Genomic DNA, 57,671 nt, shown 5'->3' on the forward strand with positions numbered 1-57,671 from the left:
GCGGATCCGGACGCTCCCACCCGCCAGCATATTCACACCGTGCTGCGTACTCCCAACGGAAATGATTACGGCAAGGATCTCCTAAGACAGCACTACCTGACGCATCCACACACGACTTAGAAGTTCCTAGCATCTCTTGAGACCCGGCTAAGCGTCTCTCACTAATAATGAAGATAGAGGAGGCGTCTCGCCCGTGCACATCCTGATTGTGGAGGACAAGCATAGTCTCGCTAACATGCTTAGGACCAGCCTTGAAGAGAAAGGCAATACCGTCGTTCTTGCCTTCGAGGGGGAAGAAGGATTGGCTCACGCCGAGTCGGGTCTCTTCGACGTCATGGTCCTGGATATTATGTTGCCGCGCATGGATGGCCTTGAGGTCATACGGCGTCTTCGCCACAAAGGCCATCTGCTGCCAGTTCTGGCGCTGACCGCCCGCGACACGGTCGCTGACATCGTGGCCGCGCTTGACCTCGGCATCGACGACTATCTTACCAAGCCGTTTGCCATGGCTGAATTTCTGGCGCGGCTTCGCGCCGTCGCACGCAAGGGGCCCGCGGTGAAACACGTCGACCTTCAGGTAGGAGATCTTGTTCTCGATCCCAGGAGCGGTCAGGTCAGGCGCGGAGACGTACTCTTGATGCTTACGCGCAGACAGTTCGCCTTACTCGAGTACCTCATGCGGCGCGCAGGTCATGTGCTCACGCGAGAAGCCCTCCTCGAGCGGATCTGGAGCGATAATCCGGATGTCGCCGCGAACACGCTGGAGGTTTTCATTCGCGCTCTACGTACCAAGATCGACGTCGATCGTGAGAAGAGTTTGATTGAAACAGTTCGTGGTGTCGGTTATCGCATGGATAGCGGTGTCCAACCATGAAACCGCCTCCCATTCGTGTTCGACTTACGGCCTGGTACCTGGTCGTGATATCGACCGCCCTCACAGTCTCCTTCTTCGCAGTGTACTTCGGTATACAGAGGGCCATTGAAGACACCGTAGACACGCAGCTCGAAGCGCGGAGCGACACACTGATACGCTTCCTGGAACATTACAATCCACCCCGGGTCGCCGCAGGGTCGCAGCCGCTTCCAGCAGAGGCTGCACTGGGCCCAGGCGACCAGCTCTATCAGATCAGTGATGTCTCCGGAGCCATGCTCTTCCAGTCACCCGCTATGCGCGAACTTCAGGTGCCGCTCGACGTAAACCAGCTCTATCATCACTACCGTCACCACCGCGACCAGGGAAATTTCACCACCTACTATCGCCGCAGCAGCGACGTTCGCGTACTGGCATCTCTTGTTCAACTGCAAGGCAACGCATATCGCATTCAAGTCGCCACCGACGTAAACCCGTTTTACGAAATTCTGGAAACATTTAGAAAGTGGTCATGGGCCGGCTTGCCGCTCATCGTCTGTCTGGCCGGCCTTGGTGGCTATTGGCTCACCGGGCGAGCGATGAAGCCCGTCCATGACCTCGTCCATTCCACGCGCGACATCTCGGAACACAGCCTATCCAGGCGTATCCCAGTCCCAGCCGCGCAGGATGAACTGCGCCAGCTCGCTGAGACCATCAACGCAATGCTCGCCAGGCTGGAGTCGGCCTTCACAAGAGTCACGCGCTTTACCGCAGACGCTTCGCACGAGCTGCGCACTCCCATCACCGTCATCCGGACCACAGCCGAGGTCATCCTCGAACGAGAGCGCTCGAGTGCGGAGTTGAGGGAGATGGTTGGATTGATCCTGCGTGAGTCGGAGTCCACGTCAACCCTGATCGAACAACTGTTGACTCTCGCCCGGACTGATGCTGACACCGAGCAGCTGAATCTGGAGGAGTTGGAGCTGCGATCCTTATTAGCGGAGCTGGACGCAAGCAGCAGAGTGCTTGCCGAAAGCCGCAGTCTGCAATGGACAATGGAAGTCCCCGATCAGCCCGTCGTCATCCATGCAGATCAGGCAAATCTGCGACGCATGCTCCTCATTCTGATTGAGAACGCCTGCCGCTACACCGAGCCCAATGGATCGGTCCGGCTCAGCCTGCGTGTACAGAAACCCGAAGCCCTGATCGAAGTGACCGATACCGGCATCGGGATTCCTCCCGAGGAATTAACGCATATCTTCGACCGCTTCTATCGCGCCTCAAACGCGCGCTTCTTTGATCCCGAGGGAACAGGTCTGGGCCTGCCAATCGCTAGATGGATCGCAACCTCGCACGGCGGCACTCTGACCGCGCAGAGCACCCTCGGCAGGGGAACCTGCATGGCAGTTCGCCTTCGCCTAAGCGGGAACGAGTGAGCTCAGCGGCTCCCTCCGTCTAAGATGCCACACCGTGTTAAAGAGATAACATGCCGGTGTCCAAGGCTTGGGTTCAAAAGACTTGAATTAGGAACAGGCCCGTGATGACCATGACAGTGAAGGTCACGCCATGAATGGAGAAGGCTGCCTGCTTTGAGCCGCCCGAACCAAGTACGTTCGACATATCGCCGAACGCGGTGAGGGACTCGACGAGAAACGCAATGCCCACGGTCCGCGAATTCGTTGTAAGCATCAGCGTAAGGGCGACCAGGCCGGATACGATGTCCCGGATACCTTTGAGGCGCAGCCACGCGCGAGTGTCCGGATCCGGTGAGGGAAGCTTGAGGCCGAAGGACCCCGTCATCTTTTCGGGCGAAGCGATGTAGAAGCTGCCGATGATGATGATCCCGGCGGCGAGCAGAACTGCGACAGCGAGAGGGACGGTGGTGTGCATGAAATAGCTCCTTTAGTAAATCTAGCAACGCTACATAAGATTCGGCGCAAATGCTGGAAGATTCAGGACGACGAAAGGTTTTCTAGCGGCGCTATCCTTTACCTGGATGGAGTGAGGGGCGCTGATAACGGCGCCCGTTAATATCCGCTCCAGATCAATTCAGGACGAGTGAATGGCAATTCGTCCGAATTTCTCAATCTTTCCCGCTACGCACGCTTCCTAGCGACGCTGAGTTCCTGGCTCGTCAGGCGTTGTCTATGTTCGCGCTGCACCTTCAGTGGGTCATGCCGATACTACTGAGCCACTTGTCCACTAGCTCAGGCCAGTCCGTTATGGGCAAGTTAGTGCGACGAAGTCCAAATGCATGTCCGCCTTGCGCATACAGATGCATCTCGACCGGAACGCCTGCGTTCTTCAGAGCAATATAGTACGCAAGCGCATCGTCGACATTGTCAACATGGTCGTCTTCGCTCTGGAGCAAAAACGTGGGCGGTGTCTGGCTTGTAACCGGAATCTCGGGGTTAAGGCAGAGTTCATGATTCTGGCAGGATTTCAGAATAGATTGCGGTATGGAATACTTGGTCCTGCCTTGATGAGTGTCCCATTCTGCTGCCGATAATGAGAGATGACCAGGGTAGATGGGAATCGCGAAGTCGGGTCTGCAGCTCACCTTATCAGCCGCATCGACAAGTGGGTAAATACGCTGAGTGTGTGTGCTTACCGCCGCCACCAGATGACCGCCTGACGAGAACCCGAGAACCCCGATCTTATGGGGGTCAACATGAAGTCCTGCAGCGTGAAAGCGTACAAGACCAATCGTTCTTTGAGCGTCTTCCAGAGCCATCGGGGACTCGGGATATGGTCCCGACTTCGGGTACGGTCCCACGTCAGTGACTCGGTACTTTAAGAGGACGCACGTAATGCCCCGCGGCGTTAACCAATCACAGACCTCCGTTCCTTCGAGGTCGATCGCCAAGCCCTGGTACCCTCCGCCGGGAAACACCACCACAGCCACGCCCGTGTTGCTGCCGGTTGGTCCGTACACCGTCATTGTGGGACGGGTGACGTTGCTGATCCCAGTCACGGGCCTGCCGGTACCTTGCCACGCCTTTGGCGTGGTCTCTTCGAACTCGGGACCAGAAGTGAGTTGAGGATCCGGCACGGCTCCAGGCCAAATCGGAACCTGAGGATGACCTGCGGAGGGTTGCCAAACTGGCCTTTGCCCAAAAAGTGCGCCGCAAATGAAAAAGGCGTACAGCCCTGCAACAAAACGCTTCATTTGAACATTAGAATTAACGACCGAGGATCCGGGCCGGCCATCGCTAGTAGCAAAGTGGGTTCACCTGGCGGATGGGACTCGGGAAGCTGTTGTAGGCCTAGCCCGCGACGAATCGAGCAAGTCCCTTTCCGCAAGTTGTGTCATCCTGAGCGACTAAAGGAAGCGAAGGACCCGGGAAGCCACAATCCCAGAGGAGGTCAACCCATTCCAGCGGCGATGCCCACCTGTCAGGAAGAACCCCGATTAGTGACTGTGACAGCTACAAATGTAGCGCCAATATCCCCCGTCAAGCCATCGCCGGCGTGGCCGCCAGCAAAGACTTTGTATATTCGTCACTGGGATGGTTACAAATATCCTCGCATCTTCCAATCTCCACCAACTTTCCGTTGCGCATCACGGCAATATTGGTCGAGAGATACCGCACCAGCGGCATCGAGTGCGAGATGAACAGATAGGTCAGGTGAAACTCCCGCTGCAAATCGCGGAGCAAATTCACCACCTGCGCCCCCACGCTTACATCGAGCGCCGACACCGGTTCATCCAGAATCAACAGCTCCGGCCTTAGCGCCAGGGCTCGAGCGATATTGATGCGTTGCCGCTGGCCGCCAGAAAATTCATGCGGGTACCGCCCCAACGCGGATTCATCCAGGCCCACCGCTCGCATCAACTCCGAGGCCTGCCGTCGTAGACCTGTCCGGCTTCCATCCACCCCCGCTTCCCGACGGTAAATGGTGAGCGGTTCCGTGACGATCTCCGCGACTCGCATCCTTGGATTCAAAGCAGCAAACGGGTCCTGAAAGACTGGCTGCATACGCCGCCGAAGACGACGCATTTCCGCGCCCGACGCTCCAGTAACCGCAAGCCCATCGAAGAACACTTTCCCCGCATCAGGCTCAATCAGGCCCAAGAGGATCCGCGCCACCGTGCTCTTTCCCGAACCCGACTCTCCTACGAGGCCAAGCGTCTCGCCCCGCTCGATCGAAAAAGTAACAGCATCGGTTACAAATATGCGCTTGCCGCCAGCCCCGGCATAGCTCTTCGAAATCGCCGCCACGTCGACCAGTACCATCCACCCTCCGCAGCCAGCGCCAAGCCCAGAAGCACCACGTTGATCCGGCTATCCCCATTCAAGCCATTCTCTGGCTTGAGTGGGACAATCTTCACCAACAGGAGCAAACCACCTAGCCAGCAATCGCCTCGAGTAGCGCATCAAAGTCCTCCAGCCGCGCATACTCAATCACCACTTGCCCCCGCCCCTGCTTGTCGTGGATCCTCACCTTCAAACCTAAGGCCCGCTGTAAGCGCTCCTGCGCCTCCCGGACATTGGGATCCACCGCCTCAGCTTTGTTCTTCTCCTCGTCCTTCGCCTTTAGCTCCGGATAGAGCAGCCCCTGCACAAAAGTCTCCGTCTGCCGTACCGACATCGACAGCGCCCCCACCTTCTGAGCGGCCTTGATCAACATGGCCGGATCTTCAATCGCCAACAGGGCCCGCGCATGGCCAAAACTCAACTCGCCGGCCTCGACCCGGCCCTGTATCTCAACCGGCAAACGAAGCAGGCGCAGAAAGTTGGAGATCGATGCCCGGTTCTTTCCGGTGCGTTGCGCCATCTGCTCCTGCGTCATTTTGAACTCGCGCGTCAGCCGCTCGAATGCCCGGGCTTGCTCCATGGGATTCAAATCGGTCCGCTGCAGGTTCTCGACGATCGTCATTTCCATCGCCTGCTCATCAGACACAGCCCGGATCATCGCAGGAATGGTAGTCTTCCCCGCCTTCTGCGAAGCCAGCCAGCGCCGCTCCCCCGCAATCAACTGGAACCGGTCGCCGCCCAGGGGCCGTACCAGGATCGGCTGTACCACGCCGGTCGCCGCGATCGACGCTGCCAGCTCATCCAGTTGCTGTTCGTCAAAGCGCGTCCGCGTCTGGAACGGATTGCGTTCGATCAACCCAACAGCAATCTCTCTCGGCCTGCCAGTCTCAACCGGCTCAGCTGCTTCAACCGCCGGCGGCGTAGCCTCTGCCGGCCGCGGCCGAAGAGGAAGCAAAGATTCAAGACCCTTTCCAAGCGCTCGCCGTTTTGGGCTTTCCGCATTGCCAGCCGCCGTCGTGCCGCTGCTCATATCTGTCTCCTGTACTTCTGAAGTCCTATGCATTAGTCGTTGAGGAGAAATAGAGAATGCACTCTGCGTCATCCATAGGGCCAGAACTTCACCTTGACCGAGTTTCGCGCCTTCTCCGCGGCGGCCTTGCGCTCTTTCGCTCGCGGACTTTCGACATCGTTTCTCGCCAGAATCTCGGTCGCGAGGTCCCGGTAACTCTCCGCTCCTCGGGACTTCGCGTCATACAGAAGTACCGGCTTCCCGTAGCTCGGGGCTTCCGCGAGCCGGACATTCCTCGGAATCGCCGTCTTTAACAGCTTTTCCTTGAAGAATTCTCGGAGATTCTCAGTGACCTGCTGGGCCAAATTCGTTCGGTCGTCATACATCGTTAGCAGCACGCCTTCAATCTGGAGATCTGCATTAAATGTGCTCTGCACTCGCTCCAACGTGTTCATGAGCTCACTAATGCCTTCGAGCGCGAAATATTCTGCCTGCATGGGAACCAGCAACCGGTCCGCCGCCACCAGCGAGTTCAGGGTGAGCAAATCCAGCGCCGGCGGACAGTCGAGCAAAATATAGTCATAATCCTTTCGGACCGCATCGACGGCCTCTTTGAGCCGGTAGGCACGCCGTTCTACCTGGATCAGTTCCACATTGGCGCCGATCAGGTTCTTGCTGGAAGGCACGAGCCTGAGCGTCTCGATCTCCGTCTGCAGCGAAGTCGAAGCTAACGAGGCGTTGCCAACAAGCACGTCATACACGGACTCCCGCTCATCGTCCCGGGCAAATCCAAACCCCCCCGTCGAATTAGCTTGAGGGTCGCAATCGATAATCAAGCATCGAAGGCCCTCCAACGCCAGGGCTGCCGATAAGTTAATTGCCGTAGTGGTCTTACCCACGCCACCTTTTTGGTTGACTACTGCTAACACTCGAGCCATGTCCTGCAAGACTACCGGGCACGCACTTCTGAAAGCAATCGAGAGCGCCTGTGAAGAACTCGTCCCTTGCTGTGGAGAACTTCCTTCGCGACTTCGCCAATACCGCCGCAAGACACATAGAACGTGGAGGTTGCGGCAATTCTCGATGTTCCGCCCGACGTGTGCTGGAAAAGGATAAGCGGTGGAAAACTTCCCTCGCAAAGGGCCAGTGACTCAAGAAGCCCGCCCAGAGGGAGGCTAACTTTTGTCTCCCACAAAAGATAGAGAAGGCCGACTCGAGACTAGATCTTCTTTGTTCTATATGGAAGGTGTTCCACGTGGAACGTTGTGCGCACTCCTAAATAGAGAAATAGGCTACTTGGATGGATCGCGGTCCAGCTCTACCGAATGATCTAGATCTGCGGGTAGCTGTTCCACGTGGAACATTCGTCGTCCAGTCAAGACAACCCCATGCTCGAGCCACGGTATCCGCACTTCAGAGCCGTCAAACTCATCGGGAAGCCGAGAGGACGAGCTTGCTAAAACAACCAGCCAACCAGCATCACCAACCCTCTCGGCCGCGGTTGAAATCGCAGACTCCATCTTGTCGACTGCCCGCAGAGTCACCACCCCAAATCTTCTCTCCGGCGCCATCTCCTCGACGCGCCTCCCGAAGACCTCTGCAGAAAGTCCCAAGACCCGAACAGCTTCCCGAAGAAAACTCGCTTTCTTCCCCTGCGACTCAGCCAACGTCACCTGAATCTCAGGTCGGCATAGCGCAACCGGAATCCCGGGGAAACCCGCACCCGAGCCGAAATCGAGAAGCGTTCCAACCCCTTCAGGAAGGCCCTGTGCGCAAAAGATGCTTTCTAGGAAGTGTCTGCGGAGGATTTCTTCGTTAGACCGGATCGCAGTGAGGTTCAGCTTTGCATTCCAACGCTGCAGTAATTCAAAGTACTTCGAGAAACCCTCTGCAGCCGCCCGGCTGAGAGGCAGCAGCCCGGCGCCCGCTACCATTTCCCTGATTGTCTCCGCCGTCACAGCACCCTGCATCGCCGAGACTCATCCAGCCATCGAAGCAGCCGATACCCGCGAGCGATATTGGACCGCCGCATCGACGAACGCCTTAAACAAATGCCGCGACGCCTCGCTCGAGTCAAAGCTCCGCTCCGGATGCCACTGCACAGCCACCAGGAACTGGTCCGCAGTCCCGGACGACTCCGCCTCGAGCGCCTCAATGGTTCCATCCTCGACACAACGGGCGCTAACGATGAGACCTTCGCCCGGCAAGTCCACTCCTTGATGATGGCTCGAGTTCACCACCGTTGCCGACGGTACACTCGGCTCGACGATCGAGACCAGATCGGTCGACGCTCCAAGAATCGTCTCCAGTCTAGACCCCGCGGTCAACCGCACAGAATGTGCGCTCAGCACCTCGGGTCCAGGGTCGTGATCCACCTTCGTCACTGCCGGAAGGTGCTGGACCAGCGTACCGCCGCGCCATGTATTCAGCGCCTGCAATCCATAGCAGATGCCTAGAAGAGGAATTCCCTCGCGATAAGCAGTCTCCAGCAGAAACTCATCCACTTCCTGCCGCGCCACATCGGGCTTGGCGCACTCCGCAGCCGGAACCGCCCCATACTTCCGCGGATCCACATCGGCCGGGCTGCCCGGTAAGAGAACCCCCACGCATGATGCCATCAGCTTCTCGATCGTCGCCCGCGTTCCATCCAAAGGAATTGGCACTCCCACCGCGCCCGATGACATCAGCGAATGAAAGTAAGGCGCCCAAGCACGCTGGTTGTACGCTGCGTCGGTTGAGGTCGGCTCAGGCAACGCAATCCGCACCTCAGAGCTGCTAAGTCGAGAATGTAAAGCATCGTTCATGATCTTCCTCCATAGAACTGTCCACTTCTCCGGTACTTCTCAACTTTGCCGCGCTCTACCGTTAGCAGTATCCAGGTCTACACCACCGGAGCTGGCGGGAATCCTCTCCGCATGCGCGGAATACAGTCGGGTAATCGCCTCCTTGAGCCGCTCCGTCAGCTCCTCCACCTGTCGAATCGTGCAATTTGAGGTGTCTAAAGGGTCACCGACAACTAGCTTGATCGATTGCGGGAAGAAGTGCCGCGTGTGCATCGGCAGCAATTCATAGGTCCCGACGATCGCGAGCGGAATCAGCGGTACCTGGGCGCGGATCGCCATGTATGCAGGACCACTCATGAATGTGGAAAGCCGCCCATCCCGGCTTCGGCCGCCCTCAGGAAAAACAATCAGCGGCATTCCCGCCTTCAGCGCCTTGACTCCGCCGCTCAAGCTGCTGATGGAGGGACTTTCCGTATTAACAGCGATCTGCCCCGACCGGTTCAGATGCCAGCCAATAAACGGTACCTTCCACAGGGAGTGACGCGCCAGGATGCGAAACTGAAAAGGAATGGCGCTGAACAGCACCGGCGTATCCATGTAAGACAAATGGTTGGCCGCGTAAACTGCCGCCCGATGTACCCGCAGCTTCTCTTCACCAATTATTGTGACGGGTGAAAGCGCGATCTGCATCGAGGTCGCTGCCCAAATACGCGCAATCTGGTGCTGAAGCTTCCCATCCCTCTCAAATAGCGACGCCGTAAGCGAAAGCGTCCCGAAGAAAGCAGTTGCAGCGAAAAAAAGCGGAGCCTGTACCAGGTTTCCCAGCATCCGCGTACCGAACGGGAGCGGATCCGGCCGCGGTGTAGGGGCGTCCACCATCAGGTGCGCACTCCCGCCAACTCGCCACGCAACTGCCCGACCAGGTAAACCGATCCGGCCACCACAATCAAACCCGCCGACGGTGTTATCTCATAGGCCCGCTGCAAGGCAGTCTCGGCATTCGGCATTGCCTCTGCCAAAGAACCCGTCAGTGCGGCTGCCCTCATCATCTGCTCAAGCGAAGCCGTCCTCGGAGAATTCACTTCCGTCACCAGCACCCGGTCGAACAGCGGAAAGAGAATCTGCGCCATCTCCTCGAGCGCCTTGTCCTTCAGGCAGCCAAATATAAGCGTCTTGGATGCCCGATCTTCGAGGCTGGGCATCTCGGAAATTCCCGAACGGAGCGCCCATGCACCCGCCGGATTGTGCGCCACGTCGAGCACCACATCCGCGCGTTCGCCTCCACCCGGGAACAACTCGAGCCGCCCAGGCCAGCGCGCCGTATGGACCCCCTGGGAAATAGCAGAAGCATCTAATTTGTAACCATGGCTGTTACGTAACTCGACCGCCGCGGCAATCGCCAGCGCTAAGTTGCGCTGCTGGTGCTGCCCGGGCAGCGGCGAATCAATCTCGACCGTCTCCCCCAGCACGCTCACCGGATAGCGATTATGCCCATCTCTGCCGAACGTCCCCGGCGCCGGAACATACTCCGCCGCACTCACTCCCCTTGCACCAAGTGCGACTGCAATCTCTCCCAGGGCCTCGTTCGCCTCTTGGTGCTGCGGCAGCGTCACCATGGTCCCGCCGGCCCGCAATATCCCCGCCTTCTCTCGCGCGATCGCACGGATGGTCGAGCCCAGCCACTCCGTATGATCGAGCGAAATATCGGTAATCACCGAAACCAGCGGCTCGACCACATTGGTAGCATCCAGCCGCCCTCCCATCCCGACCTCGAGAATAGCAATATCAACCGCCGCCTCGGCAAAGTGAAGGAAGGCCAGCGCCGTCACCGTCTCAAAGAAGCTCGAATGCTCGGAAAGCCGCCCCTGACGAACCAGCCGCGCCGCCGCCTCATCGACCCGGAAGTAAAGCGCCGCGAAGTCGTTATCTGGGATCTCTCCCGCCGTCTGCGTCCCCTTTGCTCTGTCTCCCGGCTCTTCTCCCGCCAGGATCCGCACCCGCTCATTCACTCGCGACAGATGCGGCGAGGTAAACAGTCCAGTCTTGTACCCTGCCGCCGCCAGGATGCTCGCCAGCGTCGCCGCCGTCGAACCCTTCCCATTTGTGCCCGCAATCAATACCGAAGGAAACTTCAGCTGAGGGTCTCCCAACTCCGCCAGAAGAATCCGCATGTCTTCCAGGCGAAACTCCCGCCGTGCCGCCCCAGGAGTCGTCACCAACTCCCCGGCCAGCGCCTGCAGCCCCTGGATCGCTGCTTCATAAGACATAAATCGTGCCTCTAAGTTCCGATTCTGAGTACCTGCAGCATCTTGGAATCGCTGCAGAACCAAGTAGCGTGCGCCGTCATCCTTGATTCAGCCCCACCGGCCGCACCTACCGGCAGAAGCATCGTTTTTCAAGCCACTAGCCGAGCATTGCGAGGCGAAACGCAAAGGAAGGCACGCTTTCCAGCTCCGCCCAATCCTCAAATCCCCTCAATCTCTGCTATCCTCCCACCCATTCTTTAAGGGACACCAACGAAGTCTCGTAGGAGCCCCAACGAAGTCCACCGACTGAAGCGGTACGGTCTTCAGCCGTGCCATACCGACACCAAAGACAATGGCGGCTTTAGCTGCGGAGGGAAGCGCTTCGATCAAACCCTATCCTCATATATAGGAGAACGATTCCAAAGTAGGAGGACGAACCGAACGCTACTCCGTCTTCCGCGTATCCCCACCCATGAAATCCAGTACCCGGCTCAAATATCCCTTCAACTCCCGGCGGTCGACCACCGCGTCCAGCATCCCATGCTCGAGCAAAAACTCCGACCTCTGAAATCCGTCGGGCAGCTTCTGCCGGATCGTCTGCTCCACCACCCTCGGTCCCGCAAACGCAATCAACGCGCCTGGCTCGGCAATATTCAAGTCGCCCAGCATCCCAAAGCTCGCTGTCACTCCGCCGGTCGTCGGGTCGGTGAGGACCGACAAGTAGGGTATCCCCGCATCGTCCAACAAGCCCAGCCGAGCCGACACCTTGGCCAGCTGCATCAGGCTCACAATACCCTCCATCATCCGCGCTCCGCCTGATGCCGCTACGATAATTAAAGGATGCCGGGTCGCGAGCGATCGATCGGCCGCTCGGGCGATCGTCTCCCCGACCACCGCGCCCATGCTTCCGCCAATGAATGCATATTCCATCACGCTCAGCACCACCGCGTGATGCCTGAGATGGCCGGTCGCATTGAGAATCGCGTCATTCAGCCCGGTCTCATCCTGGGCCTTGCGCAGCCGTGCCCGATACGGCTTCAAATCCACAAAATTCAGTGGATCCGTTGACTTTAACTCCAGATCGACCAACTCATATCCCGGCTCTAGCAGGCTCTCGATCCGCTCCCGAGCCCCGAACCGGAAGTGCTTTCCGCACCGCGGGCAAACCTGCATGTTCGCATCCAGGTCCGCCTTCCATAGCACCGAACGGCAGCCATCGCACTTTGTCCAAAGGCCCTCGGTGCGGACGCGCTTTTCGCTGCCATTGACGCTCGGCTCCGGCAAACCAGAAGAGGCATCAGAGAAGCCACTCTCCACATTCTCTCCCGGCAACTCGCCATCGGCGCCGTTCTCTCCCTGCCGCTTAAACCATGCCATCTGTGCCTCGACTTCCCATGCCCCGCCTTCCCCTGTCCTCGACTGTGTCCAGACCAGGAAACCTCCGGAGCCGCCAGTCCTGGACCGGCTCTGCACCTAACAAAAAGTTCGCGCTACAATCTCCAGCCATCCGCGGAATTCGACGTTTTTCGCTCTCGACATCATGCCATCCGGCGATCTCCTGCGCTCTGGGCCACGATTCGCTCGCAAGCTTTCAGTGTAATGGATTCGAAGCAGCAAACATCCATCACCGTCTCTCCACCGCCATGCCTCCGGCCCAAGTACTCCGTTCAGTGCCCTCCATGATAGGGATGGTTAGCCAGGATCGTGAAAGCCCGATACACCTGCTCCACCAGCACCACGCGCGCCAGCTCATGCGGCAGCGTCATCGCCCCCAGCGACAACACCAACCCTCCGGCCCGGCCGCCGGCGGAGTCCACGGCCACCTGCGACCATCCGTCCGCCGGTCCCACCGCGAAGATCAGGTTCTGCGCTCCGCCATCCCGCTGTCCCCCGATAAAACCGGCGAACTCCGCCGACGACAGCATCTTTCCCCTCCCATCCAGCAGCACGACGCGAGGAGCCGTCCTCGTCCGCCCTCCCGCGACCGCCTCCAGAAAGGCCTCTTCGGAGCGAAAGGTCTTCGCCTCGACCGGTGTATAGACGGCCAGTCGACTCAAATAAACGTCCGCCAGGGCGTCGAAGGCCGTCGCACGTCCCCGGCCTGCGATTGCCGCAATCATCACCTTCACCTCAAAAGTCTAAATCCCGCCTTAACACGCCTGTCCGGACAAGGATCAATGAAAATTCAGATAAATCATCTACACAATCTCATAGGCAATCCAGAAAACTGGAGATTCCCTTTATGGATCTCTACAGCCGATTCACAAAGTGCGGCAAAAACAAACAACTTCCTCGCGTCGCAAGCTTTGGTGCACAACGTGCAACACCGACCCCTACACGCCCTACCGCTACATTCATAAACAGCAGTCCCAGTAACTTTTGCTTGGAAGAAGCTGGAGTGCACCCCAGCATAAGAGAAAAGATCACAAAGCACTCGAGAGGGATCAATGCTACGTTTCTGCAAAACAGTATTCGCCGCTGCAATGCTCCTCGGATTTGCCCTCAGCTCCACCGCCATCGCCCAAGTCAACACCGGCCAAATAGAGGGAACGGTCACCGATCCATCCGGAGCGCTCGTCGCCAACGCCACCGTAACCGTCAAAAATCTGGGCACAGATGCCACCCGAGTTGAACACAGCAGCGTTAACGGAACTTATTTGCTTTCAGATCTTTCCCCCGCCAACTACGAACTCACCATCACGGCGGAAAATTTCAAAAGCTTTGTCTCCCGAGTGACCGTGACGGTTGGTGGCCACACCACCATCGATGCAAAACTCACCCTCGGTCAAGGAACCACCGAAGTAGAGGTCGTTGGCGAGGGCGGAGCCCAGGTCAACACCCAGACCCAGGAACTCTCCCAGGTCGTCGATCAGCAGCAGATTTCGCAGCTCCCCAGCCTCACCCGCAATCCCTATGACTTCGTCGCCCTTTCCGGCAACATCTCCGGCGGCGACAACTCCGCTGCTGGCAACTCTCAAAACGCCACCCTCCGCGGAGTGAACTTCAATATCAATGGTCAGCGCTCGACCGGCACTGAAATCCTCTTGGATGGCGTTGAAAATATCACCGTCTTCGGCGACGGCGTCGGCATTAAGGTGCCCATCGATGGCGTCCAGGAATTCCGCATCGTCACCAGCAACTTCGAGCCCCAATATGGCCGGGCCTCCGGCGGCGTCGTCAACGTGACCACCAAGGCCGGAACCAACGCATTTCACGGCAGCGCCTGGGAATTCAACCGGCTCGCGGCGTACACCTCGAACACTGTGACCAACTCTCAGGAAGGCATTCCCAAAGGTCAGTACACCCGCAATCAATTCGGCTTCGCCGTCGGCGGCCCTATCCTGAAGGACAAGCTCTTCTTCTTCGGCAGCACCGAATGGACCCGTGTACGGAGCGCCGCCGTCTCGACCGCTGCTGTTCCGACGCCGCAATACCTGGCCGTCGCTCCGGCCAACATCCAGGCCTACTTCGCCGCCTACGGCGCCAACACCTTCAATCTCAACACCACCTACAGCGCCGCTGATCTGGGCATCGCTACCCTGCCCGCAGCGACTCCCGTTCTCGGCACGACGACCTTCACCGCTCCAGGGGACGCAGGCGGCGGCTTACCACAGAACACCTACAACATCCTCGGAAGGTTCGACTACAACCTCAGCGACAAGACCCAGGTCTTCTTCCGCTATGTCGACTACAACGAGGCCGACCAGGCCGGAAGCGTCTTCTCTTCTCCTTATTCTCAATACAACGTCAGCCAGACCGTCCAAAACCAGGCCTATCTGCTCAGCGCCTCCCATGTCTTCAATCCCAGCCTGGTCTCGAACACTAAGCTCAGCTTCAGCCGTTTCAATACGGCCTACGCCTACGACACCGCCCTGCAAAACACCCCCACGCTGATCGTTTCGCCAAACGCCCAGATTCCGGGAACCTCGACCTTCATCCAGTTGCCCGGCTTCTACGACACCAATCCCGCCAACGGAGGTCTCCCCTACGGCGGCCCGCAGAACACCGTCCAGATCAATCACGACCTCGATGTCATCAAGGGAAAACACTCCATGCAGTACGGAGCCCAGATCCTTTACATTCAGGACAACAACGCCTACGGAGCCTACGCTCAAGCCAACGAACAGCTAGGCCAGGGACTCACCAAGGGGTTGGCCGCTCTCGGCACCGGCAATCTTTTCGAATTTGAAGCCGCCGTCAATCCAGCGGGAGCCCTGCCCTGCGTCCGAGACCCATACACTGGCGACTTGACCCAGACTCCAGGTTGCTCCATCAATCTCCCCGCCTCGGCTCCCTCCTTCGCTCGCAGCGAACGCTTTCACGACTGGGCCGTCTACGGCCAGGATGCCTGGAAGGTCTCTCCGCGCTTCACCTTTAACTACGGCGTTCGCTACGAATATTACGGTGTTCAGCACAACAACCATAAAGACCTCGATTCGAACTTCTACTACGGCGACGGCAACCTCGATCCCGAGGGCATTCGCACCGGCCAGGTCTTCACCACCCCGACCAGTCCCATTCACTCCCTCTGGAATCCCTCCTACGGGACCGTCTCGCCCCGCATCGGCTTCGCCTACGACATCTTCGGCGATGGCAAGACCTCTGTCCGCGGCGGTTACGGCATCAGCTATGAGCGCAACTTTGGCAATGTGACCTTCAACGTCATCCAGAATCCGCCGAATTACGCCGTCATCATCATCAACGGCACGCCCGTCACCAACTCCAATGCCGGCCCACTTGCCGGAGCGTCTGGAAGCGTTCCGCTGCCCCCCACCAGCCTCCGTAACGTCGACCAGAACATCAAGACCGCACAAACCCAGTTCTACAGCGCCGCCCTCGAACACCAGTTCGGCGCCGGTACCGTCCTCTCCCTCGAATACGCAGGCGCTCGCGGCCTCCATCTCTACGACATCAAGAACGTCAACGGCCTCGGTAGCGGCAATGCTCTGCTCGGCGATTCCCTGCTCGACCCTTCTGGGACGATTCCTGCCCTCACCCGGCTAAATTCCCAGTATTCCAACACCAACAACCGCGGTTCAGGCGCCGATTCCTACTATCACGCCATGAATATCCAGTTTCAAAGCTCCAACCTCCACCGCACCGGCCTTACCCTCGTTGCTAACTACACTCTCTCTCATGCAACGGACGACCTGAGCACCACCTTCTCCGAAACGAATAACGAATTCAGCTTGGGATATACCAATCCCTTTAATCCAGCCCTCGATCATGGCACCAGCGATCTCGACATTCGCCATCGGCTCGTGATCGCCCCGATCTATCGCACCCCATGGTTTGCGAATGGACACAGCGCCCTCAAGCAAGCCCTCTTCGGCTGGCAGATCACCGGTATCTACCAGGTTCGCACCGGAACCCCTTTCAGCTACTACGACACCACCTTTAACAACACCGGCTACAATGTCGCGCGATATACTCCGGACGGTGGAGTGGTTCCCAAGCACACTTTTAAGTCCATCCCGTCGGGCGTGAACGGCGGTGGCACCAACGCCTACAACGTAGGGAACTTACCCGCGTCGTTCTCCTTCCTCAATCAGGCGTGGTACGACGCCACCAATACCCCAGCCGTCAACGCGGCAGGAAACGAACCCCTCACGGTTTCAGACTGGGGACCTTATCCCGCTGCCATGACCTCCCGCAATGCCTTCCGCGGACCAGGGGCGTGGAACGTCGATGCTGCCGTTAGCAAGACCTTCCCCATTCATGAACAGGTCAACTTGGTCTTCCGCGCCGAAGGCTTCGATATCCTCAACCACCACAATCTCTATATCCAACAAGGCCTGAACGACGTGGCAAACGTTCAAGACTTCACTCAGCCCCTCAGCGTCCAACAGCGCCCGGGAGTGCCCCTACCCATCACCGCCTCGAAGGGTGGAATCGGAGCAGATGGCGGCGTCAACGACGAACGCCGATTTGGCCAATTCTCCCTCTCCCTCCAGTTCTAACCTGACACACTAGAATCGGGCCGCCACCCAGGCGGCCCGATTAGTTCCCTAAGAAGCAGCAGGATCCGCTGCTTGCAGCCCCTCATGAACCTTCTGCCACCGCCTAACTTAAGCCATCTCCCACCCCCGGGAGTTAATGCGGCCCCTTCCCGCCAACGCAACGAAATTCCTGCTGCCGTTTTTCATAGCTAATTCAAAAAAGTGGAGACAACCTCGCTCCGCTCTCGAATCCCCGCAGTCGGAACTTCTATCCGAATGAGCAACTTCCAGTCAGGTACATTTTGGAAGCGCACGTGCTAAGGAAACGCTAAAGCTCTTTTGTCGATTGCGACCCCCTTGCTTGGAAGCGCTGGAATCCACCCCCAGCTCACTGATTCTCAATAGAATTTGGAGAGGGATTGATGCTACGTCTCTGCAAAGCAGTATTCGCCGCTGCAACGCTCGTCGGATTAGGGCATGGATTGAATGCCTTCGCTCAGGCAGGATATGGGGAACTCTCCGGCCTTGTCACCGACCCCACCCACGCCGCCATCGCACATGCCGACGTGAAGCTGCTCGATAATGCCACCGGGCAAGCCCGCGAAACCTTCACCAACTCCGCCGGCGAGTACCGCTTCACCGCTGTCCCCGTCGCCAGCTACACCCTCAACGTCTCCGCTCCCGGCTTCAAGAGCTTCGAAGCTACCAGCGTCACCCTCTCCGTCGGCACCACCTCCACCCAGGACGCGGTCCTCAGTATCGGCTCCGCGACCGATGTCGTCGAAGTCACCGGGCAGAGCGTCGAGCAGGTCCAGACCGATACCTCCGCCGTCTCCCAGTTGATCGACTCCTCTGTCTGGAGAAGCTCCCCGCTCGAGACCAGGACCCAAAACGCCTTCATCGATCTCGTCGCCGGCGCGACTCCGGATGACCCCAACTCCACCACCTTTCGTGGCGCGGCTGTTGACGGAGCCCGCACCGGTACTGGCAACTATCTGCTCGAAGGCATGGATAACAATGAGCAAGGCCAGGGCGGCGTGGCCCTGGTCGGGGTCGGCGGCGCGTCCCTGACCCTCTCCCCCGATGCCATCGAGGAATATCGCGTTATCACCCATGACGCCCCCGCCGAATACGGCCGATCTGGAGGCTTCGCCACCGACACCGTCCTCAAAAGCGGAACCAACCAGTGGCACGGCTCCCTCTTCGAATACAATCGCGTCTAGGCCCTCGCCGCCGAACACTGGTTCTCCAATAACGCCGGCGTCAAAGACAGCCTGGTCCGCAATCAGTTCGGCGGCTCCATCGGCGGCCCTATTCGCAAAGACAAGACCTTCTTCTACGCGACCGTCGAGATCCATCACCTGCGCGATGCCACGCCCATAACCAACACCACCACCACCCAGAATTTCATCGATTTCGTAAACTCTGGCGCCTTCCAGACCTTTATGGAAGGAACGACGCAGCAGGATCCCAGCACCCCGCCCCTCTCCAGTGGAGATCCGGCCCCGCCCCAAATCGGCATCTGCCCCGTCAATCTCGGGACGACCTGCCCCGGCGCTTTCGCTGGCACCGCCAAGGCTGGACCCATCTTCTCTTCTCAAGATGCCGCTCAGCCAACCTCCTTTCCGCACCCCATGGTCAACGCTGCCGCCACTCCGATTGACAGCTATGTCTCTCAAAATCTAATCACCGGCGGCCTGCTTCGCTATCCCGTGCCGGTCTACACCACATCGACTATCCTCAATCACGAAGCGCTCAACCAAAACCGCGGTTCGTTGAAGATCGACCATAAGCTCACGGACAAGGATCAGCTCAGCTTTACTTACGCCATCGATCAGGTCTCTGACGCCACCAGCTTAGGCGGTGGAGATGGTGTTTTCGGTCCGCCGCTCGACCTGATCGGCGGTGCTCAATTCTTTACCGGTAACTGGACCCATGTCTTCTCCCCCTCCTTACTGAACATCTTCCGCGGCGGCTACCTCCGCCATGTCTCGGACTTTACCGTGCCTGCGTCAACATTGGGCGTCCCCTCGATCTTGGCAGTTGACCCCTTGGAGTCCTCGCTCGGCCACAGCGCTGGCTTGCCCCAGTACTTCACTGAAAACCAGTTCACCTACCAGGATTCACTGAGCAAGAATGTCGGGGCACACGCCGTCACCGTCGGATTCCAGTTCGTGCGCACTCGCAATGGCTCCTCCTTCTTCAACGATACCGACGGCACCATCGAGTTTTATGGCGTCGAAGACCTGGTCACCGACGGCAACTTTGGGGAAGAGCTCGATGCCACGCAGCCCACAGCGTCCCCCAACGGCTCCATTTACTTGGCTTCCGCCTCGGTAGATCCAACCACGCAAAGTCGCCCCAACGTCTATCGCGGCTACCGCGCCAACGAGTTCTCCGCCTTTGCTCAGGACGATTGGAAGATCATGCCGCGCCTCACCATTAACGCCGGCCTGCGCTGGGACTATTTTGGGCCGCCGCACAATGCCGAGCCCGGCTTCGATTCGAACGTCTACTTCGGCCAGTTCGGCACCCCCACCTCGAATGGCAATCCCTTCTTCCCCACCAATGCACTCTCTGGGGGACTTCAGGGTGCGACGTTCATTCAAAAGAACAGTAATATCTGGAACAAAGACACCAATAACTTCGGCCCTCGCGTCGGCTTCTCCTACGACGTGACTGGCGAGGGCAAGCTGGTTGTGCGCGGCGGTTTTGGCATCGGCTTCGACCGTCTCTACAACAATGCCTACGAGAACATCCGCTTCAACCCGCCAAGATTCGCGGACAACTCTGTGGGCGCATTGATCAATGGTGTACCTGCAGGTCCCACTGATCTTCCCGGCGTCTACACCATCCCCTTTTCCGCCAATGCTGCCTTCGCCGCCTACGGCGCCAAGCCCGTCCCGCGCCATATCGATCAGCGGCTCGTTACCGCCTACTACGAGCAGGCAAACTTCGGCTTTGAATATCAGCTCGCTAAAGGCTATCTGCTCGAGACCAACTATGTCGGCACCTTCGGCCGTAAACTGGTGGGTTTGATCAACATCAACACCTATCCAGGCCGTAACGGTTGCCCGATCGGTGGAGGCTCCAACGATGACGGCTCCTATCCGGCCGGCACCCCGTGCGCCAGTGCCGGTTTCCCCAATGGCTTCTCGAGCGGACACGTCAGCACCCTCTTCAATAGCGATAACTTTAGGACCAACGCCTTCAACTCCAACTACAACGCCCTTCAAGTCAGCGTCCGCAAGGCCTACGCCAACGGACTCCGCCTCTCCGGCAACTACACCTACAGCAAAGCCATGGACGAGATCAGTGACGTCTTCCGCCAGCGCAACAGCGCCACCGGCATCACCGACTCCCAGAATCCCGCAACCGACTACGGTCCCGCCGACTTCGACCTGACCCATCGCGCCGTCATTACCCTGCTCTATGAGGAGCAGTGGAGAAAGAAGAACCTGCTGCTAGGCGGATGGTCGATCGCCCCCATCCTCACCTTCTCGTCCGGCTATCCGGTCGCTCTCTCGGACTCCTCCGATGACCCGAACCAGGACGGGACCTTCTCCGATCGTCCTCAATACCTCGGCGTCGGAGGCCAGAGCAACGCCGTCCAATCTGGCTACTCGAAGACCGAAAACGCCTTTCGCTTCCTGAAGGCGGGCAGCTTCGGTCCGGTCGCCTGCCCGGCCAACCTGAACTTCGGCATCTGGTGCGATAGCCCCACTTCGCGCAATGCCATCCACGGCCCTCACACCACCAACGTAGACTTTGCCTTGCTGAAGCACTTCAATGTGCTCGAGCATCAGGCCGTCACCTTCGAAGCCAACTTCTTCAACCTCTTCAACCACGCGAATTTCGGAGACATCGACGGAAACATCGCCGACGGCAGCAACTTCGGCCACGCCCTCTCCTCGACCGATCCTCGTGTAATTCAGTTCGCCCTGCGCTACGACTTCTAGCCAGGCAGGCCCAAATAAGAAAGGGTGTCGCTCCAACCAGAGCGACACCCTTTTGTTCAAATTCCAGTTCAACCTTCGAAAAAGTACTAAGTAGTTAACAGCTGATCAACGTTGTTATCAGCCGGGTACTAAAAAAAGCCCTTCCAGCAGCACAAAAAGACGCGAAAAAGCGCCCTTTTTTGACCCGAAAATCACTCTCATTTCGTGCTTTTTTTCGCAGTTTTCTTGACCGTTTTTTTGGCCGCAACTGTTTTCTTGGCGGCGCTCTTCTTCTTCGCGGGGGCCGCGGAATCCGATTTGGACGTGCTCTTTTTTGCCGTAGTCTTGGCCGCGCCAGCTGCCTTTTTTACTGCTGACTTCTTTCTGGATTCCTTCACTTTCTCGTTCAACGCCGCCTTCAAATCCCCAATATCTACGCTGGTTGCGGACTTTCTCAGCCGCTCAATGTCGTAGTAGGCGCGCTTCTCCGCGACGAAGATATGGACCACGAAATCGACGTAATCCATCAGCACCCATTCGCCCTGCCTCCGGCCCTCAACCGAGTTCGGATAGGTCCCAAACTCCCGCTTCAGCCGGATCTCGATCTCATCGGAAATCGCCACCACCTGCCGCGTATTCGTCCCGCTCGTAATCAGAAAAAAGTCAGTAAACCCCGCATCACTCGGATCTAGCTCCAGGATGCGGGTGTCTTCGGCCTTCTTGTCCGCGCTGGCCGCGGCTGCGGCGGCTACCATCTGTCTTGTCTCGGTCGATGCCATCAGGGATTGTTGCTCTCCTCAAGTGATCTTCCATCGTAGCTCGCATACTCGATAAAGCGCTAATGCCGAGCATTCAGCCTCAGCAATAAAGGCCTCTCTCTTCGATGTAGCGCAACACCGAGGGAGCGAGCACACTCGCTTTCGAATGCTCTCCACAAATGGCGGCCCGGATGTCGGTAGCCGAAATATCTTCCTGTAGGTCCGGCATCAGGTAGAGCTCCGAATGCAGCCCTGCTTGATTGCGGAGCTCCCACGTCACCAGCTTCTTTGCCGCAGAATCCCGCAGTGTCCGCATAGCATCGATGCCATCCGGCAGCGCAGCCGTCAAGTCGTCGATCGACGATCCCGGCCTGCCGGCAACGATGAACCGGCAGAGAAATGGCAGCTCCTCCGCACAGTGCCACTGCTTCAACGAGAGGAACGCATCCGCTCCCAGCAAGAAATACAACTCCACCTCGGCCCCTTGCCCAGCGCGGATGCGCCGCAACAAATCAACTGTGTAGTTGGGATGCCCATCGACTAACGGCGCATCGATATCTGAAGCTACAACGTGAGGTTCATCCGCGACGGCAAGCCTCACCATCGCCAATCGATCGTCATAGGTGGTTTTTGAGGAGTCGATTTTGAATGGCTGAGTTCCCGCGGGCGTCATCCACACAACATCCAGCGCCAGCCGCTTGACGGCCGCTCTCGCAATCGCAAGGTGTCCGCGATGCGGAGGGTCGAAGCTTCCACCGAAGATTGCGATGCGCATCTACCATCATGGTAACGGACGCGCGCGAATTCCGGCCGCTGTCTATACTCACGACAGGCAAGCGCAGCGCCATGACAGAAAACATCGCCTACATCGGCCTGGGTTCCAACTTAGACTCGCCCGCAGGCAGCCCCAACGCCACGTTGTCCGCGGCGATCTCTCGGCTCCGCGTGCTTGGCGAAGTTAAAGCGCAGTCATCAATCTATGTAACTGAGCCGGTCGGCTACACTCAACAACCAAAGTTCTGCAACGCCGCGGTCGCACTCCAAACCTCGCTAGGTCCCTTGGAACTGCTGCGTCAATTACTTGTTGTCGAACACGAGTTCGGTAGAGATCGCGGCGCTACCCGGCCCAAGGGCCCGCGTACTCTCGACCTCGATCTTTTAATGTTCGGAGATGAGGTTGTGAATTTGCCTGAGCTTACGGTTCCACATCCGGCGCTTGCGGAACGGCGATTCGTTCTCAAGCCTCTCGCCGAAATCGCTCCGAACACTATTCATCCAACGTTGAACAAGACGATCGACGCGTTGCTGCAAAGCCTTCCCGATGAAGACGAAAACCGAGTCTCTGCCGTGAACATTTCCTGATCGACTTCCCATGCTGCGGATATCCTAGTAGCACATGCAACGCCATTGGACACTCGTTCGTGCTTTCGGCTTAATTCTCGTCTTTGTGGCCGTGGGCGCCATCGTCAGCGCGCAAAATATGCAGAAGCCCGCAATTCGCGTACTCGATTCACAAAGAGCACCCATTGCTGGCGCACGCATTCTCGACACGAGCGGAAGTGTCCTCGCCGTCACCGATTCATCCGGAGAATTCTTTCTGTCCGCCAGCATTTCCGAGATCCAAATAACCGCTCCTGGATTTGTCACCGTGTCGGTGACGATCGCAGATCACCCTCAACAGTCGATCATTCTCAAGCCTGCGGCCCAAATCGAATCCGTTTCGGTTACTGCCTATCAGTCGCCGCTTGCTGCCCTCGATAGTCCAGCCAGCACGAGAAATCTTGACTCCGCTGCCCTGCGTCAGTCCGCCTCACCGGCACTCGACAACAAACTTCGTCTGGTGCCTGGCGCCGAACTTTTTCGCCGCTCCAGCTCGCTCGTCGCTAATCCGACTTCGCAGGGCATCTCGCTGCGTGGCCTGGGATCGACTGCGGCCAGTAGGACGCTGGTGTTGAGTGACGACATTCCACTTCTCGATCCGTATGGCGGTTGGATCCATTGGGAAGAACTGCCCGAGCTCAGCATCAAGTCCGTTGAGGTCGTTCGCGGCGGAGCTTCCGATCTCTACGGTTCGAGCGCCATCGGCGGCGTCATCAATTTCCTACCCGTCCGCGCCGCCAGCAACCGCTTTGAATATCTGAGCAGCTACGGCTCTCTGAATACAACCGACAACACCCTTCTTGGCACTTTGAAATACGGCAAGTGGACCGGACTTGGATCTGGCGGCCTGCTCCGCACGGACGGCTACATCTTAACCACTCCAGACGAACGAGGAACCGTGGACGTCCCCTCCAATGTTCACGCACAGAATGGTCTCGTCGAAGTCGACCGCGACTTCCTCTCCACGGGTCGAATTTTTTCAAGAGGCAGTGGCTTCAACGAAGCGCGCTCCAATGGCACGCCGATTCAAACCAATGCCACACGACTTTGGCGTTATTCCTCCGGTGCGGACTGGACCGCGGCCTCCGGCGGAACCTTAATCTTCCGCGTCTTTGGCGACAACGAGCACTACCGGCAAGGCTTTTCTACGATCGCCGCTAATCGCAATTCCGAGACCTTGCTTCGCATCGGCATCACGCCCGCGCAGGAGCTCGGCGCAGCCGCGCATTGGAGCCAGCCCTTAGGCGCAACCATCGTCGTCCTCGCTGGGGCAGACACTCACGACGTCCGCGCGACTGACTTCGAAACCAGCTACAAACTGAACACGCCCAGCGGTATCCTCGACACCAGCGCCCGTCAGCGTCAAACCGGCGTGTATGCCGAAGGCCTTTGGACGCCCGCAAAGTGGACCTTTAGCCTCGGCGGCCGCGTCGATCACTTCTCGAACTTCGATGCCCTGCAATGGACGAGTCCGCCTCTCTCCCTAACCCATCTTCCCGATTTTTCCGAAACCGTTTTTGATCCGCGCCTGGGCGTCGCCCGCCGCCTCACCAACTATCTGTCGCTCACTGCTTCAACCTTCCGCGCTTATCGCGCTCCGACGCAAAATGAGCTTTACCGCACCGGCCAAGTCGGGCAGGAGTTAACCAAGGCAAACCCGAATCTGAGGTCTGAACGCGCAACCGGTTGGGAAGCCGGCTTTGTACTCGCCACTCGCTACAACACCACCGTACGTACCAGCTATTTCTGGACACAGGTCAACCGCCCCATCACTGCGCTGACCGTGAGCACCACTCCTACGCAGATCACCGAAGTGCGAGAAAATCTAGGTCAGATCGAAAGCCGCGGAGTCGCCTTCGACGCCGAGACCGTACCCGTTCGCTGGCTCTCGCTGATCGGCGGTTATCAATACGCGGATGCGACCGTCACCAAGTTTGCCTCACAACCAGTATTAGTCGCGTGTGGGAAGCCCGAAACAACGCTCGTCGGTTGCCGAATCCCCCAAGTTGCGCGGAACATGGGAACCCTGCAGGCGCGCTTCACTTACCCAAAGATCGGAATTCTTAGCTTGCAGGGACGCATGAGCGGCAGCCAATATGACAACGATCTGAATACTTATCTGCTGCACAGCTACTTCAAGCTCGACGCTTATGCTTCTCACGACTTTGGCAATCGCTTCGAGGTCTTTGCTTCCGGAGAAAACCTCTTCGACCGCACCATTGAAGTCGGTCGCACGCCGACACTGACGCTGGGTACGCCGCTCGTTGGCCGCATCGGAATACGCGTCCGCGTAGGAGAATAGCTGGTCTTCGTCCTCGAGCAGCTATCCTTGAAGTACATTGAACTTCGAAATCAAATCAACATTCGGCCCCGCCCGGCGCGCGTCCATGTACCTTCCGCATGCAGCGGTGCAAACGCCAGTCTTCATGCCCGTCGGCACCCAGGCGACGGTGAAGGCGATTCCGCAGCATCTTCTTGAGGAACTCGGCGCGCAAATCATCCTTGGCAATACGTACCACCTCTACCTGCGTCCCGGCCACGAAGTGATCCGTCGACTCGGCGGGCTTCACCAATTCATGAGCTGGCCGCGCGCTCTGCTCACCGATTCCGGCGGCTTCCAGGTCTTCAGCTTGAGCGAACTACGCAAGGTCACGGAAGAAGGTGTGCGTTTTCGATCCCATCTCGACGGCTCCTCGCATTTCTTCTCGCCGGAACACTCGATGGATGTCCAGATCGCTTTGGGCGCGGACATCGTCATGGCCTTCGACGAGTGTACCGAATACCCGGCTGACTTCGGGAGAGCCAGGAAATCGCTCGATCTGACCCTTTGCTGGGCGCAGCGCAGTAAAGACCACTTCCATGCGCATCAGCACGAGCGTCCCTGGGCAGAGAATTTTGCTGGCCAGAATCAGAGTCTCTTCGGCATAGTCCAGGGCGGCATGTTTCCGGAACTTCGCCGCGAGGCCGCGGAGCGTCTCGTCGAGATGGACTTTCCTGGCTATGCCATCGGCGGCTTGAGCGTTGGCGAGCCTCGCACCCTGACTCGCGAAATCATTGAAGCAACGCTGCCGTTCTTGCCCGCCACAAAGCCGCGCTATGTCATGGGAGTCGGCTACCCCGAAGAGATTGTCGAGTATGCCGCCATGGGCGTTGACATGATGGATTGTGTCTTGCCGACTCGCGCGGCGCGTCACGGGCTTCTTTTTACATCAGAAGGACGGCTCAACATCAAGAACCGGCGTTTCGCCGAGGACCAGGGTCCGCTCGATCCGGAATGCGGCTGTATGGTTTGCTCCCGCTATAGCCGCGCTTACTTGCGTCACCTCTTTGTCGCTCAGGAAGTACTCGGTTCGGTGTTGAACACTGTCCATAACCTGGCCTATTACCTTGACACGATGGAATCGGTACGCGATGCTATTGAGTTAGGAACCCTTCCGGCTCTTGTCGCACGGGTGCGCGCACGCTCTACAGGTGGCGCCAGTAGTGAGACTGAGCGGCCGGGTTCTCAGTAGGAAGCAGCAGGCAGACGGGTTGATCGAGCTCTCCCGGCAGCGGCCAGGGGAGTAGGCGCCATCCTCCCAGCCGTGTCGTTCTTCTCAGCCCTCGCACTCCGGTAGAATCAAATGGCCGAAGAGGTCATGGCACTCATACTGGGTGAAGAAGACTAGGGTTTTCCGGTACGCAAAATCAATATCGAGGGACTTGCCGGACTAGCGGGAGGGACCCGATTAGAAAGAACGTGTGTGTTGATGTCGCTCCTTGCATTCGCCCTTCCCGCTCTGCCGCCAGGCATTGTCTCGTTTTTGCCGTTCTTGCTCATCATCGTCGTTTTTTACTTCCTGTTGATCCGCCCCAATCAGAACAAGCAGAAACAATGGCAGGAGATGCTGAACAATCTCAAACCCGGAGATAAGGTGACGACGACCGGTGGCATCCGCGGTACCATCCTCGCTCTTCGCGAGGATGTCATCCAACTCCGCCTGCCTCCCGACAACATCAAGGTCGAAATTCTGAAGAGCGCCATTGCCTCGGTGACCACTCCAGAGGAAGGGAAGTAGGCCGGGAATTCCATGCGAAAAAACCTCAACACGAAAATCATTGTCATTCTGGCCGCTTTAGCTATTTGCGTCTTTGGCATCACCGGCATCCCGCATGGCGTGACACCGGCGGCGCTCAAAAATGCATTGGTTAGCCGGATCAATCTGGGCCTCGATCTTCGCGGCGGGACCCATCTGGTGTTGCAGGTCCACGTCGAAGAGGCGGTCGGCGCCACCGCCGATTCAGACGCGGCTCGCATCCAGACCGAGCTTCAGCAGGCTGGTATCACCGTAGGGTCGGTGGTTCGAGACCCGCAGCGCACCGACGCCATTCAGATTCAGGGTGCCCCGGCCGACCGGGTGGGCGACATCCGGACGACGTTGAACAATCGATACAGCTCCCAATACGACATCACCTCGAGTAGCGGAACCTCCTGGACCTTGACCATGAAGCCGACTGCGGTGAGGGACCTCGAACAGCGCACGTTGGAGCAGGCAATCGAAACCATCCGCACCCGTATCGATTCGTTGGGTGTCAGCGAACCGGTCATTCAGGAGTACAACCTCGGCAGCAACCAGATCCTCGTTGAGCTCCCCGGCGTGGATGACCTGGCGCGGGTGCATGACATTATTCAGTCAACTGCCCGGCTTGAAATACATGAAGTCCAAGGCGGACCATGGCCCGACGAGGCCGCCGCACTCCAGGCGCTTGGCGGCAATCTTCCTTACGACTCGGTGCTGCTCCATGAGCCCGCCGGGACCGCGAGTCCGAATAGTCCTGACCAGGTCTACCAGGTCAAGAAAGCGCCGGAGGTTGCAGGCACGGATATTCGCGATGCCCAGACCGGCCGCAATCCGAACACCAATGAGCCGCAGGTTGTCTTTTACTTGACCCATGCTGCCGGCGACCACTTCGCGGACTTTACCGGCGCGAATAAAGGCAAGAGTCTCGGCATCGTGCTCGATAACAAGCTCCGCGAAGTCGCAACCATTCGCGATCAGATTCGCGATACCGGCACAATCTCCGGCGGGGCGATGGGCGAGCAGCAGGCCAAAGATCTCTCCATGCTGCTGCGCACTGGCGCGCTGCCGGCCTCGATCAGTTATCTGCAGGAAAGCACCATCGGTCCCTCGCTGGGCGCTGATTCAATCCGCGAAGGCGTCATGGCTTCAGTTGTCGGCATGCTGGTCGTCATGGTCTTCATGCTCGTCTACTACCGCGGCGCCGGCATCAATGCCGACCTTGCTCTCTTTTTGAACCTCGTCATTCTGCTGGGCTTCATGGGCTACTCGGGATCGACGCTGACGCTTCCGGGCATTGCTGGAGTCATCCTGACGATCGGTATGGGCGTTGATTCGAACGTGCTGATCTTCGAGCGCATCCGGGAGGAGTTGCACGCTGGCAAGTCTCCTGCAGCGGCCGTCGACCAGGGCTTTGCTCATGCCTGGACGACGATCATCGATACTCACGTGACCACGATCGTTTCGGCTGCCATCCTGTTCATCTTTGGTACCGGCCCGGTGCGCGGTTTCGCTGTGACACTGACCATCGGTCTGCTCGCTAACTTGTTCACCGCGGTATTTGTCTCCCGGGTGATCTTCGACTCTAACCTCAACCGCAAGCAGCGCGGAGAGGCGCTTTCCATATGAGTGATCTTGAATCTAATCCGGCTCCCACCAACTCACCAGCGAGCATGAGTCTCCTTCAGGGCTGCATCTGGTTTCTCGGCGGTCTGCTGGTATCGGGAGCGGCGCTGTTGGCTCAAGCGGCCGTGCTGCACGCCATTGCCGAAAACAAGGCGAAGTAGCGATTTCGAATGATTACCAGCGAGGGTGCGGCAAGATGCGCCCCCAATTCAAGTAAGTAGGCGGATTCGTGGAACTGTTTCGTGGCGTTAATATCGACTGGCTGGGGAAGAAGTGGTACTTCCTCGCCTTTTCGCTGATCTTTAGCGTGGCAGGCGTCTTCAGCCTGCTCTTCTGGCATCATCTTCCCCTCGACGTGGACTTCCATGGCGGCACTCTGGTGCGGGTGAAGTTCGATCACCAGCCGGATGCCGACCGCATTCGCCAGGCGGTTGACCGCGCCGGCATTCACGATGCGCGCATCACTACCTATGGCCCCGCTCAGAACAACGAAGTCATCATCGCTCTGGCCCAGCGAGATACTCACGAGACCTCACTCGATGCAGGCCGTGCCGCGATCGTGAACGCGCTCAAGGCAAACTACCCTCAGAACAACCCTGAAGTGCGCAGCGTTGAAATCGTCGGCCCGCAGGTGGGTTCTGCGCTTCGTAACCAGGCGTTGTTGGCTACGGGCTATTCGCTTGCTGGCATGCTGGTCTACCTGTGGTTCCGTTTCGAGCTGATCTATGGCGTCGCCGCGGTTGTCGCGGTCTTCCATGACACGCTGATCACGGTAGGCTTCTTCAGTCTCTTCAATATGGAGATTTCGCTCACGGTCATTGCCGCGATCCTGACCCTTATCGGCTACTCGATGAACGATACGATCGTCGTCTTTGACCGCATCCGAGAAAACCTCGCGGTCTCGCGCCGGGAAAGCCTGGCTGACGTTGTGAACCGGAGCATCAACCAGACTTTGAGCCGGACGGTCTTGACCTCCGGCCTCACTTTCCTCACCGTCCTCTCGCTGTTCTTCCTCGGTGGCGAGGTCCTGCATCCATTCTCCTTTGCATTGGTGGTTGGCATTCTTATTGGCACCTACTCGTCGATTGCAGTAGCCGCCCCCATGCTGGTCGCCTACCAACAATGGCGAACCTCTAAGGGGAAGGGCCGGGTAGCTGCTCTTCCTGCAGCAAAAAGAAGCAGGGCCTGAACGAAGATCCAACTATTCTCGTTTGACAACTCGCGTCGGTAATATAAAATCCACTTTCTGCAACTTCTGTGGGATTCCCGTCCCGGGATCAAAATGAACGATCACGGTGTCTACACAATTCAGAACGAGTTGCACTCTGCGAGGTAGGCCATGTTTGAAGACAGCTTGGTGGAATCAGGCGGCAGGTTGAAGACTAAGAGCAAATGGTGGGCGATTGGCGCGTTCATCTTTAATGGCAGTATCCTGGTCGTTCTTATTCTCCTTCCGCTCTTGAATCCCGAAGCATTACCCACGCAGGCCCAGGCGATGTTGCTTGCGGCGCCTCCACCACCCCCACCCCCTCCGCCTCCTCCGCCTCCGACCCCTCCCGTGAAGGTTGTCAAGATACAGTCGGAAATGATGAATAACCAGCTGACTGCTCCCAGCAAGATCCCAAAGGTCATTAAGCAAATCACTGAGTCTGCCGCGCCTCCTCCGTCTGCGGGCGGCGTGGCCGGCATGGGCGGTGAATCCGGCGGGGCCGCCGGTGGCGTAATGGGTGGGATTCTCGGTGGTATCGGCACAGGAGCCCCGCCCGTCGTTAAGGCGGCAGCACCGAAGAAGATTGCCGTCTCGTCAGGCGTGATGGCGGGCAACATCCTGAATAAGACCCAACCCCAATACCCAGCCATCGCCAAGGCTGCTCGTATTCAGGGTACAGTCGTCCTCCAGGCCACCATTTCGAAGACGGGCACCATCGAAAACCTTACGGTCGTCAGTGGTCCTCCAATGCTCCAGCAGGCGGCCATGGATGCGGTGCGGTCCTGGCGCTATAAGCCTTATTTGCTGAATGGCGAACCAGTTGAGGTTGGAACTCAAGTCAACGTAGTCTTCAGCCTCGGCGGCTGATTCCCTGCCGCTGAGGTGTATTTCACCGCAACGGTCAATTTTCCGCAGTTCTTCTAGCTGTGTTAGTAGTTACTCCTTAGGAGGAAAGATTCAGTGATTCTCGCTCACCTCACTCAAGTCGCAGTTCACTCGGCAACCCTCAGCTTCTTCCAGGAGGCGCCGGCCGTTGGCTTCAGCCCTCTCGACCTCTGGCATAACATGGGTAACCTTGCCAAGGGCGTGGTTATCATCCTGTTCATCATGTCGATCTGGTCTTTGGCCGTCATCATTGACCGGGCCCTCTACTTCAGTGCCGCCAAGAAGCAGTCGCGTGAATTTGCTCCCCGCGTGGCTGGTGCGCTCAAGGAAGGCAAGCTTGACGAAGCCATCAAAGTCGCGGACCGCAACAAGAAATCTCATCTTGCCGAAGTCGTTACCGCCGGCCTCCAGGAGTTTCGCAACTACGGCAGCGGCGGCGCCATCAGCGAGGAGCAGATTGAGTCAAGTCAGCGTGCGCTTGAGCGGTCCGAGGCGATCGTTCATGCCAAGCTGAAGCGCGGCCTGGGCGGCTTGGCCACCATTGGTTCCACGGCTCCCTTCATCGGCCTCTTCGGAACCGTCGTCGGTATCTTGAACGCCTTCCAGCAGATCGCGACTCAAAAGACCTCCGGCATCGGCGCAGTAGCCGGTGGTATTTCGGAAGCACTAGTCACCACCGCTTTCGGCTTGCTAGTGGCGATCCCGGCAGTTATGACCTTCAACTATTTCACCGGTAAAGTGGAAGCTTTCGACGTCGAGATGGATAACTCATCGAGCGAACTGATCGACTACTTTATTAAGCAGTCGAAGCGGTAGTCGAAGAGCTTAAAGCTAGCTTCGGGCGAGATCACCGTTTATCGTGGGAGTGAAGAGCCGCCGATGCTTCTTCACTCTCCGATCTTCCGGTCGCTAGGCTTAAGCGCTCGCTTTTAAGTTCAATCGGGATCTGGGCTGGAATCAAAGATCAAGTATGGGGCGCAGTTAATGGCAATCAATAAGCGGGACGAAGGCAAGAAAGTTAATTCGAACATCAACGTGACGCCGATGGTTGACGTCATGCTGGTGCTGCTCATCATCTTCATGGTCATCACGCCGATGTTGCAGAACAAGGTCAACGTCGACCTGGCGAAGACGGATAATCCCACTGCCATGCCGGATGCCGACAAGGAAGATTCGGTCGTGGTTGCCATCACCCGGGATAGTCGGATTTTCCTCGGACAGAACCAGGTCTCCCAGGCAGATCTCTCATCTAAGGTGCGAGATGCGCTGGAAAATAAGACCAGCAAGCAGATTTTTATCCGCGCGGATACTCGCGCGAAGTACGGTACCGTCACCGATGCAATCGATGAAGTGCGTACCGCCGGGGTTGACGAGGTCGGTCTGTTGACTGAGCAGCGCCAGACCCTAACCAAGCCTCCCGCGGCAGCTGGCGGCCAGTGATCCAGTAAACGGCTTAATCTGTAGAATCGAGGATTTGACTTATGGCAATGGGTGGTGGTGCTGGACCGGGCGGTCTCTCATCGGATATCAATGTCACTCCGCTAATCGACGTTCTGCTGGTGCTCCTTATCATCTTCATGGTAATCGTGCCGGTGACTCCGAAAGGTCTCGATGCGCTGGTTCCGCAGCCTCCGAAGAACCACGACCAGCAGCAGGACAATGATCGTACGATCGTGATCCAGGTGACCTCCAGACCAGGCGGTGGAGAACCCGGATACAAGATCAACGATACGGACGTCTCCAAGAGCGATCTGCTGAGCAAATTGACTGGAATCTTTGCGACTCGCGCTGAACGTGTCATGTTTGTTAAGGGGGACGATAAATTGAACTTTGGCGATGTCGCTGAAGTCATCGATATCGGTCACGCGGCCGGTGTTGATCACATAGGTCTCATTACCCCAAAAATAGCTGAGGGACAATAATCTCCCCCGGTCGAAATCAGGTATGATCCGACTTCGACCGGGTGTCCGGGTTTCTCTACGACGAATGTCGTGACGGTGCGTCCCTCGAAGGCAAAAACCGATTACAATCGCATCGCGGATGCTTTCGCCGGCAAAGGTTCCGCAATCATTTAGGAAGGCCAGCCCGGATAAGCCAGAAACAATCAGGGCGATCGAAGGAGATGACAAGCAGAATGAATCGAATCGCACGTTTTCCGGTGTTGGCAGCAGCCGTCGCTCTTTCGCTCCTGCCCCTCATAACCGGGTGCCAGAAATTGCAGGCTCGCGACCAGCTGAACAAGGGTGTACAGGCTTACAAGAGCGCACGCTACGAGGACGCCATCAATCACTTTCAAAAGGCCGTCCAACTAGATCCCACCTATCCATCCGCCGAGCTCTATCTCGCGACCGCCTACGCTCAATCAGTAGTCCCTGATCTACAAACCCCGGATAATCTTTCCCGGGCGCAGATGGCGATCGATGGATTTAAGAAAGTCTATGATCGGAACAACAAGGACATAGGCAGCATCAAGGGAATTGCGGCGCTCTACCTGAATATCGGGAAGTATGATGATGCCAAAAGCTGGCAGCTCAAAGCGATCGCAGTTGACCCCAACGATGCCGAAGCCTACTACACAGTTGGCTATATCGATTGGCGCCAGGCCTACCGCAACGCGGTCGCTCAGCTAGCGACGATCAGCATGACCGATTCCGGAGATGGCAACCCAAAGATGTCCAAGCCTGTTTGCCAGAAGCTGCAGGAATTGAACACGCCTCTGGTCACAGAAGGCCTCCAATACATGCAGAAGGCCCTGGACGTTCGCCCGAATTATGATGACGCGATGTCTTACATGAACCTGCTGAATCGGCGAAAGGCCGATCTGGAGTGCGGCAACGATGCTGCTCGAAAAGCGGACGTGCAAGCGGCGATCGATTGGAACAGCAAAGCCATGGGCACGCGTAAGGCGAACGAAGAGAAAAAGGCGGCAGCTACACCTGGCGGGGTTGTGATGGACGATTCCAAGTAAGCAATCAGCGAGTGTTGATGAAAACGAGAGCCGCCGCTGCGGGGCTCTCGTTTTCGTTCTAGCAGAAGTTTGGCTCCTGTCATGCGAAGAACCACTAAGGCAGATCCCTTGACTTCCGCTCGGACTGCAAGCCTAATCTCCGGCGCATGAAACCAAATCTCTGCTTCTGCTCTAACGTGCCCTCCATTTACAATCCTCGCTGGCTGTGGCAAACATTGGCAAAGTTCTGGTAGCAAACCGCGGCGAGATTGCCTTGCGGATCATTCGCGCCTGTAGGGAATTAGATATTCGGACGGTTGCGCTCTACTCGGACGCGGATCGCGCCGCACCTCATGTTCTAGCTGCTCATGAAGCCTACCGGCTCGGCCCGGCGCCTGCGATCGACTCCTACCTGCGGGGAGACTTGATCCTCGACATAGCTCGCCGAAGCTCCGCTGATGCCATTCATCCCGGCTATGGTTTCCTTTCAGAAAATGCTGATTTTGCAGAGTCATGCGAAGCGGCGGGTGTCAAGTTCATCGGGCCGGGCGCCGCAGCGATGCGCGCTCTCGGATCGAAGACCCTAGCTCGCCAGGCGGCGGATGCTATTGGGATTCCTCGCGTCCCCGGCTCGACGACCGGCTTAAGGAGCCAGGAAGAAGCCCTGAAGGTCGCCCTCCAGATCGGCTATCCGGTCATGCTCAAGGCCGCGGCCGGCGGCGGGGGAAAGGGGATGCGGGCTGTCCGCAATGCTGACGAAATGGAGAGCGCCTACGCAGGAGCGAGCAGTGAGGCGGAGCGCGCCTTCGGGTCTGCAGAGGTATATCTGGAAAAGCTCATTGACCGGCCCCGGCACATAGAGATCCAGATTCTTGCCGACCAACAGGGAAACTGCATTCATTTGGGAGAGCGCGACTGTTCCATCCAGCGCCGCCACCAAAAAGTCATAGAAGAGGCGCCCTCCGCGATCATGGACGACCAAACCCGGCAAAGCATGGGAAAAGCAGCCGTCCGCCTCGCACAGTCTGCTGGCTATTGCAATGCGGGGACCGTCGAGTTTCTTCTCGAACGCCAGGCCAACGGCCGCCCTGGTAACTTCTATTTTCTCGAGATGAATACCCGCCTTCAGGTTGAACATCCGGTCACCGAACTTGTGACCGGCCTCGACCTTGTTCACCTGCAGATTGCCATTGCCGAAGGGAAGCCGCTGCCCCTCTCTCAGCAGGAGGTTGAGCACCGCGGCCATGCCATCGAATGTCGAATCTATGCCGAGGACCACGAAAATGGCTTTATGCCATCGCCCGGCACGATCACTCGTCTTCTTCAGCCATCCGGCCCTGGCATTCGCGAGGATTCGGGCATCTACGAGGGCTGGAGTGTGCCCCTGGACTATGATCCCATGCTCTCGAAGCTCATTGCCTATGCCCCGACCCGGGCGATGGCAATCGCCCGCATGCTGCGCGCTCTAGAGGAGTATGCGATTGGCGGAATTCGCACGAATCTCGGCCTCTTTGCCCGGATCCTCAGAGAACCCGACTTCCAGGCCGGGGAGATCGATACCGGCTACCTGGATCGGCTTCTTTCTCAAGAGCCTCCTGAAATCGTGAGATCACCTATTTCGCTGCCAGACAAAGTGCCCGCTTTCCCGAATTTGGACGTGGCGACGCTAGCGGCAGGCTTCTTCTCCTCAAGAAGCAGAGCAGATCGGCAGGATGGGGAAAGTCACCCAGCAAATAACTCGTCTCAGTGGAAACAAACCGCACGCCGCGAGGGATTGAGATCATGATGGAACCACTCCCCCTCTCGGACGAGAGTTCGTCCACTTCAGGAGCCGGAACCACCACGACTCTCGAAATTGAAATCGAAGGCGCCCAGCGCCTGCTTCAGCTGCGTACGGATCTCGTCGATGGCTCCTATGACGTCCTCTTGGATGGCCAACTCATCCATGCCGAGGCGCGAATGATTCGACCCGGCATTCTCAGCTTGCTCGTGAATGGTCATGCTTACCGTTGCCTTCTGGATGAATCGGCAGAAGAGACCTCCGTTCAACTCGAGGGAAGGCGCTACCTCTTCCGTGCGGAAGATTTACGCTCTCTCAGCACCCGGCGTAAGAAGCACAGCCCCACGGGTGGCATTCAGACGATCAAGGCCCCTATGCCAGGACGAATCATTCGGGTGCTTGTCGGCGCCGGGGAGCACGTGGTAGCTCAGCAAGCCCTCGTCGCTATCGAGGCCATGAAAATGCAGAATGAACTAAAAGCCAGTCGGGCTGGCAAAGTCATTGAAGTCCGCATAGAAGCTGGAGCAACCGTCCGCGCTGGAGAAACGCTGGTGAGGATTGAATCGTAGGAAAGCGCCAGCACAACCGGCAGCACACCTCACGTCTTGAAGGTTGGAGATCCCAGGTGGCTGCTGCATTCAAGCCGTCCGTTCGCTTGAATGGATGGCCACATCAAAGAACCGGCTCGAACTTCAAGCGACTAATACTCGCTGGTCGCTGGCCGTTCGGCGTCCTTGACGGCAAATAGCACGCCTGAATTTCATCCACACCTAATGCTTTAAGGACGCAGAAGTGGAGTGTGCAGCCGGGGCCGGAGATGCCTTGGTCGATGCAAGCGCCTGATCGATGATGTCGTAAAGCTTCGTTCTGTCCACGACTTCGACAAACGGCGGCGCCGTTCCGGTTCGGTTGGTCACCACCCAAATGGTAGGCGTGTGCTCAATCCCGATCCGTTGACCCAGCGCATAATCCGCTTTCACATCGGCGGCGAGCTTTCCCTGAGGATCGACTGCAAACGGGAAAGCGACCTTATGATCGTTGGCAAACTTCTCCGTGAACGTCCTCAAATCGTCAACCGTGGCGATGCTCGGCTGATTGCTAAAAACCGCATCCCGATAGTCATCACCCAGCTTCTTCGACTTGGTATCGAACCAACGCGCATTCACGGCGGCTTGGAAGCTCCAGACGTGAAAGGGCAGCGGGAAGTCATGCTTGACCCACGGAATGTCGTACTTTGCCGCAGCCTCTTTTAGCAGGGAATTCGCGCGCGCGCAGTCCGGACATTCCAGATCTTCAAACTCAAAGATCGCCACCCGGGCGCCCGCTGGCGGTTTCAGCTGGGTTTTGTCACCTACGGGCGTCGTGTTTGCCTGGGCACCCGAGAATTGCGCCATTACCTTGCTTTGAGGTGTGAAGACGAGAGCAATGCCGAAAGCAGCCGTCGTCAGAACAGTGCGAATCTGTCGGGAAGCCAACATATATGGAGTTAGACTCTGACCTCTCAAGAATTGTATCGAATTCCATTGAATCTCTAGCAAATGAACCAATCCCGAAGAGATATTCTTAGTGAAAAGCAGCCGGAGCGAAGCGAGATGCGGTACTGGAAGGTTTTGTGTTGGACGGCTGGAGTAGTGACCCTATTGACGGCGGCGCAGTACGGCAGCGTTCATCTGCTCACTGGGCGTCCATCATCTTGGCTCTTTGAGGCGTCCTTGGATTTGGCCCCGCCACTCCTTTTCGCAGGGGACGTCATCCAGTTCATCTTCAATCACGCGTCACAAGCGCCACTTCGCGACCAACCAGCTGCGGTAGCTATGGGCTGGCTGACGAACCTTTGTCTCTATTGGATCATCGCTTTACTCGTGACCTGGCTCTTCTTCCCGCCTCAACGCAGCGAAGAGTAGGAAATGATCGCACCGCCAGCCACGATGAAGGCGCCACCAAGCCAGATTGCGCCGCTTGGACGCTGATGGAAGATCATCCAGCCGATCAACTGAGCGACGACGAAGAAGAAAACCACGTAGATGCCGAGTAATCGGCCAAAATCCCATGGCGGACTATTCACCACATATCCATAGCCAAAAAGAACAGCGGCGCCTGCCACAAACAAAAGCACTCGCGTAACCAGCGATTGGGCGTGAAGGCCGGAGCGAACCAAAGCATCCCCACCGGCCTCCAGAACTGCGGCAAGGAAAAGAATTCCTAGTGCTACTCTCAGACTCATAGAGCCGATACTAAATCAGTGATCCGAGAAGAAGGTTCTAGAGAAAACCGTCAACGTTGGAATTCGTCTGGCTTGCGCTTACGCGCCTCCCGCTGCTCCGCCAGCCACCGCTTCCACCGGTAATCGACATAGAAGGAAGCGGCAACCAGCAGTAGTGCGATAGCTAAGAGAAGGAGGCGCACTGGTTAGCCTCGGCCTTCAGCTCGCCACTCCTGGTACGGACCTCGCTCTGAAGGAACAAGCTAAGGCTTTCTCGGGTCCGGTCTCATGGATCGCCGAAGTGCTAAGGTCCCGGGCTGCCAGCCGGTTCTTTTCGAAACGCAGGCCCTCCTCGCCTCGTGGGCTTTCCCCATCACGAAGCACTCGTTGCGGCCGCATGTTGGTGGGCATGAAAATGCTGAACACAGTCCCGTGATGGTCAGGCCGGGTGGAGGAATAAAGTTGAATTTCCCCGCCATATCGCTGAACTATAGCCCGGGTGACCCACAGACCAAGCCCCGTCCCTCGTTGTCCCTTTGTCGTATAGAAAAGCTGGCCAAGGTGTTGCCGGGTCTCCGCCGCGATGCCGCTCCCATTATCCGCGACAACGATACGCAATCCGTCGATGCCTTCATCGGACCACTTTCGGGCCCGGCGCGTGCGCAGCGTGATCTTGCCGCCTGCCGGCGTCGCTTCGATCGCGTTCGCTACGAGATTCGACAACACTTGCCGCATCTCGCCGGGGTAAACCAACAGCGTCTCATCAGTCATGTATTCACGAATGACCTGCATCCGGCGCTCCTGGATCCGCCGGGAATAAAGAACCAGCACCTCCTCGAGGAGGTCGCTAGGGCGGATGCGGACCGGAGTTCGGGTCTCCCGGTAGAAGTTCAGCGTCTGTTTACTGATCTGAGCGACCCTGTCCATCTCCTTCTCGGCGAGTTCCACGTAATTTTCAGCCCTCTCAGAGAGGTTCGGCTCGGCGCGAAGCAGGAACAACAGATTTGTAATCGATTCCAACGGATTATTGATCTCGTGCGAAATCGAGGCAGCGAGCCTACCAATCGACATCAGCTTCTGATTTTCGAGGAGGGCCTCTTGTGCCTGCCTGACTTCCTCTCGTAGTTCCTGTTGGCTATGCTCTAAATCTTGTTCATGCCGCAATCTATGGATTACCTGGGAGAGCCGGCCCACCTGCGGAAGCGGAAGATAATCGGTTATCCCTTCTTCGAAATAGCGAAGGACGTCCCGTCCATCCTCACCGTCTTCTCCAAGCGCGATGACCGCTACCCTCGGGCGAGTCTCGGATACTAATTCAAGGACTTCTCGAAGCGGTAATCCCGGAATGCCACCGGACTCGACAACTACGGCCTCGGGTGCTCTTTGGGCCATCTGGCTAAGGAATTCCTCCCGCGATCCAACCGGCAGAATCTCCATGCCAGTGATAGCGTGGCCCTCGTCCAAGGCAATCTGGGCAGAACTAAACTCATTAGCCAGCAAGAGTACCCGGATTTTGCGCTCGGCCTTCATTGCAGATTCAGCACCACCCAACAATGGGATGTGCTGATCCCCACGCCTGTTGCATTCGCCGGTCAAGCTGTATGAACAAAACTTCTCATGTGTTTTGTAGTTTTCCTCACCTAGGACCAGCGAATTCAGCAACATGGAAGCAATAGCCATGATTTCGCGTATTCGGGAAACTCGCTCCGAATCCTAAATAAATCGGTCAGCCCGATTGCCGTCTTCGTTTAGAGGCCGTTTTCTTCCAGAAAGTACCTTTAAGGAGCGAACCCGACGCTCCGCCAAAGAGGCGCAGGATCATACACCGCACCTGCCGCAATGGTGCGCCAAACCCTTCGTGTGTTGTGTATATCAGCCAGCGGGTCGGCGTCCAGCAGCAGGACATCGCCACGCTTACCTGTTTCCAGCGAACCCGACTCCTTCTCTAAGCCGAGAGCGCGCGCTGCTTCTATCGTCGCTGCCTGCAGGGCCTCGAGCGGTGTGAAGCCGGCTTCCACGTAAAGCTCCAGCTCGCGGTGAAGAGAATAGCCTGGGATCGCCTGGTCCGTGCCCGCCACGATCGGAATACCCGCAGCGTGAAGGGCGCGCAGCGTAGCCATCAAGACCTGCCAATGTGCATTCGTCAAAGCTGCCTTATCGGCCGGAGCCGGCGGACTATCAAGGGCTTCCCGCAACTGCGGTGCCACATGATTCAGTCCAGGTTCAATCTCGTTCAGCGGCTTCGTATTCATAAAGGATTCGAAGAGAGCGACGGTGGGATCCAAAACCGTGTGATGCGCCCGGAGCGTTGAGATCAAATCCCTGGAACGCGGACCATCCAGCTCGAGAACAAGAGCCTTGGTGCGGTCCGGCTTGCCCTGGGAATCCAGTTCGGTGCGCGAAAAATAGGGAACTTCATATTGAATATGATTGATCTGATCCATTCCATCATTGATACCTTCGATCGCGGTCATTCCTTCCGGGATGTGACCTGTTACCGTCATACCTCGCGCGTGAGCATAGGACGTGATCGCCTTGACGATCTCCGGCTTGACGGAGCTGTAGATCTTGATCTGCCGCGCGCCCGCCGCTTTATACCTTTCCACCCACAGGAGCGCCTGCTCAGGCGTATCGGCCAGAACTGCACCCACCGCGAGGGGCCCCGTCCCGTCAATGACCCCGGCAAATTCCAGGTGTGGACCGATTGCGGGATCTTGCTTACGATCCAGTGCTTCATGCAAGGTCCGGATAAAGTCGAATTCGTTGCCGACATCGCGAACACTGGTCACGCCCGCCGCAAGATAGATCGGGCCCCACTCCACCTGCTCGTAGTGCGCGTGCATGTCCCAGAGCCCGGGGATGGCGTACTTGCCTGACGCGTCGAGCACGGTCGCGTCAGCCGGTATGCGGACCTGACCGCGCGGTCCCGCCGCCGCGACCATGCCCTTTTCGATGAGGATCACACTGTCTTTCACCGCAGGCGAGCCGGTGGAGTCCTCCAACGTCGCACCAACAATCGCCAGCCGCGACGGGGGAGCCATCCTCGCCGATGCCGACAGCTTCACCAACGCAGCAAGGTCTGCCTGCACCCCGGCCGAGATAAAGGCGCCTAAGCTCGCTTCATAGGGCTCCCGCACTGCTTCAAAATGATCAAACTCGGCATCGGTGCTCACCAAGGCAACCAGATCCTGTGCGTCGTCCATCCACAACGACTCTTCTCCCCAGATAAGGCCGCCTACGGTATAGCCGTGCACCACGTGTCCGTTGAGGCTCAGAGTGGCTGCAGGTTCAATACGGACTTTCGAAGCTGAGGGATACACCGTAAATTCCGCAGGCTTGCTATGCATCGACCACCAGCGCATCATCTGCTCCTGCATGGCGACAGGCGAGTAGCCGTCCGTAATAAACCACGGTCCGGTCGCCTTTTGCACGTCCTTCCTACCTTTTCGCGTAACGGAGATGAGGTTCCCATCCACCTTCAGGGCGTCATCCATCTCGGACAGCCGTGCCGCCTTCCCCTTCGCAATATAGGAGAGCGGCGACATACTTGCTGTGCTCGCGATGAAGGTAGTTTCCAGCGGCACCGGCTCACCTCGGTCTGTGAATAGAAAATGCGAGGTTAGGGTGTAGTCGTTAGCCTTCGTTTCGACGGAGTATGTCTCTTTGCCAATTGCCCTTGCGAATTTGTGGAGCACGAAGGTCCCAGATGTCGCCGCCTGCTGCGCTGTCGCGGTGCAAGCTGAAGCTGCCATCACGCAGGCAATCGCGCGACCGAAAACGAGATGAAGGGTGGCCAAGGAAAAGTCTCCTGCGTAGTGGTCCGCTGCCCAACCGGGTTCCCTTGGTATGAGGTCGGTATCAAGTTCGCGGTTTGGAGAAGGGGTCGCACACAATTCTAAGCGAGGTCAGTCTCATAGGGACTGAACAAACTACCTGCAAATGGCGAGAACAACGATTTGCGTTCTCATGGTGGCGTTGCGGGCCCGGTCGCTGGAGTGACCGGGCCCGCAGTTCCGAGCAATCCAGAGGCAGCTTCATTGTTTAACATATGTTCATGGGAACCGCGACAACCAGCCTTCGCCTCAGCAAGATAGCCCCGAATCTCGTTCAATCCGAGATCCGCGCCATGACCATGGAATGCGACCGGGTCGGCGGGGTGAACCTCGCACAGGGAGTCTGCGATACCGATTTGCCTGCTTCTGTCGCGGAAGGGGCTATCGAGGCCATTCGCGCTGGCCTAAATATTTATACGCGCTTAGACGGGATTGCTCCTCTCCGCGAGGCAATTGCGCGCAAGCTCAAGCGGGACAATCAATTGACGGCCGATCCCGGCTCCGAAATCCTCGTCACTTCGGGCGCAACTGCAGGCTTTTATGCGGCGTGTATGGCCCTTCTCGACCCTGGCGATGAGGTCATCCTTTTTGAACCCTTCTACGGATACCACCTGAATACGCTGACTGCGCTCCACATCAATCCGGTGACCGTGCCGCTTGAACTCGCCGACTGGAACCTCGATCTGGACCGGTTGCGCGCTGCCATCACGCCTCGGACCAGGGCGATTCTGGTGAATTCCCCGTCCAATCCCTGCGGGAAGGTCTTTTCTCCCCAGGACCTCGAAGCAATCGCAGCAATCGTCGAAGAACACGATCTGTTTCTGTTCACGGATGAGATCTACGAATACTTCGTTTATGACGGAACAAAACACCTAAGTCCGGCTACTCTTCCCGGAATGGCGGAACGCACCATTTCCATCTCTGGACTTTCGAAGACCTTCAGCATCACCGGCTGGCGAATCGGCTATCTGACTGCAAGTGCCAGGTGGCTGCCTTCGATCGCCTATTTTCATGACCTCACATACGTTTGCGCCCCGTCTCCCTTCCAATATGGAGCGGCGGCCGGACTGGTGGAGCTCCCAGAGACTTTTTACACTTCGCTCGCGGAAGAATATCAAAGCAAACGCGACCTGCTCTGCTCCGCGCTTAGTTCGGCTGGATTAAAGCCCTCCGTGCCGGCGGGCGCCTACTATGTTCTCGCGGACGTCTCCTCCCTTTCCGGATCGAGCGCCAGGGAGAAGGCAAGAACACTCTTGCAAGAACGAGGCGTCGCCGCCGTGGCCGGCACGGCTTTCTTTCACGAGGGAAGGGGAGAAAATCTGCTGCGCTTCTGCTTCGCCAAAAGAGATGAAGAACTGAGCAGAGCGTGTGGCTTGCTAAAAGCGGCTTTATAGACGCCGAGTTCCGATGGCGGGGAATCCCGCGACTGGAATCTTTTGGCAACCTAACCGCTTGAAACCGATCTAACAAGCAAGGATAAGGGTATCTTGAGATAGATGAAGACTGGCAGACCAGCAGCTTGGCGGTGGCTTATCGCGCTTGTTTTCAGCGCTATTGTTCCGGTCCAGGGGCAACCTGCGAACCAGTCCTCCGCCGCCAACTCCTACTATGGGAGCGTGACGGCCGTTGCTCCTACCAGCAGTCCTATTCCTCTGACGCTCGATGACGCCATCCGGCTGGGGCTCGAGAATAATCTGGGCCTCACGCTTTCTCGCGATCAGCAAGAGACGGCTAGCGGTCAGCGACTTCAGGCGCTGAATGCCTTGCTGCCTAACCTTACTTTGCAAGGCCAAACCGGAGTACATCAGTACAATCTGGCCGCCGAGGGATTCAACCTGGGTCTGCTCACGCAAATCCCGAACGCTGCTCAATTCGCAGGGTTCCCGCTCATCACCAGGGTGGATGTGACTCAGGGACAGGTCAATCTCAATCAAACTGTCTTCAATCTCTCCACCATCGAACAATATCGAGCGGCTAAAACCGGGGAAGCTGTCGCCTTCTACAACATGCAATCCTCGCGTGGCCTGGTGGTATTGAATGTCGCCACCTCCTACCTGCAGGCGCTCTCCGCCAGCGCCCAGCTCGACTATGCTCGCGCGTTGCTCACCACCGACGAAGTGACGTTAAACCAGGTCGTCGCTGAGCATGAAGCGGGAACCGTGGCTCGTCTGGATGAGTTGCGGGCTCGAGTTCAATATCAAACCCAGCAGCAAGCCGTGATCGCCCAGGAAAATAACTTCGAGATCGCTAAAATCAACCTCGAGCGCGAGATCGGGATTCCTGCTGGGCAGAAAATTCAATTGACAGATACCTCTCCTTATGCGGAGCTCGAAGCGACAACCATCGAAAATGCTAAACAGGAGGCATACGCAAGCCGCCAGGACTATCAATCAATGCTTCAGCAGATTCGTCAGTCGCAGCTCTCGCTTGGGGCCGCCAAGCACGAGCGTCTGCCGAGCCTCAATGTGAGTGGGTTTTATGGAGTGCAGGGAATCTCTGGGAGCGTCTATCACGGAATCTTCTCAGCCCAGGGCGAACTGGATATCCCGGTTTTTCACGAGGCCAAGTTCCGTGGAGATCGCGAAGCAGCCAGCGCCCGGCTGAACAGCCTGCTGTCGCAAATGGCGGACCTCAAGAGCCGAATCGATCAGCAGCTCCGCGACAGCCTGCTTGACGTGAATACTCAGTCGGTCCTCGTACAAGTAGCTCGGAGCAACCTCGACCTCGCCACCACGGAACTCGACCAAACCACCCAGCGCTTTCGAGCAGGGATTGAAGACAACCTTCCGCTGGTCGAAGCCCAGTCCACGTTAGCCGACGCTCAAACCCAGTACGTGAATACGGTCTACAACTACAATCAGGCGAAACTTGGGCTGGCCCGCAACCTGGGAATCATCGATGTCCAGTATCAGGCTTATCTGAAGGGATCTCCACCGGCCGGTTCGAAGCAGGGCGACGTCCAGAACATCAAAAAAGCCACTCCCTAGAGGCGGCGGATGTGCGAATGCTCGGTTGGGTGGCGAGTTCCCGACCACCAAACAGCCAGCTGCGGCAATGGGTCAAGGATTCGACCCTTTGTCAATGAACAATGAAGAAACTGAATTGGCAAGGATAGAAGCCTACGGGTCGAGGTGTTCGGTAAGCTGCTTTTGCTTACAATAAGAGAAGGTCGTAGATCGGAGATCGGCCGGGCGGCGTTGACCTTCCCTCTCAACCACGAAACCAAAAGCATGCCCGAAAATCTCCCGACTCCCGGTACGGCAGCCTTCCGCTCTCGCGATTTCCGGCTATATCAGATGGCTCGCGTCTCAGTCATCATTGGCGCAGAGGCGCAATCTCTGGCCGTTGCCTGGCAGGTCTATCAGGTGACTCACCGGGCTCTAGACCTTGGTTACACGGGCCTAGCCCTGTTCTTACCCGGATTACTCTTTATTTTGCCCTCCGGGCACGTCGCCGACCGGTACGATCGCAGGCGCGTTGTCCTGGTTTGTTATAGCTTGCAAGTCCTCTGTACCTCGGCGCTCTTCTGGTTTTCCTGGAGCGGACTACACAGTGTCTGGCCTATTTATGCCGTCCTGGCGCTGATTGGTACAGGAAGGTCCTTCAGCGGACCGGCGAGTACAGCTCTGGTTCCGCATCTGGTGCCAAAAGAGCACTTTGTCAACGCAGTCACGTGGGGATCAACCATCTTCCAGATCGCCAACATCGTCGGTCCGGCTATCGGTGGCATCATCTTTACTCTTCCGTTGCGGGGAAGGTTTGCGGGAGCGAGCACGGTTTACCTCTTCACGCTGCTGACACTCGTCAATTTTCTGACCCTGATTTCCATGCTCTCGGTCCGATCGGGAAGAATGGAAAAGCGCGCAACCTCGATGCAAGTGGTTTTGGCGGGTTTCCGATACGTCTGGCACAGAAAGATCTTGCTGGGCTCAATTTCCCTTGACCTGTTCGCGGTCCTGCTTGGCGGGTCGGTCGCACTCTTGCCGATCTTTGCCCAGGATATTCTTCATGCAGGCCCACGCGGACTTGGCATCCTGCGCGCCGCGCCGGCGCTCGGCGCACTGGTGGTTTCGGTGTCCATGGCCTTCCGACCCATTCGTCGCCATGCTGGCAGAAAGATGTTCACCTGTGTCGCTCTCTTTGGTTTGGGAACCATAGCCTTCGGCATCTCCCGCAATATTCCTCTCTCCGTTCTGGCGTTGATGCTGGTCGGTGGAGCGGACATGGTAAGCGTGGTCGTGCGTTCCTCTCTGCTGCAATTGGCGACGCCCCCTGAAATGCGCGGACGGGTGAGCGCAGTCAACGCTCTCTTCCTGGGCGCATCGAATGAACTGGGCGAATTTGAGAGTGGCCTCACCGCCCAGTGGTGGGGAGCGGTGCGGGCGGTGATCATCGGAGGTATTGGATCGGTCGCCGTTACCGGCCTATGGAGCGTCTTCTTCCCGTCGCTCCGGCGGGTAGATACCCTGGCTGCTGAGGCGTTATTAACTGCTGACGCTGCTGCTGTGGACCCAAACCTGGCGGCCGAACAAGAAAAACGCTCGCAAGAGAAACGCTCGATTGAACAGCCAATCGGCTAAACAGGAGAATAAGGGAAGTGGTCCACCTGAGGGAGTAATCATTTGAAGCTCTGGCAACGTATCGGATTGTTGACACTGGCGGTGTTGGCGGTCGCGGGCATTCGGATATTTTTCATCTGGCGCGAACGCAATGCCCCCATGGCGTTGCCGCCACAGCACCAGGAACGACAGCTTACTTCAGACGACATCGTCCAACCGCGAAAACTGCTCATCGACGATCTAAAATCAGCCAAGGAGCTCATCGGCAAACCGGTGTGGGTGGCGGCCGGATACCAGCTGGATTATTATCCCTTCGTTAATCAGCATGTCGACTATGCCCATCGAACCGGCCTGCTTCCTACCACTACCCAACTGCAGATCGAGGATCTGGTTACACAAAACGCACCAGCGAAGGCAGTGACCCGCATTCCGCATGGCAATGAGCAAGTTTACGCGGTTTTTACGCTACCCGGCGGTGCCAAGAAGTACGCGACCGCCATCGGCTACCTCGACGGCACGGACTCCAAATTCTATTGCGACGACATCTTCTACTACGACGATCCTCACCAGATGTACAAGCATTGGCCTCCGGACGTCTGGCAGGCGATCGATCAACATCAGCCCAAGGTGGGAATGAACGAGCTACAGGTATCGATGGCCCTCGGCCAGGTGCAGACTTCAGACTCCTCCAACTACGGCAACCGCACAGTGCACTACGACGTGGCCGGGAAGCAATGGACAGTGAACTTCGACCATAACCATGCGACTCAGGTCAATCAGTCGCAATGAGGATTTGTCGGGCGGCTCGTCTCCTGCAGCACCCTCACTCTCCTTTGTGCCGAATGAAGATGGAAGCCCTGCATGCAGAGCCGGGAGAACCGGCCAAAGATCCCGGAAACGGCTGAAATCCCGGGTCTGGTCGAACTGCCGGGTGGTTGCTCTTGGTGCTTCGAAAGGGCAGCGTCGAGCCTCTCTCGCAAGTCATCGATTCCGAGCGCACAATACCGCAATCCAGCAGAGATCGACATGCTCTGCTGGGCCGTATTCGAGCCTGGAAGGGTTACTTCCATTTCCCGCCGGGGATCGGCTAATCCGAGAGCGCTCTTGCGAAGGTAGGCGGATACCGATAGATCGGCCCTGGCTGCGCTAGCCTCTATTTGCATTTGCTCAGCATCCGAAACCCGCAAGGTCAACAATGTTGCCCTGGGGCATTCGACGAGAGGCGCCGCACTCGAGACGACCGAAGCGAGTGCTTCTTGCTCTCTCAGTACATCCTTGAAAACGGCAGGAGCGATGGCCTTCCGCTTCGCGGAAGACGATGCAAACTCGGCCTTCGACTTGATGAGCGCGGCCAACATGGACGCAGAAGCATCTCCCGAGGTCGCCGTTGTCTTTTGGGAGAGCTGTTTTCTACTTCTATTTGCGGCGGATTGCGATGCTTGCGGGGCCAACTTTGTTGCGCCTACCGCCGGTGAACTAATTTCCACCCTACTGTCCATCGCAGCAGCCTTAATCCCTTGACTCACGGTTGCGATCGCGTCTGTCCCTCCCGCTGCCATACGACCGTCGCCTTCTTTCGTCTGGACGGTGAGGGGGTTTCCTTTGAGCGGATCCAGTCGGCGTAGTGGACGGTTTACCCCCACTTCATCCCACATCGTCGACTCAATGTTGCGATGAGTTGCATGGATCGATGGGTCAGGTTCCGCAGCGCTTCGAACGGGATCGGGAGCCGCTTCCGTTTGGAGGTTAGGAGCGGCTTTGGGTACTGCCGGCCCGTTGTTCATCTCCGCCGGACGCCGGTACCGGCTTGCCTTGAGTGCCTGCTCATAGGAAATTTCCCGTGCCTCGCCCGCCAGCTTCGCTTTAGTCGACCCCGGCGGATCCTTCGCGCGGTCACCTGACTTTCCCTGCGCGATCATGGTCCAGTTCTGAAATCGTCCCAGGACGACATCCAAATCTTCGACACTAGTTCCTGAGCCAGGTTCGCTGGCTCCGTTCTGTGCGCCATTCATGCTCAAAGCATAAAGCCGGCAGAGCCAGGGCCAAGCTACTGTCCTAAAGCAAATCGCGCAGTGGTTTCACAACAGAACTGAGGATGGAAGACCAAAGGCCATTTTGGAAAAATCAGCCCGTATTTCTCAAACCGGCGGCGATGCCATTAATAGTTCCGGCAATCGCGCGATTGACCTCATCGGTATCTTCGCCGGAGCGTTTTCTCCGCAGCAGGTCTACCTGGATCAAACTCATCGGATCCACATAGGGGTTTCTAAGCCGTATGGATCTCGCGAGCACCTGGTTGGTCTCCAGCAACTCGCCTTGCCCGGTGATCAGGAGCACCGCTTCCATTGTGCGATTGAACTCCTGCTCGATCTTGGAAAAAACCCTTTGACGCATTTCCTCATCCTGGACAAGCGCCGCGTACAGCCGGGCGATCCCCAGATCCGCTTTGGCCAAGGCCGTCTCAACATTGCGGATCAGATCGATGAAGAGAGGGAATTCCCGCATCATCAGGCGCAGGATCCCTAGACCTTCGGGCTTCCGCACATACCGCTGGATCGCATAACCTACGCCGAACCAGCCCGGCACCAGCAGGCGGCTTTGCGTCCATCCGAAGACCCAGGGGATTGCCCGTAGATTACTAAAATCCAAGGCCCCTTTGCGGCGTGCGGGACGCGAACCGATTTTCGCATTCTCCAGTTCCCCGACCGGCGTCGCGGCCTCGAAGTACTGCAGCACTTCGGGATCGTCGATAATGCTCTCCCGGTAGAACGCAAACGAATCGGCCGAAAGCTCGTTGAAGGCCGCTTCCCACTCCGGCAGCAGAATCCCGGTACGATGGCCCTCTGGGTCAAGCGCGTTCGGGCGAGCAAGGGCATCCAGGCAGGCCGCGATCATTAACTCCAAATTTCGCTCAGCGAGGACAACATCGGAGTATTTCCAGTTCAGCACTTCGCCCTGTTCGGTAATGCGGATTTCCCCTTCAAATGCGCCGAAGGGCTGAGCGAAGATCGCACGGTGGGTCGGACCGCCGCCACGACCCACGGTACCGCCGCGGCCGTGGAAGAGCCGCAGGTGAACACCGCACTCGCGCGCAACCTCATGCAGGGCGCGATGAGCGCGAAAGATCTCCCAGGTGCTGGTGAGCATCCCGCCATCCTTATTCGAGTCGGAATAGCCGAGCATCACCTCCTGGTGGCCTTCCCAGGAGGCGAGCAGTCTTTGATATTCAGGGCCGCTCCATAGCTCGCGGCAAACCGCCGGCGCATTCTGTAGGTCTTCAATCGACTCGAATAAGGGCACCGGCATCAGTCCGGGATCTTCACCCTCGGCCTCGACCCGAACTCCGGCCAACCGCGCTAGCCAGACGACGTTCACCACGTCACGCACACTGGTTGCGCCGCTAATCACGCAGCAGCGGATCGTCTCCGGGGTGCCCTGCGCCTTGATCTCTGCTACCGCGCGGAAGGTCTCAATCACATCGGCTGAGGGAGCGCTGAGTGGCGCTGGAAGCCTGCCATCAGCGGCCGCCTCGCTACTCCAGGCTGCGGCTTCGTCGAGCGCCGCACGCTGCAGCTTGGCGTGCTGGCGAATGTCGAGCGTATGCAGATGAAAGCCGAAGGTCCGGGCGATGAGCAACAGCGGATCAAGCAGCGTTTGCGCCAAGCGCAGACCCCGATGTTCCACCAGGCTCGAGCGGACGAGATCGAGATCGGCAAGAAATTCGCGAGCCGAGCCGTAAGCCGGCAGGGCCGCCAAGCTGGAGTTTTCTTCAGCCACCTTGTCTGCTGACAGCGTCTTCTCCAGGCGGGCGAGTATGCACGCCAGGATTCTCCGATAGGATTCAAATTCGAATTGTGCCCCGAAGACCGCCTCTTCGGTCAGGTTGAGCCGCCCAATGTATTCGGTGAGCCGGTTGCGAAGCGCTTCGCTGACGGGCGCCTGTTGGGTCGACGCGGTCAGCAGGTCGATGACCAGTTGAATTTGCCGGCGGTATTCGCCGAGCAGATGGGCGCGCGCCAGCTGAATGGCGTCTCGCGTAATCTGCGGGGTCACGAACGGATTGCCATCGCGGTCGCCGCCAATCCACGATCCGAACCGAAGCATCAACGGAAGGTCGGCTATCTCAATTTCCATCCCGTACTCACTTGCGAGCGCGTCGGCGATTTCCTGGTAAAGAGGCGTTAAGGTCGCGAACAGCGAAGACTCATAGAAATCCAGGCCCATCTGGATCTCGTCGTAGACCGTCGGCTTTCGGCTTCGGACTTCGTCGGTCTGCCATAACGCGGTTATCTCGGCGGTCAATTGCTGCTGCAGTTGCTCGAGCCCTTCGTCGGAAATCGGAATTTTGTCCAACTGCTCCAGCAGGTCCGCAATGCGGCGCCGCTTGAACATGACGGAGCGACGCGCGACCTCGGTCGGGTGGGCGGTGAATACGGGGACGACGCAGATCCGGCCCAGCCATTCCATCGCCGCTCCGGCGGAGATCCCTGCCCGTCGCATCGCGCTCAGCGTGCCCCGGAGCGTTCCACGCTGCGAATGTGTATCGCCAGTGAGCTGGCTGGAGAGCCGGCGGCGTTTCCGATGATTCGTCTCGGCCAGGTTGATGAGCTCAAAGTAGAATCCAAAAGCGCGTCCCAACTGATAAGCTTGTTCGACCGAAAACCCGCTGATCTTGAACACGGTGCTCTGCATCAGAGTTTCCGCTTCGTCGATGGCGCTGCCGGCCTGCGCCTCACGCCGCCGGATCGCACTCTGGCGCAGTTCTTCTACCTTGGCATAGAGGTCTTCGCCCGCCTGCTCGCGGAGAACGTCGCCAAGCAGCGTGCCCAAGGAACGCACGTCCCGGCGCAACGGAGCTTCTTTCAGATCGCCAGAGCGAGCTTCCAATTCGGCCAGGCGAGAAGGCCAGTTTTCCGGTTTCCAGAGGGGAGGCATCCTCTTGATTATGCCTCAGCAGAGGGCCGTGCGGGGTTGATTGGCGCTGCGAAGGGGTAACACGGGGAGCAAAGACCGAAGGCGATCCTATGGTAGTATCTGCCCATCACAATTCCGCCCGAATCGTTTCACCCTAATGCGAGGTGAATATGCACCGTCCGACTTTTTCCTGGTTTTTCCTGGCTGCTTTCTTGGCGTCATCGGCTATGACGATTGCTCAAACGCAGAGCAAAGAAGACGAGGCGCAGATTCAGGCGATCGTTCAAAGCGAAAGCGATGCGTGGAACCGCGGCGACGCCGAGGCGTTTGCCTCGCATTATGCCGAGGATGGCAGCTTTACTAACGTCATCGGACAACAACTCTACGGCCGGCAGGCGTTCGTTGCTCAACATGCGCGCATCTTCAGCACGATCTATAAGGGAAGTCACAATTCCTTTACGATCGGCAAGATCAAATTCCTGCGCCCGGACGTGGCGGTCGTCGACATCGACGGGGTTTTGAACGGCGCGAATCGACTGCCGCCAGGGCTGAAAGCGGGCGAAGATGGTGCGTTGCGCGTGAAGCTGCAAGAGGTCATGACCAAAGAAAAGGGGAGTTGGTGGATAGCCGCATTCCACAACGTCGCAGTGTATCCACTGCCGCCTGAAAGTAAGTAGCGGTATTGGCTGTCTGGTAGGAGCCTACAGGGTTCGTTCTGCTACAGCCGATGGGGATATCACCGGCATCGATTCGCGCAAAGAGGCTATTTTCCGCTGGCAAGCTCCCATCCGTTGATCGTGAGTTCGAGTTTGGCGGTGTCTTCGGGATTCGCGGAAACAGATTTAGCCAAAGCCGGAAAGGCGGCGCGCATGGCATCTGTATTGGCCCACACCGGTACGTCATGCAGAGTATAACGATACGTCACGGTGGTAGTGGGCAAACCGTTCACTACGACCGGTGGGGTGAAGCCGGGGACGCCAGTGATCTCGCGATGGCCATAGCAGAACCTGCCGCCGGCTCGTTCGCCGGCAGGGGTGAGCGTATAGCGATTCACTCCGATCTGTTTCGCTTCCTGCCGTTTCATGAGGTCTGAAGCGGTAAGCGCATCCATCCCCTTCGCGCCTGCTCCGGATTGGTCGTTCCTCGCGGTTTCATAAGGAAAGCTGAGCGTATTCGTGAAGAGACATTCGTCGTGATGGGAGTAGTAAGCGTTCAGCGCGACCATAAAGTTCTTCTCATTCGGCTTCTTGAAAGAGGAGCAGCCAGCGAGCAACGCAAAAATGCTGAACGCCAGTATTCCGGGAACCCCAACCATCAGATTTCTATCCCGTCTTGATTCCACCGTGCCTCCCAGAAATCGATCGAATGACTTAGAAGCATAACCGACGGAAATAGCAGTCCGATAGTTACAAAATGTTCGTCCGACCGAACGCTCCGCTCAAGCGAGGCGCCTGGGCAGCGCCCTGCCATCCAGTTGCTCCCACGGAAGCTGAAGTTCCGCTAACCAGCTCCTCGTGAAACCTCGAGTACCGCCTTGCTGGCGGTATAGACGCTCATTCCTGCGCTAGCCGAGAAGTCTCGGAAGTGACGCGGCCGCCGAAGATATCGCACCCATAATAAGCGGGAGTTAGTCGCTTTCAGATGTTGCTATTGCTGGTTCTGTATCGGGGAGCTTCTGACTTCGGTATCGATGCATTTTGCGGTATCGGTCTGGAACTCCCATCCTTCTTAAAACATCTGATGAGGTGTCGGGAGCAGTGATCGGAGCTGACGATCGAGTTCGCCACTCGACCTCATCCTAGTTGAAGGAATGACTGCGGTTAGTACTGCGTGTCGCGCCCTGCACGTACCGCGACGCACGTGCCGCTTGCGGGAAAATGTCCGATGGGAAGAAACATGGCAGGCTGCGGTGGGATGCGATGAGTAGTTTGAGGTCGTCAGCCATCTCGATTTATGGAGTGGCGCCGAGCGCACTGGGCCGCGCGTACTGCCTCGGAGAGCAGCCCATCACCCTGCGGAAGGCCTTTCCGAAGGCGCTCTCGGACTCGTAGCCGAGCGACTGTGCGATGACGGAGAGGCCGTCTGCCGAGCTGTTCAAACGCTCAGCAGCCAGCAGCATGCGCCAGCGGGTAAGATACTCCATTGGCGTCGCACCGACCGTCTCGCGGAAGCGCAGCGCGAATACCGAGCGCGACATGCCGACGCGTACGGCCAGCGATTCAAGAGTCCACGGATGCCCTGGCTCATTGTGCATGCTTGCGATGGCCACGCTCATGTGCTTGTCCGTTAGCGCAGAAAGCCATCCTCGGCGAGCGCTCCCGGCGTCAGCCAGGTGCAGCCTCAGCGCCTGAATCAGCATCATGTAGGCAAGTTGCTGCGCAATCAGCGCACTGCCAGGTTGCGGGTCACGCAGCTCTTCGCGCATGCGCTCAAGCGACCACCGCATCGCCGCCTTATCTGCCTCGCTGCGAAGATGCACAATCGGCGGCAGCGACTGGAGGAGCAACTCCGCATGACTTCCCGTGAACCCGAAGAAACCTCCGGCCATAAACCGTGCGCCTTCGCTGATGTCTGGGACGACATTGGTCCGGCCGAGCCGACCCCAGGCGATCGTGTAGTGGACGGGTTCCAGGGAGAGATCGGTGGTCAGCCGGAACGCCACTCCACGCGGCAAGAGGAAGCAATCCCCGGGCCGGACCAGTACCGGCTCAGACTCGCCTTCGACTACCAACCAGCACTCGCCAGCCAGCATGGCATAGCACTTGACGCCCTGATGCTTCGGAAACAAAACGGCTAAATCATCCGGCATCATCAAGCCGCCACAGGACAAGCTCTGAGGCTTCATCAGAGCAAGAACCTCGGAGAGCGGATCCATGTGCTGGCTCGATCCTGGACCGGCCTGCAGCAACGGGGCGATCGATGTTTGAAATCCGGATCTCTGCTGAGGTAGGACGATTGAGCCGATCATTCGGACTTTCAGTATAGATCGTCCGTTGCCTAGATCTATCTAGTAATGGACGGCTCAGATTGGCTGCCTCCCACGCCGCCTGATTCGTGAGATCTCAAGGAGACACATATGCGTATTTTTGTAACCGGAGCAACCGGCTTTATTGGATCGGCTCTTGTTCCGGAATTGATTCAAGCAGGACACCAGGTGCTCGGACTAACCCGCTCGCAGGCCGGCGCCGAGAAGCTGCAGGCAGCAGGAGCAGAGGTGCTTCACGGCAACCTCGAAGACCTAGATAGTCTGCGTAAGGGGGCGCGTGAAACCGAAGGCGTGATCCACCTCGCCTTCAACCATGACTTCTCACAGTTTGAAAAGAACGCCGCGGATGAGCGCAACGCCATCGCTGCACTCGGAGAGGTGCTGGTGGGTTCGGACCGGCCATTCGTTGTGACCTCAGGTACGGCAATGGCCGCCAATGTGGACGGGAAGCCGTCCACGGAAGCTAGCCCTGTCTCTACATGGAACCCACGGACCGGCCTCGAAACGACGGTAAAGGAATTCACCGAGCGCGGTGTGAAGACCTCCATCGTGCGGCTGGCGCAAATCCACGACACCCGTAAGCAGGGACTGGTGCCCTACGTTCTGTCCGTGACGCGCCAGAAGGGAGTCTCTGCCTACATCGGCGACGGCAACAATCGCTGGCCGGCGGCCCATATCTCCGATACCGCACGGCTTTACCGCCTGGCGTTCGAGAAGGCCGAGCGTGGAGCGATCTACCACGCGGTCGACGAGGAAGGTGTGACAATGAAGGCAATTGCCGAGGCACATGGCCGCGGGCTGAAGGTTCCGGTGGTCAGCATCAAGCCCGAGGAGGCTGAGGCGCACTTCGGCTGGCTTGCCCGCTTCGCCAACGCGAATATGCCCTCTTCCAGCGTGCTCACCCAACAGAAGCTCAACTGGAAACCGACAGGGCCGGACTTGATCACCGACCTGGACAACATGGACTATACACAGGCTTGATCGCGCCCCCGGCCTCACCGGTGTCCGCTTGCGGCTTACCGGTACGCCGTGGGCCGGCGACGTCGGGTCAGCGCGCCCGGCTTTCCACGCCGTGGCGATTTCTTCACGTCGAATGCATCCAGAACGGGAAGAAAGCGGGCCGCGCTCGCGGTGAGCTGGATCGAATCTTCATCAATTCATTCATATAGACAATGGGGGTGGATTTCTTAGCTGGTTGGCGACCGGAGTAAACTTGCCCTGAAGGGGCAGGGCTATGAGCGTGTTGACGTCTGAAGACAAATCCACCATCGCCTGCCGCCAGGTGCGGCCAGGCGAGCCATTTACCGGTAAACAAGGGCTGCAATACGCTGTTGGCATCTCGGCCGAGTCAGTTGCGCCCGGGCCATCCATATGCAGCTACTAACCATTCCGCCCGGTGGCCGCGCCTTCGCCCACAAGCATACGACCCACGAGACGGCAATCTACGCGCTCAGCGGCGTCTCCCACGTCTGGCATGGCGAGCAGCTGGAGCATCATTCCATCGTCCAGCCTGGCGACTTCTTCTACATTCCCGCAGATGTACCGCACCTGCCTTACAACCCCAGCAGAACCGAGTCGGTGACAGCGATCATCGCCCGCACAGATCCAAATGAACAAGAAAGCGTGGTATTGCTGCCGGAGTTGGAGGGCCTGCATCCGGCGTGATCGGCGTTGCTCTTGTAGCCTGCGGCGCTCGAGCGGTCGGAGTTCCCAACGAATGAAGCCCAATTAAGATTCCCAGCTAATTCATCGAATACCAGTTGACGATGGACTCCGTGGGCGCTACTCTGAGCGCATTACGGGAAATATTTGGTGCTCATCGCCAATCCGGCCCGGCTCTTCCCGACAATCCACGTGGACTGTCAGCCACTTCGCGGGGATTTTCCCGAGTTGGCTTTACCCAGTAGATCTCGCACCACCCACGAAACATCTAATTCAACGAACTGTTCACTCTCTGGAGGGTATTTCCCCGCTTGATGAAAAAAGCGCTGGACATCACGCCGAATCTTGAGCCCCTGTTTGGGACCCGCGATGAAAACCTAAGGCTAATGGAAGACAGCCTCAACGTGCGCATCGACCTCAAGTCCGATGCCGTCCACGTCGAGGGTGCTCCGGAAAGCATATCCCAGGTACAACAGATTTTTGCTGACTATGAGCAGTTGCGTCGGGCCGGCGTGAACCTGCATAACGGGGAACTCCATGGCATGTTGAGGCTGGTCGTTGCCGATCCAGCCATCACGCTCCGCAGCCTCGCCGAAACCGGCAAACAGCGCTCGGCGGGCATCAAGCGAATGGTCCAGCCCCGCTCGATCAACCAGCGCCGCTACGTTGAGGCCATTGAGCAGAATGACATGGTTTTTGGCATTGGACCCGCCGGAACCGGCAAAACCTACCTCGCCGTGGCCATGGCCGCTTCGGCGCTCCTGGCGAAGAAGATCAGCCGGATTATCCTCGTCCGGCCGGCTGTTGAAGCCGGCGAACGCCTGGGCTTTCTTCCCGGTAGTCTTCAGGAGAAGATCGATCCCTATCTCCGCCCGCTCTATGACGCGCTCTATGATCTCCTTGACCAGGAACGGGTCGATAAGATGCTTGAGCGAAACGTCATCGAAGTCGCGCCCCTTGCGTTCATGCGCGGACGCACCCTCAATGACGCCTTCATCATCATGGATGAGGCCCAAAACACCACTAGCGAGCAGATGAAGATGTTCCTCACACGTTTGGGCAACAACGCCAAGGCAGTCATCACCGGCGACGTCACCCAGATCGATCTGCCAAATGCCAAGAAGTCCGGGCTGATCGAGGCGATGAACATACTCAACGGTGTCGATGGAATCAAGTTTGTCGAGTTCGAATCGGGAGACGTAGTTCGTCATCACCTCGTCCAGCGAATCATCGTCGCTTACGACAATTTCGGCAAAGTTCAACGCGAACTGCCGCTCAACCTCTCCGAGCCGCGGCTGGGCGAAGGACAACCAACGTCAAAGCCGCAGTAAAAGCGGGCAAAGTCTATGCGGTACCATTGAAGCAGGAGGGCAAAAGCCCTCCTGTCGTTTTTGGAGCATCTCGCAAACTGTGTCCTTTGTCGTAGAGGTCATGAGGCTTTTCGGAAGAAAGGAACGTCAGGCGTCTTCCGTCGCTTGATCCTGGTGGCGGAAATTCGCTCGGCCTGGCATCTATCTGGCATCGATATGCCTCATCCGGCACAAAAGCGTTCTTTTATTGAAAACAACGATGCGTTGGTGGACCCAAACAGACGCTTCCAAGGATTGCCTTTTCACCTGGCGTATTTTCTCTGCAGACCCTTTTAAGATGATCCTTATCGAACCTCCTCGATCCCTTACCGCCGCTCGTCGAAGCCCGATCAACAAGCGGGAACTCGCGCAGTTTGCCGCCCGAGCGAGCAAGGCTGCTGGGGCCGCCGGCGCCGTCTCGGTCCTGCTGACCAATGACGAACGGATTCGCGAACTCAACCGGAGATTCCGCAAGAAGAACGCCGCTACAGATGTAC

At 57.8% G+C, this 57,671-nt stretch carries 52 protein-coding genes and 1 pseudogene (2 of these 53 running past the window's edge); 31 read left to right on the plus strand and 22 right to left on the minus strand.

All coding sequences use genetic code 11. The annotated features are described in order from the left end of the window. From ACPOL_RS10495 to ACPOL_RS10505, 3 genes are all read left to right on the plus strand, one after another. Nucleotides 1–120 carry the 3' end of a DUF3500 domain-containing protein gene (locus tag ACPOL_RS10495; RefSeq protein ID WP_161557288.1) on the plus strand. The gene continues 1,143 nt to the left of window position 1, outside the view, so only the last 120 of its 1,263 coding nucleotides appear in the window; its start codon lies beyond the left edge, outside the window; its stop codon occupies nucleotides 118–120. A 73-nt stretch (nucleotides 121–193) separates the two neighbouring features. After that, nucleotides 194–874 carry a response regulator transcription factor gene (locus ACPOL_RS10500; RefSeq protein WP_114207026.1) on the plus strand — a complete coding sequence of 227 codons (681 nt, stop codon included), beginning with the start codon at nucleotides 194–196 and terminating at the stop codon, nucleotides 872–874. Further along, nucleotides 871–2,286, plus strand: a complete 1,416-nt coding sequence (locus tag ACPOL_RS10505; RefSeq protein WP_114207027.1) for an ATP-binding protein — start codon at nucleotides 871–873, stop codon at nucleotides 2,284–2,286. The genes ACPOL_RS10500 and ACPOL_RS10505 overlap by 4 nt, the downstream gene beginning before the upstream one ends. Nucleotides 2,287–2,359: 73 nt before the next feature. On the opposite strand, the gene ACPOL_RS10510 is transcribed toward ACPOL_RS10505, so the two are convergent. The 11 genes from ACPOL_RS10510 to ACPOL_RS10560 form a co-directional block, all read right to left on the minus strand. After that, entirely contained in the window at nucleotides 2,360–2,740 is a 381-nt protein-coding gene (locus ACPOL_RS10510) for a DUF4267 domain-containing protein (protein ID WP_114207028.1), read from the minus strand. 274 nt (nucleotides 2,741–3,014) lie between these two features. Further along, nucleotides 3,015–3,902, minus strand: a complete 888-nt coding sequence (locus ACPOL_RS10515; protein ID WP_236657383.1) for an alpha/beta hydrolase — start codon at nucleotides 3,900–3,902, stop codon at nucleotides 3,015–3,017. 403 nt (nucleotides 3,903–4,305) lie between these two features. Next, nucleotides 4,306–5,088 carry an ATP-binding cassette domain-containing protein gene (locus ACPOL_RS10520; RefSeq protein WP_114207030.1) on the minus strand — a complete coding sequence of 261 codons (783 nt, stop codon included), beginning with the start codon at nucleotides 5,086–5,088 and terminating at the stop codon, nucleotides 4,306–4,308. Between the two features lie 112 nt (nucleotides 5,089–5,200). Then, nucleotides 5,201–6,139: a ParB/RepB/Spo0J family partition protein gene (locus ACPOL_RS10525; RefSeq protein ID WP_114207031.1), complete on the minus strand. Its 939-nt coding sequence runs from the start codon at nucleotides 6,137–6,139 to the stop codon at nucleotides 5,201–5,203. A gap of 68 nt (nucleotides 6,140–6,207) precedes the next feature. Further along, nucleotides 6,208–7,056: a ParA family protein gene (locus ACPOL_RS10530; RefSeq protein WP_114207032.1), complete on the minus strand. Its 849-nt coding sequence runs from the start codon at nucleotides 7,054–7,056 to the stop codon at nucleotides 6,208–6,210. 354 nt (nucleotides 7,057–7,410) lie between these two features. After that, nucleotides 7,411–8,088 (minus strand): 16S rRNA (guanine(527)-N(7))-methyltransferase RsmG, encoded by a 678-nt coding sequence (rsmG, locus tag ACPOL_RS10535; protein WP_114207033.1) that lies wholly within the window; start codon nucleotides 8,086–8,088, stop codon nucleotides 7,411–7,413. 9 nt (nucleotides 8,089–8,097) lie between these two features. After that, entirely contained in the window at nucleotides 8,098–8,922 is an 825-nt protein-coding gene (locus tag ACPOL_RS10540; protein WP_114207034.1) for a gamma-glutamyl-gamma-aminobutyrate hydrolase family protein, read from the minus strand. Between the two features lie 39 nt (nucleotides 8,923–8,961). Next, nucleotides 8,962–9,780, minus strand: a complete 819-nt coding sequence (locus ACPOL_RS10545; protein ID WP_114207035.1) for a lysophospholipid acyltransferase family protein — start codon at nucleotides 9,778–9,780, stop codon at nucleotides 8,962–8,964. After that, nucleotides 9,780–11,168, minus strand: coding sequence for a bifunctional folylpolyglutamate synthase/dihydrofolate synthase (locus ACPOL_RS10550; protein ID WP_114207036.1), 1,389 nt, complete (start codon nucleotides 11,166–11,168; stop codon nucleotides 9,780–9,782). The genes ACPOL_RS10545 and ACPOL_RS10550 overlap by 1 nt, the downstream gene beginning before the upstream one ends. A 423-nt stretch (nucleotides 11,169–11,591) precedes the next feature. Beyond that, nucleotides 11,592–12,524 carry an acetyl-CoA carboxylase, carboxyltransferase subunit beta gene (gene accD, locus ACPOL_RS10555; RefSeq protein WP_114207037.1) on the minus strand — a complete coding sequence of 311 codons (933 nt, stop codon included), beginning with the start codon at nucleotides 12,522–12,524 and terminating at the stop codon, nucleotides 11,592–11,594. 290 nt (nucleotides 12,525–12,814) lie between these two features. Then, nucleotides 12,815–13,267 carry a 23S rRNA (pseudouridine(1915)-N(3))-methyltransferase RlmH gene (locus ACPOL_RS10560; protein ID WP_114207038.1) on the minus strand — a complete coding sequence of 151 codons (453 nt, stop codon included), beginning with the start codon at nucleotides 13,265–13,267 and terminating at the stop codon, nucleotides 12,815–12,817. Between the two features lie 327 nt (nucleotides 13,268–13,594). Here ACPOL_RS10560 and ACPOL_RS10565 point away from each other — a divergent pair, with 327 nt between their 5' ends. The 3 genes and pseudogenes from ACPOL_RS10565 to ACPOL_RS10575 all read left to right on the plus strand — a co-directional run. Next, nucleotides 13,595–17,107: a TonB-dependent receptor gene (locus ACPOL_RS10565; protein WP_114207039.1), complete on the plus strand. Its 3,513-nt coding sequence runs from the start codon at nucleotides 13,595–13,597 to the stop codon at nucleotides 17,105–17,107. A gap of 401 nt (nucleotides 17,108–17,508) precedes the next feature. After that, a complete protein-coding gene (locus ACPOL_RS10570) occupies nucleotides 17,509–18,309 on the plus strand; it encodes a carboxypeptidase-like regulatory domain-containing protein (RefSeq protein WP_114207040.1) in 801 nt (266 codons plus the stop codon). Nucleotides 18,310–18,321: 12 nt separating this feature from the next. Continuing rightward, nucleotides 18,322–21,045 (plus strand): annotated as a pseudogene (locus ACPOL_RS10575) (outer membrane beta-barrel protein); the annotation flags it as partial. Nucleotides 21,046–21,242: 197 nt separating this feature from the next. Here ACPOL_RS10575 and rsfS read toward each other — a convergent pair. Continuing rightward, nucleotides 21,243–21,803 (minus strand): ribosome silencing factor, encoded by a 561-nt coding sequence (gene rsfS / locus ACPOL_RS10580; protein WP_114207042.1) that lies wholly within the window; start codon nucleotides 21,801–21,803, stop codon nucleotides 21,243–21,245. Nucleotides 21,804–21,882: 79 nt separating this feature from the next. Continuing rightward, entirely contained in the window at nucleotides 21,883–22,557 is a 675-nt protein-coding gene (gene nadD / locus ACPOL_RS10585) for a nicotinate (nicotinamide) nucleotide adenylyltransferase (protein WP_114207043.1), read from the minus strand. A gap of 71 nt (nucleotides 22,558–22,628) precedes the next feature. Between nadD and folK the strand changes: the two genes are divergently transcribed. From folK to ACPOL_RS10650, 14 genes are all read left to right on the plus strand, one after another. Continuing rightward, nucleotides 22,629–23,144 carry a 2-amino-4-hydroxy-6-hydroxymethyldihydropteridine diphosphokinase gene (gene folK, locus ACPOL_RS10590; protein WP_114210749.1) on the plus strand — a complete coding sequence of 172 codons (516 nt, stop codon included), beginning with the start codon at nucleotides 22,629–22,631 and terminating at the stop codon, nucleotides 23,142–23,144. A gap of 34 nt (nucleotides 23,145–23,178) precedes the next feature. Then, nucleotides 23,179–25,464: a TonB-dependent receptor gene (locus ACPOL_RS10595; RefSeq protein ID WP_114207044.1), complete on the plus strand. Its 2,286-nt coding sequence runs from the start codon at nucleotides 23,179–23,181 to the stop codon at nucleotides 25,462–25,464. Nucleotides 25,465–25,501: 37 nt separating this feature from the next. Then, nucleotides 25,502–26,674: a tRNA guanosine(34) transglycosylase Tgt gene (tgt, locus tag ACPOL_RS10600; protein ID WP_114207045.1), complete on the plus strand. Its 1,173-nt coding sequence runs from the start codon at nucleotides 25,502–25,504 to the stop codon at nucleotides 26,672–26,674. A gap of 237 nt (nucleotides 26,675–26,911) precedes the next feature. Then, nucleotides 26,912–27,220, plus strand: coding sequence for a preprotein translocase subunit YajC (gene yajC / locus ACPOL_RS10605; RefSeq protein ID WP_114207046.1), 309 nt, complete (start codon nucleotides 26,912–26,914; stop codon nucleotides 27,218–27,220). Between the two features lie 12 nt (nucleotides 27,221–27,232). Continuing rightward, nucleotides 27,233–28,849, plus strand: a complete 1,617-nt coding sequence (gene secD / locus ACPOL_RS10610) for a protein translocase subunit SecD (protein ID WP_114207047.1) — start codon at nucleotides 27,233–27,235, stop codon at nucleotides 28,847–28,849. Continuing rightward, a complete protein-coding gene (locus ACPOL_RS33500) occupies nucleotides 28,846–29,007 on the plus strand; it encodes a hypothetical protein (protein ID WP_161557289.1) in 162 nt (53 codons plus the stop codon). Before secD ends, ACPOL_RS33500 begins: the two co-directional genes overlap by 4 nt. Before the next feature lie 68 nt (nucleotides 29,008–29,075). After that, nucleotides 29,076–30,035: a protein translocase subunit SecF gene (gene secF, locus ACPOL_RS10615; protein WP_114207048.1), complete on the plus strand. Its 960-nt coding sequence runs from the start codon at nucleotides 29,076–29,078 to the stop codon at nucleotides 30,033–30,035. Nucleotides 30,036–30,185: 150 nt separating this feature from the next. Further along, nucleotides 30,186–30,923: an energy transducer TonB gene (locus tag ACPOL_RS10620; RefSeq protein WP_114207049.1), complete on the plus strand. Its 738-nt coding sequence runs from the start codon at nucleotides 30,186–30,188 to the stop codon at nucleotides 30,921–30,923. 93 nt (nucleotides 30,924–31,016) lie between these two features. After that, nucleotides 31,017–31,757 carry a MotA/TolQ/ExbB proton channel family protein gene (locus tag ACPOL_RS10625; RefSeq protein WP_114207050.1) on the plus strand — a complete coding sequence of 247 codons (741 nt, stop codon included), beginning with the start codon at nucleotides 31,017–31,019 and terminating at the stop codon, nucleotides 31,755–31,757. Between the two features lie 168 nt (nucleotides 31,758–31,925). Continuing rightward, complete coding sequence (locus ACPOL_RS10630; RefSeq protein ID WP_114207051.1) at nucleotides 31,926–32,381, plus strand: ExbD/TolR family protein; 456 nt, start codon at nucleotides 31,926–31,928, stop codon at nucleotides 32,379–32,381. Between the two features lie 41 nt (nucleotides 32,382–32,422). Further along, nucleotides 32,423–32,863, plus strand: coding sequence for an ExbD/TolR family protein (locus ACPOL_RS10635; protein WP_114207052.1), 441 nt, complete (start codon nucleotides 32,423–32,425; stop codon nucleotides 32,861–32,863). A 212-nt stretch (nucleotides 32,864–33,075) separates the two neighbouring features. After that, nucleotides 33,076–33,909, plus strand: a complete 834-nt coding sequence (locus ACPOL_RS10640; RefSeq protein WP_114207053.1) for a tetratricopeptide repeat protein — start codon at nucleotides 33,076–33,078, stop codon at nucleotides 33,907–33,909. A gap of 253 nt (nucleotides 33,910–34,162) precedes the next feature. Then, nucleotides 34,163–35,674 (plus strand): acetyl-CoA carboxylase biotin carboxylase subunit, encoded by a 1,512-nt coding sequence (locus tag ACPOL_RS10645; protein WP_236657385.1) that lies wholly within the window; start codon nucleotides 34,163–34,165, stop codon nucleotides 35,672–35,674. Further along, nucleotides 35,671–36,237: an acyl-CoA carboxylase biotin carboxyl carrier protein subunit gene (locus tag ACPOL_RS10650; RefSeq protein ID WP_114207055.1), complete on the plus strand. Its 567-nt coding sequence runs from the start codon at nucleotides 35,671–35,673 to the stop codon at nucleotides 36,235–36,237. The genes ACPOL_RS10645 and ACPOL_RS10650 overlap by 4 nt, the downstream gene beginning before the upstream one ends. A 201-nt stretch (nucleotides 36,238–36,438) precedes the next feature. On the opposite strand, the gene ACPOL_RS10655 is transcribed toward ACPOL_RS10650, so the two are convergent. After that, complete coding sequence (locus ACPOL_RS10655) at nucleotides 36,439–37,146, minus strand: DsbA family protein (protein ID WP_236657386.1); 708 nt, start codon at nucleotides 37,144–37,146, stop codon at nucleotides 36,439–36,441. Between the two features lie 114 nt (nucleotides 37,147–37,260). Here ACPOL_RS10655 and ACPOL_RS10660 point away from each other — a divergent pair, with 114 nt between their 5' ends. Beyond that, nucleotides 37,261–37,572, plus strand: coding sequence for a hypothetical protein (locus ACPOL_RS10660; protein WP_150132954.1), 312 nt, complete (start codon nucleotides 37,261–37,263; stop codon nucleotides 37,570–37,572). Here ACPOL_RS10660 and ACPOL_RS10665 read toward each other — a convergent pair. From ACPOL_RS10665 to ACPOL_RS10675, 4 genes are all read right to left on the minus strand, one after another. Then, nucleotides 37,554–37,892, minus strand: coding sequence for a YnfA family protein (locus ACPOL_RS10665; protein WP_114207057.1), 339 nt, complete (start codon nucleotides 37,890–37,892; stop codon nucleotides 37,554–37,556). The two genes, ACPOL_RS10660 and ACPOL_RS10665, sit on opposite strands and share 19 nt — an antisense overlap. 50 nt (nucleotides 37,893–37,942) lie before the next feature. After that, nucleotides 37,943–38,074, minus strand: coding sequence for a hypothetical protein (locus ACPOL_RS35460; RefSeq protein ID WP_275066512.1), 132 nt, complete (start codon nucleotides 38,072–38,074; stop codon nucleotides 37,943–37,945). Between the two features lie 16 nt (nucleotides 38,075–38,090). After that, entirely contained in the window at nucleotides 38,091–39,551 is a 1,461-nt protein-coding gene (locus ACPOL_RS10670) for a sensor histidine kinase (RefSeq protein WP_114207058.1), read from the minus strand. 98 nt (nucleotides 39,552–39,649) lie between these two features. Continuing rightward, nucleotides 39,650–41,668: an amidohydrolase family protein gene (locus ACPOL_RS10675; protein ID WP_236657387.1), complete on the minus strand. Its 2,019-nt coding sequence runs from the start codon at nucleotides 41,666–41,668 to the stop codon at nucleotides 39,650–39,652. A 257-nt stretch (nucleotides 41,669–41,925) separates the two neighbouring features. Between ACPOL_RS10675 and ACPOL_RS10680 the strand changes: the two genes are divergently transcribed. From ACPOL_RS10680 to ACPOL_RS10695, 4 genes are all read left to right on the plus strand, one after another. Beyond that, on the plus strand, nucleotides 41,926–43,098 hold the full coding sequence (locus ACPOL_RS10680) for a pyridoxal phosphate-dependent aminotransferase (protein ID WP_114210752.1): 1,173 nt from the start codon (nucleotides 41,926–41,928) through the stop codon (nucleotides 43,096–43,098). Nucleotides 43,099–43,200: 102 nt separating this feature from the next. Next, complete coding sequence (locus tag ACPOL_RS10685; RefSeq protein ID WP_114207059.1) at nucleotides 43,201–44,691, plus strand: TolC family protein; 1,491 nt, start codon at nucleotides 43,201–43,203, stop codon at nucleotides 44,689–44,691. Nucleotides 44,692–44,934: 243 nt separating this feature from the next. Next, nucleotides 44,935–46,284 carry an MFS transporter gene (locus ACPOL_RS10690; protein WP_114210753.1) on the plus strand — a complete coding sequence of 450 codons (1,350 nt, stop codon included), beginning with the start codon at nucleotides 44,935–44,937 and terminating at the stop codon, nucleotides 46,282–46,284. A 42-nt stretch (nucleotides 46,285–46,326) separates the two neighbouring features. Continuing rightward, on the plus strand, nucleotides 46,327–47,052 hold the full coding sequence (locus ACPOL_RS10695; protein ID WP_114207060.1) for a hypothetical protein: 726 nt from the start codon (nucleotides 46,327–46,329) through the stop codon (nucleotides 47,050–47,052). Here ACPOL_RS10695 and ACPOL_RS10700 read toward each other — a convergent pair. Continuing rightward, nucleotides 47,040–48,275, minus strand: coding sequence for a plasmid mobilization protein (locus ACPOL_RS10700; protein ID WP_114207061.1), 1,236 nt, complete (start codon nucleotides 48,273–48,275; stop codon nucleotides 47,040–47,042). The genes ACPOL_RS10695 and ACPOL_RS10700 overlap by 13 nt on opposite strands. Nucleotides 48,276–48,387: 112 nt before the next feature. Then, a complete protein-coding gene (locus ACPOL_RS10705; RefSeq protein WP_114207062.1) occupies nucleotides 48,388–51,198 on the minus strand; it encodes a phosphoenolpyruvate carboxylase in 2,811 nt (936 codons plus the stop codon). Nucleotides 51,199–51,347: 149 nt separating this feature from the next. Here ACPOL_RS10705 and ACPOL_RS10710 point away from each other — a divergent pair, with 149 nt between their 5' ends. Next, nucleotides 51,348–51,854 (plus strand): SgcJ/EcaC family oxidoreductase, encoded by a 507-nt coding sequence (locus tag ACPOL_RS10710; RefSeq protein WP_114207063.1) that lies wholly within the window; start codon nucleotides 51,348–51,350, stop codon nucleotides 51,852–51,854. Nucleotides 51,855–51,940: 86 nt separating this feature from the next. Here ACPOL_RS10710 and ACPOL_RS10715 read toward each other — a convergent pair whose 3' ends face one another. Continuing rightward, nucleotides 51,941–52,519: a hypothetical protein gene (locus ACPOL_RS10715; RefSeq protein WP_150132955.1), complete on the minus strand. Its 579-nt coding sequence runs from the start codon at nucleotides 52,517–52,519 to the stop codon at nucleotides 51,941–51,943. 609 nt (nucleotides 52,520–53,128) lie between these two features. Beyond that, entirely contained in the window at nucleotides 53,129–54,145 is a 1,017-nt protein-coding gene (locus tag ACPOL_RS10720; RefSeq protein ID WP_236657388.1) for an AraC family transcriptional regulator, read from the minus strand. A 108-nt stretch (nucleotides 54,146–54,253) separates the two neighbouring features. Between ACPOL_RS10720 and ACPOL_RS10725 the strand changes: the two genes are divergently transcribed. The 5 genes from ACPOL_RS10725 to ybeY form a co-directional block, all read left to right on the plus strand. After that, nucleotides 54,254–55,144, plus strand: a complete 891-nt coding sequence (locus ACPOL_RS10725; protein WP_114207065.1) for an SDR family oxidoreductase — start codon at nucleotides 54,254–54,256, stop codon at nucleotides 55,142–55,144. Nucleotides 55,145–55,397: 253 nt separating this feature from the next. Beyond that, the gene (locus ACPOL_RS34665; protein WP_236657389.1) at nucleotides 55,398–55,547 is read left to right on the plus strand and encodes a hypothetical protein; all 150 of its coding nucleotides are present in this window, start codon (nucleotides 55,398–55,400) and stop codon (nucleotides 55,545–55,547) included. Continuing rightward, the gene (locus ACPOL_RS10730) at nucleotides 55,535–55,828 is read left to right on the plus strand and encodes a cupin domain-containing protein (protein WP_201759156.1); all 294 of its coding nucleotides are present in this window, start codon (nucleotides 55,535–55,537) and stop codon (nucleotides 55,826–55,828) included. Before ACPOL_RS34665 ends, ACPOL_RS10730 begins: the two co-directional genes overlap by 13 nt. Before the next feature lie 308 nt (nucleotides 55,829–56,136). Beyond that, nucleotides 56,137–57,156 carry a PhoH family protein gene (locus ACPOL_RS10735; protein ID WP_114207066.1) on the plus strand — a complete coding sequence of 340 codons (1,020 nt, stop codon included), beginning with the start codon at nucleotides 56,137–56,139 and terminating at the stop codon, nucleotides 57,154–57,156. Nucleotides 57,157–57,472: 316 nt separating this feature from the next. Further along, nucleotides 57,473–57,671, plus strand: the 5' end (the start) of a protein-coding gene (gene ybeY / locus ACPOL_RS10740; protein ID WP_114210755.1) for an rRNA maturation RNase YbeY. Its footprint extends 332 nt past the window's final position; the window shows 199 of its 531 coding nt (coding positions 1–199); it begins with the start codon at nucleotides 57,473–57,475; its stop codon lies beyond the right edge, outside the window.

It is taken from the genome of Acidisarcina polymorpha (genome assembly GCF_003330725.1).
Lineage (GTDB): Bacteria > Acidobacteriota > Terriglobia > Terriglobales > Acidobacteriaceae > Acidisarcina > Acidisarcina polymorpha.

What these genes read in the sequence shown, in the direction of transcription:
- ACPOL_RS10505 (WP_114207027.1), top strand. Translation starts at nt 871, where the DNA reads ATGAAACCGCCTCCCATTCGTGTTCGACTTACGGCCTGGTACCTGGTC.
- ACPOL_RS10510 (WP_114207028.1), bottom strand. Translation starts at nt 2,740, where the DNA reads ATGCACACCACCGTCCCTCTCGCTGTCGCAGTTCTGCTCGCCGCCGGG.
- ACPOL_RS10520 (WP_114207030.1), bottom strand. Translation starts at nt 5,088, where the DNA reads ATGGTACTGGTCGACGTGGCGGCGATTTCGAAGAGCTATGCCGGGGCT.
- ACPOL_RS10525 (WP_114207031.1), bottom strand. Translation starts at nt 6,139, where the DNA reads ATGAGCAGCGGCACGACGGCGGCTGGCAATGCGGAAAGCCCAAAACGG.
- ACPOL_RS10530 (WP_114207032.1), bottom strand. Translation starts at nt 7,056, where the DNA reads ATGGCTCGAGTGTTAGCAGTAGTCAACCAAAAAGGTGGCGTGGGTAAG.
- rsmG (WP_114207033.1), bottom strand. Translation starts at nt 8,088, where the DNA reads ATGCAGGGTGCTGTGACGGCGGAGACAATCAGGGAAATGGTAGCGGGC.
- ACPOL_RS10540 (WP_114207034.1), bottom strand. Translation starts at nt 8,922, where the DNA reads ATGAACGATGCTTTACATTCTCGACTTAGCAGCTCTGAGGTGCGGATT.
- ACPOL_RS10545 (WP_114207035.1), bottom strand. Translation starts at nt 9,780, where the DNA reads ATGGTGGACGCCCCTACACCGCGGCCGGATCCGCTCCCGTTCGGTACG.
- ACPOL_RS10550 (WP_114207036.1), bottom strand. Translation starts at nt 11,168, where the DNA reads ATGTCTTATGAAGCAGCGATCCAGGGGCTGCAGGCGCTGGCCGGGGAG.
- accD (WP_114207037.1), bottom strand. Translation starts at nt 12,524, where the DNA reads ATGGCATGGTTTAAGCGGCAGGGAGAGAACGGCGCCGATGGCGAGTTG.
- ACPOL_RS10560 (WP_114207038.1), bottom strand. Translation starts at nt 13,267, where the DNA reads ATGATTGCGGCAATCGCAGGCCGGGGACGTGCGACGGCCTTCGACGCC.
- ACPOL_RS10565 (WP_114207039.1), top strand. Translation starts at nt 13,595, where the DNA reads ATGCTACGTTTCTGCAAAACAGTATTCGCCGCTGCAATGCTCCTCGGA.
- ACPOL_RS10570 (WP_114207040.1), top strand. Translation starts at nt 17,509, where the DNA reads ATGCTACGTCTCTGCAAAGCAGTATTCGCCGCTGCAACGCTCGTCGGA.
- rsfS (WP_114207042.1), bottom strand. Translation starts at nt 21,803, where the DNA reads ATGGCATCGACCGAGACAAGACAGATGGTAGCCGCCGCAGCCGCGGCC.
- nadD (WP_114207043.1), bottom strand. Translation starts at nt 22,557, where the DNA reads ATGCGCATCGCAATCTTCGGTGGAAGCTTCGACCCTCCGCATCGCGGA.
- folK (WP_114210749.1), top strand. Translation starts at nt 22,629, where the DNA reads ATGACAGAAAACATCGCCTACATCGGCCTGGGTTCCAACTTAGACTCG.
- ACPOL_RS10595 (WP_114207044.1), top strand. Translation starts at nt 23,179, where the DNA reads ATGCAACGCCATTGGACACTCGTTCGTGCTTTCGGCTTAATTCTCGTC.
- yajC (WP_114207046.1), top strand. Translation starts at nt 26,912, where the DNA reads ATGTCGCTCCTTGCATTCGCCCTTCCCGCTCTGCCGCCAGGCATTGTC.
- secD (WP_114207047.1), top strand. Translation starts at nt 27,233, where the DNA reads ATGCGAAAAAACCTCAACACGAAAATCATTGTCATTCTGGCCGCTTTA.
- ACPOL_RS33500 (WP_161557289.1), top strand. Translation starts at nt 28,846, where the DNA reads ATGAGTGATCTTGAATCTAATCCGGCTCCCACCAACTCACCAGCGAGC.
- ACPOL_RS10620 (WP_114207049.1), top strand. Translation starts at nt 30,186, where the DNA reads ATGTTTGAAGACAGCTTGGTGGAATCAGGCGGCAGGTTGAAGACTAAG.
- ACPOL_RS10630 (WP_114207051.1), top strand. Translation starts at nt 31,926, where the DNA reads ATGGCAATCAATAAGCGGGACGAAGGCAAGAAAGTTAATTCGAACATC.
- ACPOL_RS10635 (WP_114207052.1), top strand. Translation starts at nt 32,423, where the DNA reads ATGGCAATGGGTGGTGGTGCTGGACCGGGCGGTCTCTCATCGGATATC.
- ACPOL_RS10640 (WP_114207053.1), top strand. Translation starts at nt 33,076, where the DNA reads ATGAATCGAATCGCACGTTTTCCGGTGTTGGCAGCAGCCGTCGCTCTT.
- ACPOL_RS10650 (WP_114207055.1), top strand. Translation starts at nt 35,671, where the DNA reads ATGATGGAACCACTCCCCCTCTCGGACGAGAGTTCGTCCACTTCAGGA.
- ACPOL_RS10655 (WP_236657386.1), bottom strand. Translation starts at nt 37,146, where the DNA reads ATGTTGGCTTCCCGACAGATTCGCACTGTTCTGACGACGGCTGCTTTC.
- ACPOL_RS10660 (WP_150132954.1), top strand. Translation starts at nt 37,261, where the DNA reads ATGCGGTACTGGAAGGTTTTGTGTTGGACGGCTGGAGTAGTGACCCTA.
- ACPOL_RS10665 (WP_114207057.1), bottom strand. Translation starts at nt 37,892, where the DNA reads ATGAGTCTGAGAGTAGCACTAGGAATTCTTTTCCTTGCCGCAGTTCTG.
- ACPOL_RS10670 (WP_114207058.1), bottom strand. Translation starts at nt 39,551, where the DNA reads ATGGCTATTGCTTCCATGTTGCTGAATTCGCTGGTCCTAGGTGAGGAA.
- ACPOL_RS10680 (WP_114210752.1), top strand. Translation starts at nt 41,926, where the DNA reads ATGGGAACCGCGACAACCAGCCTTCGCCTCAGCAAGATAGCCCCGAAT.
- ACPOL_RS10685 (WP_114207059.1), top strand. Translation starts at nt 43,201, where the DNA reads ATGAAGACTGGCAGACCAGCAGCTTGGCGGTGGCTTATCGCGCTTGTT.
- ACPOL_RS10690 (WP_114210753.1), top strand. Translation starts at nt 44,935, where the DNA reads ATGCCCGAAAATCTCCCGACTCCCGGTACGGCAGCCTTCCGCTCTCGC.
- ACPOL_RS10700 (WP_114207061.1), bottom strand. Translation starts at nt 48,275, where the DNA reads ATGAATGGCGCACAGAACGGAGCCAGCGAACCTGGCTCAGGAACTAGT.
- ACPOL_RS10705 (WP_114207062.1), bottom strand. Translation starts at nt 51,198, where the DNA reads ATGCCTCCCCTCTGGAAACCGGAAAACTGGCCTTCTCGCCTGGCCGAA.
- ACPOL_RS10710 (WP_114207063.1), top strand. Translation starts at nt 51,348, where the DNA reads ATGCACCGTCCGACTTTTTCCTGGTTTTTCCTGGCTGCTTTCTTGGCG.
- ACPOL_RS10720 (WP_236657388.1), bottom strand. Translation starts at nt 54,145, where the DNA reads ATGATCGGCTCAATCGTCCTACCTCAGCAGAGATCCGGATTTCAAACA.
- ACPOL_RS10725 (WP_114207065.1), top strand. Translation starts at nt 54,254, where the DNA reads ATGCGTATTTTTGTAACCGGAGCAACCGGCTTTATTGGATCGGCTCTT.
- ACPOL_RS34665 (WP_236657389.1), top strand. Translation starts at nt 55,398, where the DNA reads ATGAGCGTGTTGACGTCTGAAGACAAATCCACCATCGCCTGCCGCCAG.
- ACPOL_RS10730 (WP_201759156.1), top strand. Translation starts at nt 55,535, where the DNA reads ATGCAGCTACTAACCATTCCGCCCGGTGGCCGCGCCTTCGCCCACAAG.